Annotated in this window: 52 protein-coding genes, 5 tRNA genes and 1 other RNA gene (1 of these 58 cut by a window edge); 46 read left to right on the top strand and 12 right to left on the bottom strand. The window is 53.8% G+C overall.

Translation table 11 applies throughout. From position 1 onward, the window contains the following. Positions 1–1,314, top strand: the 3' portion of a protein-coding gene (gene rep / locus B9Y90_RS19205) for a DNA helicase Rep (protein ID WP_085542206.1). It extends 708 nt beyond the left edge of the window; 1,314 of the gene's 2,022 nt are visible here — the last part of the coding sequence; the start codon falls outside the window, past its left edge; the stop codon is at positions 1,312–1,314. A gap of 1 nt (position 1,315) precedes the next feature. On the opposite strand, the gene gppA is transcribed toward rep, so the two are convergent. Together gppA and rhlB are read right to left on the bottom strand one after the other, a co-directional pair. Continuing rightward, positions 1,316–2,800 (bottom strand): guanosine-5'-triphosphate,3'-diphosphate diphosphatase, encoded by a 1,485-nt coding sequence (gene gppA, locus B9Y90_RS19200; RefSeq protein WP_039296409.1) that lies wholly within the window; start codon positions 2,798–2,800, stop codon positions 1,316–1,318. A gap of 7 nt (positions 2,801–2,807) precedes the next feature. Beyond that, on the bottom strand, positions 2,808–4,076 hold the full coding sequence (rhlB, locus tag B9Y90_RS19195; protein ID WP_008455563.1) for an ATP-dependent RNA helicase RhlB: 1,269 nt from the start codon (positions 4,074–4,076) through the stop codon (positions 2,808–2,810). 131 nt (positions 4,077–4,207) lie between these two features. Between rhlB and trxA the strand changes: the two genes are divergently transcribed. From trxA to B9Y90_RS19100, 19 genes are all read left to right on the top strand, one after another. After that, positions 4,208–4,537, top strand: a complete 330-nt coding sequence (trxA, locus tag B9Y90_RS19190; protein ID WP_008455560.1) for a thioredoxin TrxA — start codon at positions 4,208–4,210, stop codon at positions 4,535–4,537. 361 nt (positions 4,538–4,898) lie between these two features. Then, positions 4,899–6,158: a transcription termination factor Rho gene (gene rho / locus B9Y90_RS19185; protein WP_008455558.1), complete on the top strand. Its 1,260-nt coding sequence runs from the start codon at positions 4,899–4,901 to the stop codon at positions 6,156–6,158. Positions 6,159–6,393: 235 nt separating this feature from the next. Further along, a complete protein-coding gene (gene wecA / locus B9Y90_RS19180; RefSeq protein WP_085542205.1) occupies positions 6,394–7,485 on the top strand; it encodes a UDP-N-acetylglucosamine--undecaprenyl-phosphate N-acetylglucosaminephosphotransferase in 1,092 nt (363 codons plus the stop codon). Between the two features lie 22 nt (positions 7,486–7,507). Next, complete coding sequence (gene wzzE / locus B9Y90_RS19175; RefSeq protein ID WP_085542204.1) at positions 7,508–8,554, top strand: ECA polysaccharide chain length modulation protein; 1,047 nt, start codon at positions 7,508–7,510, stop codon at positions 8,552–8,554. A 61-nt stretch (positions 8,555–8,615) separates the two neighbouring features. Continuing rightward, complete coding sequence (gene wecB, locus B9Y90_RS19170; protein ID WP_085542212.1) at positions 8,616–9,746, top strand: non-hydrolyzing UDP-N-acetylglucosamine 2-epimerase; 1,131 nt, start codon at positions 8,616–8,618, stop codon at positions 9,744–9,746. Continuing rightward, positions 9,743–11,005: a UDP-N-acetyl-D-mannosamine dehydrogenase gene (wecC, locus tag B9Y90_RS19165; protein ID WP_039289211.1), complete on the top strand. Its 1,263-nt coding sequence runs from the start codon at positions 9,743–9,745 to the stop codon at positions 11,003–11,005. The genes wecB and wecC overlap by 4 nt, the downstream gene beginning before the upstream one ends. A gap of 6 nt (positions 11,006–11,011) precedes the next feature. Then, entirely contained in the window at positions 11,012–11,689 is a 678-nt protein-coding gene (gene rffC / locus B9Y90_RS19160; protein WP_039289212.1) for a dTDP-4-amino-4,6-dideoxy-D-galactose acyltransferase, read from the top strand. A gap of 4 nt (positions 11,690–11,693) precedes the next feature. Then, positions 11,694–12,824: a dTDP-4-amino-4,6-dideoxygalactose transaminase gene (rffA, locus tag B9Y90_RS19155; RefSeq protein ID WP_085542203.1), complete on the top strand. Its 1,131-nt coding sequence runs from the start codon at positions 11,694–11,696 to the stop codon at positions 12,822–12,824. Between the two features lies 1 nt (position 12,825). Further along, positions 12,826–14,076, top strand: coding sequence for a lipid III flippase WzxE (wzxE, locus tag B9Y90_RS19150; RefSeq protein ID WP_085542202.1), 1,251 nt, complete (start codon positions 12,826–12,828; stop codon positions 14,074–14,076). Beyond that, positions 14,073–15,152, top strand: coding sequence for a TDP-N-acetylfucosamine:lipid II N-acetylfucosaminyltransferase (locus B9Y90_RS19145; RefSeq protein ID WP_085542201.1), 1,080 nt, complete (start codon positions 14,073–14,075; stop codon positions 15,150–15,152). The genes wzxE and B9Y90_RS19145 overlap by 4 nt, the downstream gene beginning before the upstream one ends. Further along, a complete protein-coding gene (gene wzyE, locus B9Y90_RS19140; protein ID WP_085542200.1) occupies positions 15,149–16,537 on the top strand; it encodes an ECA oligosaccharide polymerase in 1,389 nt (462 codons plus the stop codon). The genes B9Y90_RS19145 and wzyE overlap by 4 nt, the downstream gene beginning before the upstream one ends. Beyond that, positions 16,521–17,261 carry a lipopolysaccharide N-acetylmannosaminouronosyltransferase gene (gene wecG / locus B9Y90_RS19135; RefSeq protein ID WP_085542199.1) on the top strand — a complete coding sequence of 247 codons (741 nt, stop codon included), beginning with the start codon at positions 16,521–16,523 and terminating at the stop codon, positions 17,259–17,261. The genes wzyE and wecG overlap by 17 nt, the downstream gene beginning before the upstream one ends. 256 nt (positions 17,262–17,517) lie before the next feature. Further along, the gene (gene thrP / locus B9Y90_RS19130) at positions 17,518–18,903 is read left to right on the top strand and encodes a bifunctional threonine/serine APC transporter ThrP (RefSeq protein ID WP_085542198.1); all 1,386 of its coding nucleotides are present in this window, start codon (positions 17,518–17,520) and stop codon (positions 18,901–18,903) included. Positions 18,904–19,017: 114 nt separating this feature from the next. Then, positions 19,018–19,094 (top strand) — tRNA-Arg (locus B9Y90_RS19125). 60 nt (positions 19,095–19,154) lie between these two features. Beyond that, positions 19,155–19,230, top strand: a tRNA-His gene (locus tag B9Y90_RS19120). Between the two features lie 15 nt (positions 19,231–19,245). Further along, positions 19,246–19,332, top strand: a tRNA-Leu gene (locus B9Y90_RS19115). Positions 19,333–19,365: 33 nt separating this feature from the next. Then, positions 19,366–19,442 (top strand) — tRNA-Pro (locus B9Y90_RS19110). 94 nt (positions 19,443–19,536) lie between these two features. Further along, positions 19,537–19,613 (top strand) — tRNA-Pro (locus B9Y90_RS19105). A gap of 34 nt (positions 19,614–19,647) precedes the next feature. Further along, a non-coding RNA gene (locus B9Y90_RS19100) (RtT sRNA) lies at positions 19,648–19,761 on the top strand. A 622-nt stretch (positions 19,762–20,383) separates the two neighbouring features. Here the strand turns inward: B9Y90_RS19100 and hemY are convergent. The 4 genes from hemY to hemC are packed head-to-tail and all read right to left on the bottom strand — an operon-like array spanning position 20,384 to position 24,470. Next, on the bottom strand, positions 20,384–21,580 hold the full coding sequence (gene hemY, locus B9Y90_RS19095) for a protoheme IX biogenesis protein HemY (protein WP_039289219.1): 1,197 nt from the start codon (positions 21,578–21,580) through the stop codon (positions 20,384–20,386). Between the two features lie 2 nt (positions 21,581–21,582). Further along, positions 21,583–22,767: a uroporphyrinogen-III C-methyltransferase gene (gene hemX / locus B9Y90_RS19090; RefSeq protein ID WP_085542197.1), complete on the bottom strand. Its 1,185-nt coding sequence runs from the start codon at positions 22,765–22,767 to the stop codon at positions 21,583–21,585. Between the two features lie 18 nt (positions 22,768–22,785). Further along, a complete protein-coding gene (hemD, locus tag B9Y90_RS19085; protein ID WP_085542196.1) occupies positions 22,786–23,532 on the bottom strand; it encodes a uroporphyrinogen-III synthase in 747 nt (248 codons plus the stop codon). Beyond that, a complete protein-coding gene (gene hemC / locus B9Y90_RS19080) occupies positions 23,529–24,470 on the bottom strand; it encodes a hydroxymethylbilane synthase (RefSeq protein ID WP_085542195.1) in 942 nt (313 codons plus the stop codon). Before hemC ends, hemD begins: the two co-directional genes overlap by 4 nt. Before the next feature lie 287 nt (positions 24,471–24,757). Here hemC and cyaA point away from each other — a divergent pair, with 287 nt between their 5' ends. After that, positions 24,758–27,307, top strand: a complete 2,550-nt coding sequence (cyaA, locus tag B9Y90_RS19075; RefSeq protein ID WP_085542194.1) for a class I adenylate cyclase — start codon at positions 24,758–24,760, stop codon at positions 27,305–27,307. On the opposite strand, the gene cyaY is transcribed toward cyaA, so the two are convergent. Then, on the bottom strand, positions 27,308–27,628 hold the full coding sequence (cyaY, locus tag B9Y90_RS19070) for an iron donor protein CyaY (RefSeq protein ID WP_008455522.1): 321 nt from the start codon (positions 27,626–27,628) through the stop codon (positions 27,308–27,310). A gap of 284 nt (positions 27,629–27,912) precedes the next feature. On the opposite strand from cyaY, the gene lptM reads away from it, so the two are divergent. From lptM to corA, 8 genes are all read left to right on the top strand, one after another. Next, the gene (gene lptM / locus B9Y90_RS19065) at positions 27,913–28,119 is read left to right on the top strand and encodes an LPS translocon maturation chaperone LptM (RefSeq protein ID WP_039289224.1); all 207 of its coding nucleotides are present in this window, start codon (positions 27,913–27,915) and stop codon (positions 28,117–28,119) included. A gap of 38 nt (positions 28,120–28,157) precedes the next feature. Then, positions 28,158–28,982 (top strand): diaminopimelate epimerase, encoded by an 825-nt coding sequence (dapF, locus tag B9Y90_RS19060; protein ID WP_008455518.1) that lies wholly within the window; start codon positions 28,158–28,160, stop codon positions 28,980–28,982. Next, positions 28,979–29,683 carry a DUF484 domain-containing protein gene (locus B9Y90_RS19055; RefSeq protein ID WP_008455517.1) on the top strand — a complete coding sequence of 235 codons (705 nt, stop codon included), beginning with the start codon at positions 28,979–28,981 and terminating at the stop codon, positions 29,681–29,683. The genes dapF and B9Y90_RS19055 overlap by 4 nt, the downstream gene beginning before the upstream one ends. After that, positions 29,680–30,585 (top strand): tyrosine recombinase XerC, encoded by a 906-nt coding sequence (gene xerC, locus B9Y90_RS19050; RefSeq protein ID WP_085542193.1) that lies wholly within the window; start codon positions 29,680–29,682, stop codon positions 30,583–30,585. The genes B9Y90_RS19055 and xerC overlap by 4 nt, the downstream gene beginning before the upstream one ends. Then, complete coding sequence (gene yigB, locus B9Y90_RS19045) at positions 30,585–31,301, top strand: 5-amino-6-(5-phospho-D-ribitylamino)uracil phosphatase YigB (RefSeq protein WP_085542192.1); 717 nt, start codon at positions 30,585–30,587, stop codon at positions 31,299–31,301. The genes xerC and yigB overlap by 1 nt, the downstream gene beginning before the upstream one ends. Before the next feature lie 69 nt (positions 31,302–31,370). Next, complete coding sequence (uvrD, locus tag B9Y90_RS19040) at positions 31,371–33,533, top strand: DNA helicase II (protein WP_039289227.1); 2,163 nt, start codon at positions 31,371–31,373, stop codon at positions 33,531–33,533. A gap of 149 nt (positions 33,534–33,682) precedes the next feature. Further along, complete coding sequence (gene ysgD, locus B9Y90_RS27565; RefSeq protein ID WP_353591484.1) at positions 33,683–33,739, top strand: YsgD/CorL family protein; 57 nt, start codon at positions 33,683–33,685, stop codon at positions 33,737–33,739. A 165-nt stretch (positions 33,740–33,904) separates the two neighbouring features. Further along, on the top strand, positions 33,905–34,855 hold the full coding sequence (gene corA, locus B9Y90_RS19035) for a magnesium/cobalt transporter CorA (protein WP_039289228.1): 951 nt from the start codon (positions 33,905–33,907) through the stop codon (positions 34,853–34,855). A 33-nt stretch (positions 34,856–34,888) separates the two neighbouring features. On the opposite strand, the gene rarD is transcribed toward corA, so the two are convergent. Both rarD and yigI read right to left on the bottom strand, forming a co-directional pair. Next, entirely contained in the window at positions 34,889–35,791 is a 903-nt protein-coding gene (gene rarD, locus B9Y90_RS19030) for an EamA family transporter RarD (protein ID WP_085542191.1), read from the bottom strand. A 52-nt stretch (positions 35,792–35,843) separates the two neighbouring features. Beyond that, a complete protein-coding gene (yigI, locus tag B9Y90_RS19025) occupies positions 35,844–36,314 on the bottom strand; it encodes an acyl-CoA thioesterase YigI (RefSeq protein WP_008455502.1) in 471 nt (156 codons plus the stop codon). 168 nt (positions 36,315–36,482) lie between these two features. Between yigI and pldA the strand changes: the two genes are divergently transcribed. The 3 genes from pldA to rhtC all read left to right on the top strand — a co-directional run bounded on the left by pldA (position 36,483) and on the right by rhtC (position 39,927). Next, positions 36,483–37,349 (top strand): phospholipase A, encoded by an 867-nt coding sequence (gene pldA, locus B9Y90_RS19020; protein ID WP_039289230.1) that lies wholly within the window; start codon positions 36,483–36,485, stop codon positions 37,347–37,349. 63 nt (positions 37,350–37,412) lie between these two features. Further along, positions 37,413–39,242 (top strand): ATP-dependent DNA helicase RecQ, encoded by a 1,830-nt coding sequence (gene recQ, locus B9Y90_RS19015; protein ID WP_085542190.1) that lies wholly within the window; start codon positions 37,413–37,415, stop codon positions 39,240–39,242. A gap of 64 nt (positions 39,243–39,306) precedes the next feature. Continuing rightward, positions 39,307–39,927 (top strand): threonine export protein RhtC, encoded by a 621-nt coding sequence (rhtC, locus tag B9Y90_RS19010; protein WP_085542189.1) that lies wholly within the window; start codon positions 39,307–39,309, stop codon positions 39,925–39,927. On the opposite strand, the gene rhtB is transcribed toward rhtC, so the two are convergent. Next, positions 39,928–40,548: a homoserine/homoserine lactone efflux protein gene (gene rhtB / locus B9Y90_RS19005; RefSeq protein ID WP_085542188.1), complete on the bottom strand. Its 621-nt coding sequence runs from the start codon at positions 40,546–40,548 to the stop codon at positions 39,928–39,930. A 100-nt stretch (positions 40,549–40,648) separates the two neighbouring features. On the opposite strand from rhtB, the gene pldB reads away from it, so the two are divergent. The 3 genes from pldB (at position 40,649) to B9Y90_RS18990 (ending at position 43,486) form a co-directional block, all read left to right on the top strand. Then, positions 40,649–41,641 (top strand): lysophospholipase L2, encoded by a 993-nt coding sequence (gene pldB, locus B9Y90_RS19000; protein ID WP_085542211.1) that lies wholly within the window; start codon positions 40,649–40,651, stop codon positions 41,639–41,641. 27 nt (positions 41,642–41,668) lie between these two features. Continuing rightward, on the top strand, positions 41,669–42,475 hold the full coding sequence (gene yigL, locus B9Y90_RS18995) for a sugar/pyridoxal phosphate phosphatase YigL (RefSeq protein WP_039289233.1): 807 nt from the start codon (positions 41,669–41,671) through the stop codon (positions 42,473–42,475). A 111-nt stretch (positions 42,476–42,586) separates the two neighbouring features. Next, positions 42,587–43,486: a carboxylate/amino acid/amine transporter gene (locus tag B9Y90_RS18990; RefSeq protein ID WP_085542187.1), complete on the top strand. Its 900-nt coding sequence runs from the start codon at positions 42,587–42,589 to the stop codon at positions 43,484–43,486. Here B9Y90_RS18990 and metR read toward each other — a convergent pair. After that, entirely contained in the window at positions 43,374–44,327 is a 954-nt protein-coding gene (metR, locus tag B9Y90_RS18985; protein ID WP_039289235.1) for an HTH-type transcriptional regulator MetR, read from the bottom strand. The two genes, B9Y90_RS18990 and metR, sit on opposite strands and share 113 nt — an antisense overlap. Positions 44,328–44,565: 238 nt before the next feature. On the opposite strand from metR, the gene metE reads away from it, so the two are divergent. Then, the gene (gene metE, locus B9Y90_RS18980; RefSeq protein WP_085542186.1) at positions 44,566–46,827 is read left to right on the top strand and encodes a 5-methyltetrahydropteroyltriglutamate--homocysteine S-methyltransferase; all 2,262 of its coding nucleotides are present in this window, start codon (positions 44,566–44,568) and stop codon (positions 46,825–46,827) included. Between the two features lie 37 nt (positions 46,828–46,864). On the opposite strand, the gene B9Y90_RS18975 is transcribed toward metE, so the two are convergent. Beyond that, positions 46,865–47,692 carry a dienelactone hydrolase family protein gene (locus tag B9Y90_RS18975; RefSeq protein WP_085542185.1) on the bottom strand — a complete coding sequence of 276 codons (828 nt, stop codon included), beginning with the start codon at positions 47,690–47,692 and terminating at the stop codon, positions 46,865–46,867. A 254-nt stretch (positions 47,693–47,946) separates the two neighbouring features. Here B9Y90_RS18975 and udp point away from each other — a divergent pair, with 254 nt between their 5' ends. From udp to hemB, 10 genes are all read left to right on the top strand, one after another. Beyond that, the gene (gene udp, locus B9Y90_RS18970; protein ID WP_008455474.1) at positions 47,947–48,708 is read left to right on the top strand and encodes a uridine phosphorylase; all 762 of its coding nucleotides are present in this window, start codon (positions 47,947–47,949) and stop codon (positions 48,706–48,708) included. Between the two features lie 141 nt (positions 48,709–48,849). Then, positions 48,850–50,283 (top strand): DNA recombination protein RmuC, encoded by a 1,434-nt coding sequence (gene rmuC / locus B9Y90_RS18965; protein ID WP_039289238.1) that lies wholly within the window; start codon positions 48,850–48,852, stop codon positions 50,281–50,283. Between the two features lie 91 nt (positions 50,284–50,374). After that, a complete protein-coding gene (gene ubiE / locus B9Y90_RS18960; protein ID WP_008455469.1) occupies positions 50,375–51,145 on the top strand; it encodes a bifunctional demethylmenaquinone methyltransferase/2-methoxy-6-polyprenyl-1,4-benzoquinol methylase UbiE in 771 nt (256 codons plus the stop codon). Between the two features lie 13 nt (positions 51,146–51,158). Continuing rightward, on the top strand, positions 51,159–51,764 hold the full coding sequence (gene ubiJ, locus B9Y90_RS18955) for a ubiquinone biosynthesis protein UbiJ (RefSeq protein WP_085542184.1): 606 nt from the start codon (positions 51,159–51,161) through the stop codon (positions 51,762–51,764). Continuing rightward, the gene (gene ubiB / locus B9Y90_RS18950; protein WP_085542183.1) at positions 51,761–53,401 is read left to right on the top strand and encodes a ubiquinone biosynthesis regulatory protein kinase UbiB; all 1,641 of its coding nucleotides are present in this window, start codon (positions 51,761–51,763) and stop codon (positions 53,399–53,401) included. The genes ubiJ and ubiB overlap by 4 nt, the downstream gene beginning before the upstream one ends. Positions 53,402–53,478: 77 nt before the next feature. Continuing rightward, positions 53,479–53,733: a twin-arginine translocase TatA/TatE family subunit gene (tatA, locus tag B9Y90_RS18945; RefSeq protein ID WP_039289241.1), complete on the top strand. Its 255-nt coding sequence runs from the start codon at positions 53,479–53,481 to the stop codon at positions 53,731–53,733. A 3-nt stretch (positions 53,734–53,736) separates the two neighbouring features. Continuing rightward, positions 53,737–54,294 carry a Sec-independent protein translocase protein TatB gene (tatB, locus tag B9Y90_RS18940; RefSeq protein WP_085542182.1) on the top strand — a complete coding sequence of 186 codons (558 nt, stop codon included), beginning with the start codon at positions 53,737–53,739 and terminating at the stop codon, positions 54,292–54,294. Between the two features lie 2 nt (positions 54,295–54,296). Next, positions 54,297–55,079, top strand: a complete 783-nt coding sequence (tatC, locus tag B9Y90_RS18935; protein WP_039289243.1) for a Sec-independent protein translocase subunit TatC — start codon at positions 54,297–54,299, stop codon at positions 55,077–55,079. Positions 55,080–55,122: 43 nt separating this feature from the next. After that, complete coding sequence (gene tatD / locus B9Y90_RS18930) at positions 55,123–55,923, top strand: 3'-5' ssDNA/RNA exonuclease TatD (protein WP_085542181.1); 801 nt, start codon at positions 55,123–55,125, stop codon at positions 55,921–55,923. After that, complete coding sequence (hemB, locus tag B9Y90_RS18925; protein WP_085542180.1) at positions 55,920–56,942, top strand: porphobilinogen synthase; 1,023 nt, start codon at positions 55,920–55,922, stop codon at positions 56,940–56,942. The genes tatD and hemB overlap by 4 nt, the downstream gene beginning before the upstream one ends. Positions 56,943–57,088 lie beyond the last annotated feature (146 nt).

Here is a 57,088-nt window from a genome sequence, read left to right as displayed (position 1 = left end):
TTTACCGTTGTAGGTGACGATGACCAATCCATTTATTCGTGGCGTGGCGCGAATCCGCAGAACCTGGTTCTGCTGAGCAAAGATTTTCCGGCGCTGCAGGTGATCAAGCTTGAGCAGAACTACCGCTCGTCCCGCCGGATTTTGAATGCGGCCAATATTCTGATCGCTAACAATCCGCACGTTTTTGAGAAGCGGCTTTTCTCTGAACTTGAACACGGTGCAGAATTGAAGGTCGTGACGGCTAATCATGAAGAGCATGAGGCCGAACGCGTTACCGGCGAGCTGATCGCCCACCACTTTATTAATAAAACTAACTATAAAGATTACGCGATTCTGTACCGCGGCAATCACCAGTCGCGGGTGTTCGAAAAGATGCTGATGCAAAACCGCATCCCGTATCGCATCTCCGGCGGCACTTCATTCTTCTCGCGTCCGGAGATTAAAGATCTGCTTGCCTACCTGCGGGTGCTGACGAACCCGGATGATGACAGCGCATTTCTACGTATTGTGAACACACCCAAACGTGAAATTGGCCCGGCAACGCTGCAAAAGCTTGGCGAGTGGGCGATGCAGCGCAATAAAGGCTTGTTCACCGCCAGCTTTGATATGGGACTAAGTCAGACGCTCAGCGGGCGCGGTCTTGATGCGTTGCAGCGTTTTACCCACTGGCTGCGGGACGTGGCTGCGCTTGCCGGGCGCGAACCGGTGGCTGCCGTGCGAGATCTTATCCACGGCATCGACTATGAAAGCTGGCTGTATGAAACCTCACCCAGCCCGAAAGCTGCTGAAATGCGGATGAAAAACGTTAACCAGCTTTTCAGCTGGATGACCGAGATGCTTGAAGGCAACGACCTGAATGAGCCGATGACGTTAATCCAGGTAGTAACGCGTTTTACCCTGCGCGACATGATGGAGCGTGGTGAAAGTGAAGAAGAAGCCGATCAGGTTCAGTTGATGACCCTGCATGCTTCTAAGGGCCTGGAATTCCCCTATGTTTATCTTGTCGGCATGGAGGAAGGGATCCTGCCGCATCAAAGCAGCATCGATGAAGATAACGTGGATGAAGAGCGCCGCCTGGCTTACGTGGGAATTACCCGCGCGCAAAAAGAGCTGACGTTTACGCTGTGCCGGGAACGCCGGCAGTATGGTGAGCTGGTGCGCCCTGAACCAAGCCGGTTTCTGCTGGAGCTGCCACAGGACGATTTGAGCTGGGAAACTGAGCGGAAAGTGGTTTCTGCCGAAGAGCGGATGCAAAAAGGACAAAGTAATGTGGCCAACATCCGTGAGATGCTGGCCAAAGCGCGTAAAAGCTAGATTAATTGACGCTGAGCGGCCAGTGAACGTAGCTTTGCCACAGTTTTTCCTGTTCCAGCAGCTCGGCACCGAGAGGGTGACAGGCAAGCCAGGTGTCGGGCAATGCCAGATGCAGCGTTTCGCCGTCGGCCTGCAGTTTAATCTCGGGCAGGATATCGTCCCGGCGGCGGTTGGCGAAAATAATCGCCAGGCGTAACAGGCGGCAGAGTCTTTCCGCCACGCGCGGCGGGACAGCGTTTTGCTGGTGGAGCGAAGAGAGATCGACAGGATTGGTCTGATTAAGCAGTAGCGTTGCCAGCAATTTCTTCTGCGCGGGCGTATAGCCCGGCAAATCCAGGTTTCTCACCAGATAGGCCGCATGCTGCGGGGCATGTTTAAAATCGATGCTCAAGCCAATTTCATGCAGCAGAGCGCTGCTTGCCAGCATTTGCTGACTGAGGGGATCCAGCCCCCAGGGCTCGGCGATTTGCGAAGCAAAATTCTGCGCAAGCTGCTCCACGCGAGCCGCCTGGCTGGTATCTACCATAAAACGGCGCTGGACGTTACGCAGCGTTCTCTGGCGAATCTCCTGGTCAACCGCAAGATGCAGCATCCCGTAGACCAAACCTTCACGCAGCGCGCCACCGGCAAGCGTCATGCATTCAATATCAAGCTGTTGGAAGATAGCGATGAGAATGGCCAGGCCGCTCGGGAAAACCAGTGCCCGCTCCAGCGTGAGTCCTTCAATTTCCAGCTCTTCCAGCCGGCCACACTGAATTGCTCGCTGCTTTAGCTGCTGCAGTTTTGCCAGGGTAATACGTTCGTCCATTCCCTGCGCCATCATGATTTCCTGCAGCGCCTGCACGGTACCTGAAGCGCCGACACAAATCTTCCAGCCGTGGTTTTTAAGCTCGGCAATGACCGGGCTGAGTACTTCTGCAGCTGCCGCTTCTGCAGCCGCGAAGTTCTCCTGAGCAAGATTTCTGTCGCTAAAGAAACGCTCCAGCCACGTGACACAGCCCATTGAGAGGCTGAATAACGAGGTTGTCTGCGCCCCGGTGCCCGTTACCAGTTCGGTACTGGCGCCACCGATATCAACCACCAGACGGCGATCGTCGCCCCCGGTCGTGTGGGCAACGCCCTGATAAATCAGGCGGGCTTCTTCTTCACCGCGAATCACCTGGACCGGGCAGCCGAGGATTTCCTGCGCCTTTTGCAAAAAAACATCGGCATTAACGGCGAGGCGCAGCGTGGCTGTAGCCACAACGCGAATTTGATTCTGAGGGATATCCTGAAGGCGTTCGGCAAATAAGCGTAGGCATTGCCAGCCACGTTCCATGGCTTCCGGAGAGAGAACGCACTCGCTGTTGAGGCCAGCAGCGAGGCGGACTTTTCGCTTAATGCGGGTCAGGGTTTGTATGCTTCCTGCCACCTCACGCACAACCAACATATGAAAACTGTTAGAACCCAGATCAATTGCTGCATAGAGTGAGGCGGTACTTAGCATAGATTTTTTAACCTGCGCGACGACGATTACCACGAGGAGCGCCACCGCGGCGTGGACCGTTGCCTGGGCGGCTGCGGGTCAGACGTTTTGGCGGTGGGAACTCATTTAACAGTGCTTCAGCGTTATATTTGCTCACCGGAATGGCGTGACCAATATAGGTTTCGATTGCCGACAGGTTCAGGGCGTAATCTTCGCATGCGAGGCTGATCGAATGACCGCTTGCCCCGGCACGACCGGTACGGCCAATACGGTGGACGTAGTCTTCGCAGTCGTCCGGCAAATCGTAGTTAAAAACGTGAGTAACGGCTGGAATATGCAGGCCACGAGCCGCAACGTCAGTTGCAACCAGAATATCCAGATCGCCACGGGTAAACTCTTCCAGGATGCGCAGGCGTTTTTTCTGTGCGACATCACCCGTTAACAGCCCAACGCGATGACCATCAGCGGCCAGATGGCCCCAGATATCTTCACAGCGGTGTTTGGTGTTCGCGAAGATGATGGCGCGGTCTGGCCATTCTTCTTCGAGCAGCGTTTGCAGCAGACGCATTTTCTCTTCGTTAGAAGGATAGAAAAGCTCTTCTTTAATGCGGTGACCCGTTCTCTGCTCGGGCTCAACTTCCACATATTCCGCGTTGTTCATCTGCTCGAAGGCCAGTTCACGTACGCGGTAGGAAAGTGTGGCTGAGAACAGCATATTCAGGCGCTGAGTGACCGGCGGCATGCGGCGGAACAGCCAACGAATATCTTTAATAAAGCCGAGATCGTACATGCGATCGGCTTCATCCAGGACCACAACCTGAATCGCGCCCAGGTTAATGTGATTTTGTTTGGCGTAGTCAATCAGTCGGCCGGTGGTACCGATCAAAATATCGACGCCGCTTTCCAGCACTTTCAGCTGTTTGTCATAGCCGTCGCCACCATAGGCAAGGCCAAGCTTCAGGCCAGTCGCCTGAGCTAACGGTTCCGCATCAGAGTGAATCTGTACCGCTAATTCGCGGGTTGGCGCCATAATCAAGGCGCGTGGTTGATTCACCTGACGGTTCTCTGGAACCGGGTGAGAAAGTAAATAGTGGAACGTGGACGTCAGAAACGCCATCGTTTTGCCTGTACCGGTTTGCGCCTGCCCTGCAACGTCACGATTCGCCAGAGTCAGCGGAAGTGCCAGTGCCTGAATTGGGGTGCAGTTATGGAACCCTTTATTTTCAAGGGCTTCAATCACCTTAGGGTGCAGGGCGAAGTCGGAAAACTTCTTTTCGGTCAAATGTGTTTTGCTCATAGTGTGGTAGAATATCAGTTTACTATTGCTTTACGAAAGCACATCCGTTGAAATAAACCGGGTGAAATAAAGTCACCCCAAGTTGGTTAATGCTACACCAACAAGGTAGACATAATCCTGTGGAGTTGAACATGAGCGATAAAATTATTCACCTGACTGACGGCAGTTTCGACACGGACGTGCTTCAAGCTGAAGGGTTGATTCTGGTTGATTTCTGGGCAGAGTGGTGTGGTCCGTGTAAAATGATCGCCCCGATTCTCGACGAGATCGCTGATGAATATCAGGGCAAAATCACCGTAGCTAAGCTGAACATCGACCAGAACCCGGGTACGGCGCCGAAGTACGGCATCCGTGGTATCCCAACCCTGTTGCTGTTCAAAAATGGCGAAGTCGCTGCGACCAAAGTAGGCGCGCTGTCTAAAGGCCAGTTAAAAGAGTTCCTCGACGCTAATCTGGCATAATGGAATCTCAGCCGGTGCGTGCCGCATTTGCATTTTTTTGCGAGCTGCTGGACGCCCGGCGTCACACATGCTAAGTTACCTATGACTTCGCTTTAAACTTGCCCTTAAGTTTGAATCTTTGTAATACCTTAATGCTTCCCGTTCGCTGTCAAATCAACTCTCTTTTACAGCAATCACAACGGACGCATAACCGAATTCGGGCTTATCACCCATTCCGTCTTGTCGTTTCAGTTCTGCGTTTTTCCTATGACCAGGCAGCGATCAGACATGTGTGGTAGCCACTAAACAGGCACGGATGACCCTGCCATACCATTCACGAAACTAAGTTCGAGATTTACCCCGAGTTTAAGAACCCACCATTATGAATCTTACCGAATTAAAGAATACGCCGGTTTCTGAGCTGATTACTCTCGGCGAAAATATGGGGCTGGAAAACCAAGCCCGCATGCGCAAGCAGGACATCATTTTCTCCATCCTGAAGCAACACGCTAAGAGTGGCGAAGATATCTTTGGTGACGGTGTGCTGGAGATACTGCAGGATGGATTTGGTTTCCTCCGCTCCGCAGACAGCTCCTACCTCGCCGGTCCCGACGACATCTACGTTTCTCCCAGCCAAATCCGCCGTTTCAACCTCCGCACAGGGGATACCATCTCCGGTAAGATTCGTCCGCCAAAAGAAGGCGAACGCTACTTTGCGCTGCTGAAGGTTAACGAAGTTAACTACGATAAGCCGGAAAACGCCCGTAGCAAGATTCTGTTCGAAAACTTAACGCCTCTGCATGCAAACTCTCGTCTGCGTATGGAGCGTGGTAACGGTTCTACCGAAGACTTAACCGCTCGTGTACTGGATCTGGCATCACCAATTGGTCGCGGCCAGCGTGGCCTGATTGTGGCACCGCCAAAAGCCGGTAAAACCATGCTGCTGCAGAACATCGCGCAGAGCATTGCTTATAACCATCCTGACTGTGTACTGATGGTGCTGCTGATCGACGAACGTCCAGAGGAAGTGACCGAGATGCAGCGTCTGGTTAAAGGTGAGGTTGTAGCTTCTACCTTTGACGAACCGGCTTCTCGCCACGTTCAGGTTGCCGAAATGGTTATCGAGAAAGCGAAACGTCTGGTTGAACATAAGAAAGACGTTATTATTCTGCTCGATTCCATCACTCGTCTGGCGCGTGCCTATAACACCGTTGTGCCAGCATCCGGTAAAGTTCTGACCGGTGGTGTGGACGCAAACGCCCTGCATCGTCCAAAACGTTTCTTCGGTGCTGCACGTAACGTGGAAGAGGGCGGTAGCCTGACTATTATCGCCACCGCGCTTATCGATACCGGCTCTAAAATGGATGAAGTCATCTACGAAGAGTTTAAAGGCACCGGTAACATGGAACTGCATCTGTCCCGTAAGATCGCTGAAAAACGCGTCTTCCCGGCCATCGATTACAACCGTTCCGGTACGCGTAAAGAAGAGCTGCTCACCACGCAGGAAGAGCTGCAGAAAATGTGGATCTTGCGCAAAATCATTCACCCGATGGGCGAAATTGATGCGATGGAGTTCCTCATCAACAAGTTGGCGATGACCAAAACCAACGATGACTTCTTCGACATGATGAAGCGCTCGTAAGCAACAAAAACTCGGGGAACGCCACGCTTAGTCGTGGCGTTTTTCTTTTCTGCTAGATACGATATACAGACGATGAATGTATTGGCTATCGTTATCTTTTCAAAATTCCTTTTGCCATGGAAACAATCCATCGCTAACGGTTTGTTCAGGGAGGAATTATGTTTAATCTCTTCGGGACAGTTGCATATTTTTACTATGCTGACTTTGCCCATAAATCTTGCAGAGACCTTTCACTGTGAATTTAGTCACCGCCGGAACTGACTTGCTCCTAATTTTCATCTTTACTACCGCCTTTTTATTCATTGCACGCAAGGTAGCGAAGAGAATTGGCCTTGTTGATAAACCGAATTTCCGTAAGCGCCACCAGGGGTTGATTCCCCTGGTTGGTGGGATCTCTGTTTACGCAGGTATTTGCTTTTCTTTCATACTCGGGAAGTACTACATCCCCCACGGCTGGCTTTATTTAACCTGCGCAGGCGTCCTTGTTCTGATCGGTGCACTTGATGATCGTTTTGATGTAAGAGTGAAAATTCGAGCGTCAATTCAGGCAGTTATTGGCATCGTAATGATGTTCTATGGCAATCTGCATCTCAGTAGTTTGGGTTATATATTTGGCTCATGGGAACTGGTACTGGGCCCATTTGGTTATTTCCTGACGCTATTCGCCGTGTGGGCAGCGATCAACGCCTTCAATATGGTTGATGGCATTGATGGCTTACTCGGTGGCCTATCGTCTGTTTCGTTTGCTGCGATCGGTATCATTCTGTTCTTTGATGGTCAGTACAGCCTCGCGATGTGGTGCTTTGCCATGATCGTTGCCATCCTGCCATACATTCTGCTTAACCTTGGTGTGCTTGGACGTCGTTATAAAGTCTTTATGGGAGACGCCGGCAGCACGCTAATCGGTTTTACCGTTATCTGGATCTTACTGGAAACGACGCAGGGGCAAACACATGCAATAAGCCCGGTGACTGCGTTATGGATCATTGCGATTCCATTGATGGACATGATAGCAATTATGTATCGTCGCCTGCGCAAAGGCATGAGTCCATTCTCCCCCGATCGGCAGCATATTCATCATTTGATCATGCGCGCTGGGTTTACTTCAAGACAGGCGTTTGTGCTGATCACCCTTGCTGCAGCGTTACTCGCTGCCATTGGTGTTACTGCTGAGTATCTACATTTTATTCCAGAGTGGGTGATGTTGGCATTATTCTTGCTAGCATTCGTGCTATACGATTTTTGTATTAAGCGGGCCTGGAAAGTGGCGCGTTTTATCAGGCGTCATAAACGTCGTGTTCGCAGAAACAACAACGTAAACATTTAGTCTGACTTGAATTGGGGAAGCGATGAAAGAGCATGTGCCAGGTAATTACCCGGTAGTGGAGAACGAGCTGGATATTCGCGGCTTGTTTCGCACGCTGTGGCAGGGCAAATTCTGGATTATCGGAATCGCCTTTGTGTTTGCCCTTATTGCGCTGATTTACACCTTCTTAGCGAAACAAGAGTGGAGTGCAACGGCGATCACCGACCGCCCGACGGTCAATATGCTGGGGGGTTACTATTCTCAGCAGCAGTTTCTGCGCAACCTCGATGTAAAAGCCAATATGGCGACGACAGATCAGCCTTCGGTCATGGATGAAGCATACAAAGAATTCATCGTACAGCTTTCAGCCTATGATACCCGCAGGGATTTCTGGTTACAGACGGATTACTACAAGCAGCGTCAGGTGGGGAATAGCAAAGCCGACGCCGCACTGTTGGATGAGATCGTCGATAATATCCAGTACACGCCGGGCGACAGCGCTCGTAACATCAGCGATAGCGTAAAGCTGGTGGCTGAAACTGCCGCTGATGCCAATAACCTTTTGCGGCAATATGTCGCCTTTGCCAGCCAGCGTGCAGCTAGCCATTTAAATGAAGAGCTTACAGGTGCCTGGGCTGCGCGTACCGTTCAGATGAAAGCGCAGGTAAAACGGCAGGAAGCCGTGGCGAAGTCTATCTACGATCGCAAAATCAAAAGCATTGAGCAGGCACTAAAAGTTGCTCAACAGCAAAATATCACCCGCAGCGAAACGAACGTTCCTGCAGAAGAACTTCCGGATTCAGAAATGTTCATGCTGGGTCGTCCTATGTTGCAGGCGCGCCTGGAAAGCCTCCAGGCCGTAGGGCCTGATTTTGATATCGATTACGATCAAAACCGGGCGATGTTAAATACGCTGAATGTTGGGCCGACAGTCGATGTTCGTTTCCAGACCTACCGCTATTTACGCACGCCGGAAGAGCCAGTTAAGCGTGATAGCCCTCGTCGTGCGTTCTTGCTGATTATGTGGGGTGCGGTTGGGGCGCTTATTGGTGCTGGCGTAGCGTTAGCTCGCCGTCAAAAGACAGCGTAAGCCCTTTCCTGGTGGAGGAGCGATGGAATGTCTCCACCTTATTCAACATAAGAGAATCACCGTGAAAGTATTAACCGTTTTTGGCACGCGCCCGGAAGCTATTAAAATGGCGCCGTTGGTAGATGCGTTGGCAAAAGACGCGTTTTTTGACGCGAAAGTATGTGTAACGGCGCAGCATCGTGAGATGCTGGATCAGGTATTACACCTTTTTTCCATTACGCCAGACTACGACTTAAATATCATGAAGCCGGGGCAGGGCTTGACGGAAATTACCTGTCGTATTCTGGAAGGGCTAAAGCCTATTTTGGAATCCTTTAAGCCGGATGTTGTTTTGGTCCATGGCGATACCACTACTACTGTTGCGGCGAGCCTTGCTGCTTTCTATCAGCGGATCCCTGTCGGGCACGTTGAGGCAGGATTGCGCACTGGCGATCTGTACTCCCCATGGCCGGAGGAAGCAAACCGTACTTTAACCGGACATCTTGCTTCCTGGCATTTTGCGCCGACGGAAAATTCGCGTCAGAACCTGCTAAAAGAAAATATCAGCGAAGAAAAAATTTTTGTGACCGGCAACAGTGTGATTGACGCGTTACTTTCCGTCCGCGATCGGGTCCTGGCTCAAGAAACCGTGCGCCAGGAAATCGCGGCGAAACACCCTTTCCTTGATGCCAGTAAAAAAATGATTCTGGTTACCGGGCACCGTCGGGAAAGTTTTGGTGATGGTTTTGAGCGTATTTGCCGCGCGCTGGCAAGAATTGCCGCGCAAAACAGCGATGTGCAGATAGTGTATCCGGTTCACCTGAATCCAAACGTCAGTGAGCCTGTGAGGCGTATTTTGGGGCATATCGAAAATGTGATTTTGATTGAGCCTCAAGAATATCTGCCCTTTGTTTATCTCATGAACCACGCATGGCTTATTTTGACGGATTCCGGTGGGATTCAGGAAGAAGCGCCTTCTCTTGGGAAGCCCGTTTTGGTGATGCGCGAAACTACTGAGCGTCCTGAAGCCGTTGCCGCAGGTACCGTACGGTTAGTGGGGACCGACGAAGAGAGAATTGTCGCCGAAGTCACCCAACTGCTCCGTAATGAGCATGAATATAATGCGATGAGCCGTGCCCATAACCCTTACGGCGATGGCGAGGCCTGCAGCCGTATTTTAAATGCCTTAAAACAAAATCAGGTGAAATTATGAATTTTTCCACCATCTCCGTAATTGGTCTTGGCTACATTGGCCTACCGACCGCTGCCGCGTTTGCTTCTCGTCAACGTAAAGTGATTGGCGTGGATATTAATCAGCGAGCGGTGGATACCATCAATCGGGGTGAAATTCACATTATTGAGCCTGATTTAGACAAAGTAGTGAAATCTGCTGTTGATGCTGGCTACCTGAGCGCCACCGTGCAGCCCGTTGAGGCTGATGCTTATCTTATTGCTGTGCCAACCCCTTTTAAAGGCGATCATGAACCGGACATGGTTTATGTGAAATCGGCAGCAGAATCCATTGCGCCTGTCCTGAAAAAAGGGGCGCTGGTCGTGCTTGAGTCAACTTCGCCTGTCGGCGCGACTGAGCAAATGGCGGAATGGCTGGCTGCTCTGCGTCCGGATTTGAGTTTCCCTCAACAAGCGGGAGAGCAGGCGGATATCAATATCGCCTATTGCCCGGAGCGCGTTTTACCGGGGCAGGTGATGGTTGAACTGATCAAGAATGACCGCGTTGTTGGCGGTATGACGCCGGTATGTTCTGCTCGTGCGAGCGAGCTGTATAACATTTTCCTCGAAGGCGAATGCGTTATTACCAACTCTCGCACGGCCGAAATGTGCAAGCTCACGGAAAACAGCTTTCGTGATGTCAATATCGCCTTTGCCAACGAACTCTCCCTGATCTGTGCAGATCAGGGAATCAACGTCTGGGAATTGATTCGCCTTGCCAATCGCCATCCACGCGTGAATGTGCTGCAGCCAGGGCCGGGGGTCGGAGGGCACTGCATCGCGGTAGACCCATGGTTCATCGTATCGCAGAACCCTGAACAAGCCCGTCTTATCCGCACTGCTCGTGAAGTGAATGACGGCAAGCCTTTGTGGGTGATAAACCAGGTTAAGGCCGCGATAGCCGATTGCCTGGCTGAAACAGGCCGCCGGACCAGCGAGCTGACGATTGCCTGCTTTGGGCTTGCCTTTAAGCCGAACATTGACGATTTGCGTGAAAGCCCGGCAATGGAAATTGCTGAGCTGTTGGCCGAGTGGCACGGCGGTAAAACGCTGGTCGTCGAACCTAATATCCACACGCTACCGGCGAAGCTCGCTGGTCACTGCGAATTAACCTCGCTGGAAGCAGCCCTTAGCCAGGCTGATGTGCTGGTGATGTTAGTTGACCATAACGAATTTAAAGCTGTCCCGGCTGACAAAGTGCGTCAGCCGTGGATTGTCGATACCAAAGGTGTTTGGCGGTAACTGACGATGAGCCCAATTCACGGCACCCTGGCTCCTCTGGACTGGGAAAATCGTTTCTTTGACGTAAACAGCTGCGCGGTTCGCTTCTCTGAGGAAGCCCCTGCGCTGCTGGAAGATCAGTTAAATACCTGGTCGCGCGTCCAGGCAAAAATTCCCTCTCATCGTACCGACTGGCTGGATGGTCTGCAGCAGCTTGGTTTCCAGCTTGTCGAAGGTGAAGTGGATTTGGTCCTTTCTGTTGGCACGCAAAATGCAAATATTCCCGTCGATATCGCTCAGCCAAATGATATTCCTGCGCTTCGCCTGGCGGCTTCTCAGGTATTCACGCAAAGCCGCTTCCGCACGCCCTGGTACAAAGCCGGGGACAGCGGTCGTTTCTATGCGCAATGGATTGAAAACGCTGTCCTTGGCACGTTCGATCATCAGTGCCTGTTGCTGCAGAACGGCGACGAATGCCTGGGCTTTGTGACCTTGCGGCAGCTAAATGATGCAGAGGCCAGAATTGGCCTGCTTGCCGGACGAGGCTTGGGCGAGGAACTAATGGCTGCGGCGCAAGACTGGTGTCGTCAGCGTGGTTTGACAACTCTGCGGGTGGCTACTCAGGTGAGCAATACCGCGGCGCTGCGTCGCTATATTAAAAGCGGTGCCACCATAGAAAGCACTGCCTTCTGGTTATACAGGTGAAAAAATGATCCCATTTAACGCTCCGCCGGTCGTTGGTACAGAACTTGAATACATGCAGGCTGCTATGGGTAGCGGCAAACTGTGTGGAGACGGGGGATTTACCCGTCGCTGCCAGCAATGGATGGAGCAGCGTTTTGGCAGCAAGAAAGTGCTGCTGACGCCGTCTTGCACAGCTTCGTTGGAAATGGCCGCTATCCTGCTGGATATCAAGCCTGGCGATGAAGTGATTATGCCGAGCTACACCTTTGTTTCAACGGCTAATGCCTTTGTGCTTCGGGGCGCTGTCATCGTGTTTGTAGACGTACGTCCTGACACCATGAACATCGATGAAACCAAAATAGAAGCGGCGATTACCGAAAAAACACGCGTTATTGTGCCGGTTCATTACGCAGGTGTGGCTTGTGAAATGGATACCATCATGGCCATCGCGAAAAAACATAACCTGTTTGTGGTGGAAGATGCCGCGCAAGGCGTGATGTCTACTTATAAAGGCCGGGCGTTAGGCTCGATTGGCCACATCGGGTGCTTCAGCTTCCATGAGACCAAAAATTATACTGCGGGTGGTGAAGGCGGAGCGACGCTGATTAACGACCCTGCTTTAATTGAGCGGGCAGAAATCGTCCGTGAAAAAGGCACCAACCGCAGCCAGTTCTTCCGTGGGCAGGTGGATAAATACACCTGGCGTGATATAGGCTCAAGCTATCTGATGGCAGATCTGCAGGCCGCGTACCTTTGGGCGCAGCTCGAGGCGGCAGAGAAGATTAATCAGCAGCGCCTTAAGCTATGGCAAAACTATCACGATGCCCTTGCACCCCTGGCTAAAGCCGGGCGCATAGAACTGCCTGTTGTCCCGGAAGACTGCGTGCAGAACGCCCATATGTTCTACATCAAGCTACGCGATATTGAAGATCGCAGCGCGCTGATTTCCTACCTGAAAGAAGCGGAAATCATGGCGGTGTTCCACTATATTCCGCTGCATGCCTGCCCTGCCGGGGAAAGATTTGGTCGATTCCATGGGGAAGATCGCTTTACCACTCGTGAAAGCGAGCGCCTGCTCCGCCTGCCGCTGTTCTACAACCTGTCGCCGGTGAACCAACGCACCGTTATCAATACGCTGCAAAGTTACTTCGCCTGAGATGTCGTTAGCTAAAGCTTCAGTGTGGACCGCCGGGTCCACACTGGTAAAAATTGGTGCCGGGTTGTTGGTGGTCAAAATGCTGGCCGTGGCCTTTGGCCCCTCTGGCGTGGGACTTGCCGGCAATTTTCGCCAAATGGTGACCGTACTGGGTGTGCTTGCCGGTGCAGGTATTTTTAACGGCGTGACTAAATACGTTGCCGAACATCATGACAACCCGGAACAGCTAAAGCGGGTACTCGGCACCTCTTCTGCAATGGTGCTCGGATTCTCTTCCCTGCTGGCAGTGATATTCGTTCTGGCTGCACGGCCAATCAGCATAGGGTTGTTTGGCCATGCAGACTACCAGAACCTGGTGCGCCTGGTGGCACTGGTCCAGATGGGGATTGCCTGGGCAAACCTGTCGCTGGCCATTATGAAAGGATTTCGCGACGCCGCAGGTAACGCCCTGGCACTGATTGCAGGCAGCTTGATTGGCGTGCTGGCTTACTATGCTTGCTATCGTTTAGGGGGTTACCAGGGGGCGTTGTTAGGCCTGGCTTTGGTGCCTGCACTGGTTGTTATCCCTGCTGTCGTCATGCTTGTGAGGCGTGAACATGTTCCGCTGAGCTACCTGAAGCCGAGCTGGGATAAGCTGCTGGCCAGCCATCTTGGTAAGTTTACTGTGATGGCTCTGATCACCTCAGTTACGCTCCCCGTGGCCTACGTGATGATGCGAAACCTGCTGGCGGAGCATTACAGCTGGGATGAAGTCGGTATCTGGCAAGGGGTAAGCAGTATTTCAGATGCTTATCTGCAGTTTATTACCGCATCTTTTAGCGTTTATTTGCTGCCTACGCTTGCGCGTCTGAAAGAAAAAAGTGCCATTACGCGAGAAATCGTGCGCTCGCTAAAGTTTGTTCTGCCCGCCGTGGCGGCGGCAAGCCTGACAGTCTGGCTGTTGCGTGATTTCGCCATCTGGCTACTGTTCTCACCAAAATTCAGCGCCATGCGTGATTTGTTTGCCTGGCAGCTGGTGGGGGACGTGCTGAAGGTGGGGGCCTATGTGTTTGGCTATTTGGTTATCGCCAAGGCGTCGCTGCGTTTTTATATTTTGACTGAAATCAGCCAGTTTGCTCTGTTAACCGGCTTCTCGCGCTGGTTGATACCCGCCCACGGCGCACTGGGGGCGGCTCAAGCTTATATGGCGACTTATATTGTTTATTTTGCGCTCTGCTGTGGCGTTTTCCTTATTTATCGTAGACGAGCATGACAACACTGATTCACGTATTGGGATCTGATATCCCTCATCACAATCAGACGGTATTGCGTTTCTTTAACGACGTTTTAGCCGCCACGACTCCCCATGCCCGAGAATTTCTCGTGGTATCCGGAGATCAATCCCTGTTGTCCGCTTTTCCGGCGCTGTCGATCTCCCTTTACCCTTCGAAGCAGGCTATTGCCGCAAACGTTCTGGCAAAAGCCCGAGCTAACCGGCAGCAGCGTTTCTTTTTTCACGGGCAGTTTAACGGCAGCCTGTGGATTGCTTTGCTGACCGGGGGCCTGAAGCCAGAGCAGATGAACTGGCATATCTGGGGGGCCGATCTTTATGAGGTTTCCCGTAGTATTAAGTTTCGGCTTTTTTACCAGCTACGCCGTTTTGCTCAGGGGCGGGTGGGGCGCATTTTTGCCACTCGTGGGGATTTAAGCTATTTCCATCAGCGCCACCCGCGGGTGCCTGGTGAGCTGCTGTATTTCCCAACGCGCATGGACCCAGGTCTCAATACAATGGCTGACGAGCCGCAACGCAGCGGGAAGTTAACATTGCTGGTGGGGAATTCCGGCGATCGAAGTAACCGGCATGTTGATGCCCTCAAATCTATTCATCAGCAGTTTGGCGACACGGTTCGGGTTGTTGTACCAATGGGTTACCCGGCAAACAACGATGCTTATATTGTAGAGGTAAAGCAGGCTGGCAGCGATTTGTTTAGCCCGGAAAATCTCGGCGTGCTGACGGAAAAAATTGAATTTAATGATTACCTTAACCTGCTGCGCCAGTGCGATCTCGGCTATTTTATCTTTGAACGCCAGCAGGGTATCGGCACCCTGTGTTTACTGATTCAGGCCGGGATCCCCTGCGTGCTGAACCGCAAAAATCCGTTCTGGCAGGATATGGTCGAGCAGCATATTCCGGTGCTCTTTACCGGGGATGCTCTTGATGAAGCGACCGTGAGAGAGGCTCAACGCCAGCTACGTTTGCTGGATAAGCAAAGCATCGCTTTCTTTAACCCCAACTATATTGATGGGTGGCATCACGCGTTGAGCATCGCGGCTGGAGAGCAAAAATGAGTCTGACGCAATTTGGCGGGTTATTTGTTGTCTGGTTCCTGTCGGTCGGGTTTATCGGATTGCTGACGTATCAGGAGTTTCGCCGCGTGCGCTTTAACTTCAACGTCTTCTTTTCACTGCTTTACCTGTTGACCTTTTTCTTCGGCTTTCCGTTTACCTGTACCCTGGTGTTTCGTTTTGGGGTTTCGGTGGTGCCCGCGGACGTGCTGTTGCAGGCTCAGCTTGCGGCGGCCTGTTTCTATGGTATTTACTATGTGACCTATAAAACGCGGCTTAGGGCGAAGGCAGGGCATACGGAGCGGCGCTCGCTGTTTACCATGAACCGGGTTGAGACGCACCTGACGTGGCTGATGCTGGTGCTGGTGGCGTTGGTCAGCGTCGGCATCTTCTTTGCCCATAACGGTTTCTTGCTGTTCAAACTGCACTCTTACAGCCAAATCTTCTCCAGCGAAGTGTCAGGCGTCGCGCTTAAGCGTTTCTTCTATTTCTTTATTCCAGCCATGCTGGTGGTGTACTTCCTGCGTCAGGACGGCCGGGCCTGGATCTTCTTCCTGGTCAGCACTGTCGCCTTTGGCCTGTTGACGTACATGATTGTCGGCGGGACGCGCGCGAACATCATCATTGCCTTTGCCATTTTCCTGTTTATCGGCATTATTCGCGGCTGGATCTCGCTCTGGATGCTGGCGGCGGCGGGCGTACTAGGTATCGTCGGGATGTTCTGGCTGGCACTTAAGCGCTATGGATTGAACGTTAGCGGAGACGAGGCGTTTTATACCTTCCTTTATCTGACTCGCGACACGTTCTCTCCGTGGGAAAATCTGGGTTTGCTGTTGCAAAACTACGACAAGATCGAGTTCCAGGGGCTGGCACCTATTATTCGCGATTTCTACGTATTTATCCCAAGCTGGGTATGGCCAGATCGCCCCGGGACAGTGTTGAATACCGCGAACTACTTCACGTGGCAGGTGCTAAACAACCATTCGGGACTGGCCATTTCCCCAACCTTGATCGGCTCGCTGGTGGTGATGGGCGGCGTGTGGTTTATCCCACTCGGCGCGGTTGTCGTTGGGCTGATTATCAAATGGTTTGACTGGCTCTATGAGCTGGCGAACAGGGAAAGCAACCGCTATAAAGCGGCGATTATCTACGCGTTCTGCTTTGGGGCGATTTTCAATATGATCGTTCTGGCCCGTGAGGGGCTGGACTCTTTTGTGTCCCGTGTGGTGTTCTTCCTCGTCATTTTTGGCGCGTGCCTGGTTGTGGCAAAACTACTTTACTGGCTATTTGAAAGTGCAGGGCTCATTCATCAGCGCCTGCGCCGCGTGTCTGCACCTGCTGCCGACACACAAATGCATGACAAGGATATCCATGAACAACTCTACTGAAGCCCCTTCCTATAATATTCGCGGTCTGAGCCTGCTGGGGTGGCGAGATATGCAGCATGCGCTGGATTATCTCTATGCGGGAGGGAATTTGCGGCAGGGGACATTGGTGGCAATCAATGCCGAAAAGGTTCTGACGGCAGAAGATGATGAGCAAATTCGCGGCCTTATCGCCGCAGCGGAATACAAATACGCCGACGGTATCAGCGTCGTTCGTTCCATCCGTAAGAAATTCCCGGAAGCCGTAGTGAACCGCGTTGCCGGTGCCGATTTGTGGGAAGCCTTGATGCAGCGTGCGGGCCAGGAAGGCACGCCGGTATTTTTGGTGGGCGGTAAGCCTGAGGTGCTGGCACAAACTGAGGCTAAGCTAAGGCAGCTTTGGCAGGTCAATATTGTCGGCACTCAGGATGGCTATTTTACGGATGAGCAGCGGCCAGCCTTGTTTGAACGCATTCATGAAAGTGGGGCGGCGATTGTCACGGTAGCAATGGGATCTCCGCGCCAGGAAATCTTAATGCAAGAATGCCGGAAAGTGCATTCTCAGGCACTTTATATGGGCGTCGGTGGTACATATGACGTATTTACCGGACGAGTAAAGCGAGCGCCTAAAATCTGGCAAAACTTAGGTCTGGAATGGCTATACCGCCTGCTTTCACAGCCGACCCGCATTAAACGGCAGCTGCGTCTGCTGCGCTATCAGCGCTGGCACCTTACCGGTAAGCTTTAAACCTTTCGACGCGCCGATCCAGGCGCGTTTTGCTTTTCCTGCATGATTTTCAACCAGACTTATTCCAGTTTGTTACGCAGTTATTTGTAATTTTGTAAAAAATACGGAACCATTGCGCCCACTCGATGCAGTGCCGTAGTGATGTTGCGCCAGCAAATCTCTTGCCGACGCTGCATGGCCTGTTATTGAGCCTGGCAACAACCAAACACAATAACCGGTAAAAACCGGAGTAAAGCAAACACAATACAGAGGATTTATGGCAGAGAAAAAAGCAGAGCTGCAGCGCGGGCTGGAAGCTCGACACATTGAACTTATCGCCCTGGGAGGAACCATTGGTGTTGGCCTGTTTATGGGCGCCGCCAGTACCCTCAAATGGGCAGGGCCATCGGTATTGCTGGCGTACATTGTTGCGGGCCTGTTCGTATTCTTCATCATGCGTTCAATGGGAGAAATGCTGTTCCTTGAACCTGTAGCCGGCTCCTTTGCCGTCTATGCTCACCGCTATATGAGCCCCTTTTTTGGCTATCTGACGGCCTGGTCCTATTGGTTTATGTGGATGGCGGTCGGCATTTCCGAAATCACGGCGATTGGGGTCTACGTCCAATATTGGTTCCCGGATCTTCCCCAGTGGCTACCCGCTATTTTTGCCGTCGGTCTTGTCGCACTGGCAAACCTTGCGGCAGTGCGCCTGTACGGTGAAATAGAGTTTTGGTTTGCGATGATTAAAGTCACGACCATTATCGTGATGATCGTTGTGGGCCTGGGCGTTATCTTTTTTGGTTTTGGAAACCATGGCCAGGCGATTGGCTTTAGCAATCTGACAGAGCATGGCGGCTTTTTTGCAGGTGGCTGGAAAGGGTTTCTGACCGCCTTGTGTATAGTTGTCGCGTCCTATCAGGGTGTGGAGCTAATCGGCATCACGGCCGGAGAGGCAAAGAACCCGCAGGTCACCTTGCGCAGTGCCGTAGGGAAAGTACTGTGGCGTATTCTGATTTTCTATGTGGGCGCGATTTTCGTTATTGTCACGATCTTCCCATGGAACCAGATTGGTACCACCGGCAGCCCGTTTGTCTTGACCTTCGCGAAAATTGGTATCACTGCCGCGGCAGGGATTATTAACTTTGTTGTTTTGACGGCGGCATTGTCTGGCTGTAACAGTGGTATGTACAGCTGCGGGCGTATGCTCTACGCCCTGGCGAAAAACCGCCAGCTCCCGACCAAAATGGCGAAGGTTTCAGGTAGCGGTGTGCCTGTCGTAGGTGTGGCTATTTCAATAGGCATTTTGCTGCTCGGTTCTTGCCTCAACTACATCATTCCAAATCCGCAGCGCGTTTTTGTCTATGTCTACAGCGCTAGCGTATTGCCGGGTATGGTGCCGTGGTTCGTGATCCTGATTAGCCAAATCCGCTTCCGTAAGGCACACCGTGAAGCGATTGCCAGCCACCCGTTCCGCTCTATTTTATTCCCGTGGGCGAACTACCTGACCATGGCGTTCCTGGTATGTGTGTTGGTAGGGATGGGATTGAATGAAGATACGCGGATGTCGCTGACGGTCGGCGTTGTTTTCCTTGCCGCGGTGACGCTGGTTTATAAGGTGTTTGGCCTGAATAAGCATGCCGTTAGTGAAAAACTGAACGGATAAGCATCAGGATGCGCAAAGCATAACCAAACGCGCAGTTTTGCGAGTATTTTATTGAAATAAGCACTAGACAGCTGAGCACGAAGCCCGTATTATCCGACCCCGCAACGGCGCTACGCGCCCGTAGCTCAGCTGGATAGAGCGCTGCCCTCCGGAGGCAGAGGTCTCAGGTTCGAATCCTGTCGGGCGCACCATTTATTATAATGGCGCTAGAGCTGCGGTGGTATCATGTACCGCGTGAAAGTTTTACAGTGGTGGCTATAGCTCAGTTGGTAGAGCCCTGGATTGTGATTCCAGTTGTCGTGGGTTCGAGTCCCATTAGCCACCCCATTAATTTAGATGTATGCGAAGGTGGCGGAATTGGTAGACGCGCTAGCTTCAGGTGTTAGTGTTCTTACGGACGTGAGGGTTCAAGTCCCTCTCTTCGCACCACACCTAAATTAATCAGTAGTAAAAGCAGTATTTCGGCGAGTAGCGCAGCTTGGTAGCGCAACTGGTTTGGGACCAGTGGGTCGGAGGTTCGAATCCTCTCTCGCCGACCAATTTTAAAAGCCCTTCTGAAGAAGGGTTTTTGCTTTCAGCCCGAAGCCTTAATAAGCTTTTGATGTGTTGAAGGCAGTAGTAAAAGCAGTATTTCGGCGAGTAGCGCAGCTTGGTAGCGCAACTGGTTTGGGACCAGTGGGTCGGAGGTTCGAATCCTCTCTCGCCGACCACCTTAAAAAAGGCCAGCTTCCGAGCTGGCCTTTTTGCATCCGTAGCTCAAAGAGGATGGGAACCTCCGAAGGAGGTTTGAGCCGAGCGTAGCGAGACAACGTTGCTTCAGCAACGGCCCGCAGGGGAATAATCCTCTCTCGCCGACCACCTTAGAAAAGGCCAGCTTTCGAGCTGGCCTTTTTGCTTTTAGTATTTCACCCATTCTCTCTCGCGAATGCCTGATACCCCAGCCCTGCCTTTTTAGTCTTTATATTTCCATATGCTGTTATTGTCGCTCAGACGCGACAATAGGGTCATTTAATGTCTCTAAATGGAGACATTTAATTCATTGTTTTAAAAGTGATTTATAAATAAGGCGCTAACTCGTCTCCTTAAGGAGACAAACGCTTTTCGTGATGAATGGAATGCCAGTACACCTGAAAGGAAAACTTCGGTCATGCTAATGCTATGAAACGACTAATATTGGTAGCCGGCTGCGTTTATAAATGCAAACCTGGCATAGATTGTGCAATAATATCTGTGTAGATGCTCATTCCACTTCTTATGTTTGCTCAGGCTTCATAAACCCAGGAATGACGCAGAGCCGATTACGGTGCTTATCGTCCACCGACAGATGTCGCCCCGATGGGGTCTCATCGAACACCCTGGACATAACGTTGAGTGAAGCACCACTTAGTTGTCAAACAGACCTGTTTAACACCTGCCTTTGGGCAGGTGTTTTTTTTTGCGTGGGGAAAAAGGAAAGGGCGGCAGAATACCGCCCTGACGATCAGGTGTTAGAGGGAGTTTGCAGGGTAAGCAACAGACCGTCACGACGCATAAGAGCTGCTTCTTCAGGCTTATGCAGTTTGTCGAGAGAGTCTGCCAGCCAGGCGTAATCGTAGGCATCCGGGCGCTGTTTAATCGCTTCACGAAATGCATCACACGCCTGCTGCCATTCACCGTGTTTCATCAGCAACTGGCCAAGAGTACTCTGCAGTAAAGGAAGATCGCCCTGCGTTTTGATCTGCTGACGTAAGGCTTTTTCTAACTGTTCCGGGTTGCCTGACTTCAGACGCGGCATCAGCAACACCAGACGATCGTCATACTGGCGTTTCAGCCCGTCGAGAATGATCTCCTGGGCTGCATCGTGGTCATCACACTCAATAAGATGCTCCGCCATGGCCACCTGCAGCGTGGTCTGATGGCGTGTTTTACGGCTTTGGTTACGCCACCAGGCTTTCAGACCTTCATTACCCTGATCGGCCATTGCCTGATCCATGAGGCCGATCCAGGCCTGCTGTTGCAGCGCATCGCGGTGGGCTTCATCACCGATCTGCACTTTCTCCATGGCGGGCAGAATATCCAGTAGCGAACTCCACGCGCCGGTTCGCAGGTAAGCCTGCTCAGCCAGACGAAGTACCTCAGGATGGCGCGGCGCAATTTCCAGCAGTTTATCTATGCCGTGACGTGCGGCATGGTTTTCATTACGAGCGAGCTGCAAACGAACGCGTGTGATTTCGACTGGAAGCTGATCGCTATCCGCCAGTTCGGCGGCGCGTTCTAAATGCTGGTTCGCACGAATCTCATCACCACGTTGCTGTGCCGCTTCGGCAGCCAGCAAGTAGTTGACCACGGGCTGTTCGGCGTGATCGGCATTCTTACTCATCAGCTTCTCAACCTGCTGATAATCGCCTTCGGCCAGTTTCAACAATGCGGCTTTGGTTTGTTTACGGGCACGGCTGCGTTTGCGGCCCAGGAACCACCCACGGGTACGGGCACCGGTACGGAAAATACGACGCAGCACCCATTCGATGGCGAACAACACCACCATTGTCAGGATCAGAATAATGACTAACCCGGTCACGCTGGTTTCAATGTTGTAATTATCGGTCTGGATTAAAACATAGCCCTGATGGCCTGCCAGCATTGGGCCCAGCACGATGCCCGCAATCAACAACAGGAAAAGCAATAAGACTTTAATCATGCTTATTCCCCCTGGCTTACGGCAGGTGCTGGCTGCGACGGTACCGCTTCCTGCTGGGTGTTATTGGCAGCGGGACTCACCGGCTGAGCAAGTAAATTGCGAACCCGGGTCTGCATTAGTTTTTCAAGCAGCGCCTGGCTTTGCAGCGTTTGCGGGATGTCCATATGAATGCTTTGCTGGCTCAGGCCATCAAGCTCTTCAAGGAACGCTTTGGTGGCGGAATCATTGGTGTCGTAATAGGCGCGAACCCAGGTCGAAACGTTATCCAGCGCCTGCTTGTAAGTCTCTTCCTGATGGCGTGGCACCGCCTGCGCGGCAACCAGCAGGCGGGAGCGGATGTTTTCGCGCAGGTAGATATCCTGATTTGGTGCCAAGAGCGGAACGGCGGTTTCATCGCGACGGCGGATAGTAATAAAACTGTCCATGAAGCTGTGCCAGCTTTTCACCAGATTTTGGCGCCATTCGGTAATTGTGCCTGACAGCTCGCTGCTGTCAGAATCCATCGGGGAATCATCGCTGTCGTTGTCGGCCAGGCGCAAATTATCCAGGCCGTTAGAGAGCTGATTTAGCTTGAGGATAATCCCGTCGTAGTCGACCTGCGTTACCGTAGACAGCGTTGAAATATCATCGGTTAGCGCGCGTCGAGCGGTGATCAGACTCGGATCGTTCATATCAGCCAGGCTGGTATCCGCACTTTTTAATAACGCGGCGGCCGTCGTAACGTCCTGATCGCTCCACAGCTTGCGGCCAGCCAGTTTCACAAGGAAATCGGCCTGTGCCAGCAGCCAGGTTTTGGAATCACTGCCGGATATTGTCGCGACTTTTTGCTGCACTTCGTCGAGTTGATGTGCCAGTGCGGCCTGCTGTTTATTGGCGTCGCTAAGCGCAGTAGCCTGTTGCTTGAGCGTCGCTTCAAATTCGCCTTTTTGTTCTTCCTGCTGTTTTTGCAGGGCAATAAGCTGATTTGCCAGCGCATCGCTGGTCGCCGTCTGTGTTGAGACCTGGTGCTTGCCATAGCTATAAAGCCCGCCGCCTAAGGCCAGAGCAATTGCAATGGCAATCGCTCCCAGCGCGATACCCGCCATGCCGGAACGATTTTTCTTCGGCGATGGCTCGGGCTGCGATGGTGTCTCCACCGCGGGTGTAGTTTCCTCAACTATGGCGGAGGAAGTATTTTGTTCCGTCATTGTGGCGTCCTGTTATTGTTAGGTGTGTTGTAACGCACGTAGCAGCGCGTCATTGTCCGCATTCGCGGCGACCCGAATATTCTGCCAACCCAATGTCCTGGCAAGGCTTGCCAAACGCTCGCTGACAACCAGTAACTGGCAGCGAAGTAACCAGTTCTCACGATACCAGTCAGGCGTTAGCGTATATAACTGCTGTAGCATTTCACCGCTGGTGACGACCAACGTTGAGATCCCTCTGGCGTGCCAACGGTGGGCTTCTTCTATTCCATCGTAAACAATGGCGCTTCGCTGATAGCACTCGCAGAAGCTAACTTCTGCGCCTCGCGCTTCAAGCGTTTCGCCCAACAGTTCACGCCCGCCATTACCGCGTAAAATCAAGGCGCGCTTACCAGCAACATTTTGTAATTCCGGTAATTGTAGCAAGATTTCGCTGGTTTCCCGATCTTGTGGGTAACGAATAGGAATATGGCTGACGGTATGGAAAGCCAGCGCGGTCGTTCTGCCGATGGCGAACCAGCTTAGATTGCCCGGCCACTGGATACCGTTACGACGCAAAAGTGGCGCGGCATAGTCAATGACGTGCTGTGAGAGGACAAAGACCAGATCGCCGGGCGCGAGCGCCGCAAGGTGGGCCGGAAGCTGCGATAGCTGCCGACCGGGCGAGAACTCAATAAGCGGGAAGCTGTAAGCCACCTGCCCGAGTGCGCGCAGTCGGCTCACTAACTCTTCCCCGGCTGGGGAGGGGCGGGTGACAAGGATCGTCATGCGGGAGCATCTCCATCATAAACTTCGGCAAGGATTTCCCTGGCGCCGTTATTCAGCAATTCTTCCGCCAGTGAAACACCCATTGCCACGGCATCTTCCGGCTTACCTCGACGTTCACCACGAACCATAATGGAACCGTCTGGCGCGCCAACTAATGCGCGCAACCAAAGCTCGTTATCTTTCAGTTCTGCATAGCTGCCGATCGGCACCTGGCAACCGCCTTCAAGGCGCATATTCATCGCACGTTCGGCGCTAACGCGAACGGCGGTTTCATGGTGATTCAGCGGTGCCAGCAGCGCTCTGGTTCGTTCATCATCGAGGCGGCATTCAATGCCAACTGCACCCTGACCGACTGCGGGTAAAGACACCTCCGGCGGTAAGGCGTAGCGAATGCGATCCTGCATCTCAAGGCGATTTAGGCCGGCGACGGCAAGAATAATGGCATCGTATTCGCCTTTATCCAGTTTCCCAAGGCGGGTGCCAAGATTACCGCGTAGGGAACGAATCACCAGATCTGGACGCTGTTCGGCTATCTGACACTGGCGGCGCAGGCTTGAGGTGCCCACAATGCTGCCGGCAGGCAACTCATCCAGCGTTTGATAATGATTAGAAACAAAAGCGTCGCGAGGATCGTCGCGCTCGCAGATGGTGACCAGCCCCAGACCTTCGGGGAATGCCACCGGCACATCTTTCAGGGAATGGACGGCGATGTCCGCGCGCCCGTCCAGCATTGCCAGCTCCAGCTCTTTAACAAACAGTCCTTTCCCGCCAACTTTGGCAAGCGGCGTATCCAGCAAGACGTCGCCGCGGGTGACCATTGGCACCAGCTCAACGGTTAGCTGCGGGTGAAAAGCTTCAAGACGTTGCTTAACATAATGTGCTTGCCAGAGTGCAAGGGGACTTTGGCGAGTGGCAATTCTGAGTATATTGTCTAACATGCTTGTTACCGTAATTATCGTCCACCGACCATCCTACCACTCTTCGCGGAAGGCTGTCAGGTTCGGCGGTTTTTGCGGCAACAGAGGGACGTGATTCGTATTATGGAAGAAACAGCCTGTGGCCAGGGCCTCTACCACTTTGGTAGCTCATCTTTCTTTACGGTCAACAGGCAAGGTGTTAAATTGATCACGTTTCCAGCAATTGCTGTCCCGATCGTTTATAATAATGGGGACAACAACCAGGAAACGGGTTTTTTCGTAATACTGAAACCATCAGGCGATACGTCTTGTACCTCTATATTGAGACACTTAAACAGAGACTGGATGCCATCAACCAACTGCGCGTAGATCGTGCGCTTGCTGCTATGGAGCCTGCCTTCCAACAGGTCTACAGTCTACTGCCAACGTTATTACATTATCATCACCCGCTGATGCCGGGTTACCTTGACGGTAACGTTCCACGCGGCATTTGCCTCTACACGCCTGATGAAACCCAACGCCACTACCTGGACGAACTCGAACTGCAGCGCGGCATGCCGCCTCAGGAGACGCCAGCGGGCGAACTGCCGATCACCGGCCTCTATTCTATGGGCAGCACCTCCTCCGTGGGGCAGAGCTGCTCATCTGACCTTGATATCTGGGTTTGCCACCAGGCCTGGCTCGATAACGACGAGCGCCAACTGTTGCAGCGAAAATGCAGCCTGCTGGAAAGCTGGGCGGCCTCCCTTGGCGTTGAGGTTAGTTTCTTCCTGATTGATGAAAACCGCTTCCGCCACAACGAAAGCGGCAGCCTGGGCGGCGAAGACTGCGGTTCTACTCAGCACATCTTGCTGTTGGACGAATTTTACCGCACAGCGGTACGTCTGGCCGGGAAACGCATTCTGTGGAACATGGTGCCGGGCGATGAAGAAGAGCATTACGACGATTACGTGATGACCCTTTACGCGCAGGGCGTGCTAACACCAAACGAATGGCTCGATCTTGGCGGTCTCAGCTCGCTGTCTGCTGAAGAGTACTTTGGTGCCAGCCTGTGGCAGCTATATAAAAGCATCGACTCGCCGTATAAGGCCGTACTGAAAACACTGCTGCTGGAGGCGTATTCCTGGGAATACCCAAACACGCGCCTGCTGGCAAAAGACATTAAACAGCGCCTGCACGACGGTGAAATTGTCTCCTTTGGCCTCGATCCGTACTGCATGATGTTGGAACGCGTCACCGAGTACCTGACGCAAATCGAAGATCATGCCCGTCTGGATCTGGTGCGTCGCTGTTTCTACCTGAAAGTTTGTGAAAAACTCTCGCGGGAGCGCGCCTGTGTTGGCTGGCGTCGTGAAGTCTTAAGCCAGTTGGTGAAGAGCTGGGGCTGGGACGAAGAACGCCTGGCGATGTTGGACAACCGTGCAAACTGGAAAATCGACCAGGTACGCGAGGCGCATAACGAACTGCTCGACGCAATGATGCAAAGCTACCGCAACCTGATCCGCTTTGCGCGCCGCAACAACCTGAGTGTGTCTGCCAGTCCGCAGGACATCGGCGTGTTAACGCGTAAGTTATACGCTGCGTTTGAAGCGTTGCCGGGCAAAGTCACGCTCGTTAATCCGCAAATTTCCCCGGATCTGTCTGAACCGAACCTGACCTTTATCCATGTGCCGCTTGGCCGTGCGAACCGCTCTGGTTGGTATCTCTACAACCGCGCGCCGAACATGGACTCCATCGTCAGCCATCAACCGCTGGAATATAACCGTTATCTTAATAAGCTGGTGGCGTGGGTCTACTTTAACGGCCTGCTGACCTCGCGTACCCGCCTGTTTATTAAGGGCAACGGTATTTGTGATTTACCTAAGTTGCAGGAGATGGTGGCGGATGTCTCCCATCACTTCCCGCTGCGCCTCCCGGCACCGACGCCGAAAGCGTTGTATAGCCCGTGCGAGATTCGCCATCTGGCGATTATCGTTAACCTTGAATATGACCCGACGGCCGCCTTCCGCAATCAGGTTGTGCACTTCGACTTCCGCAAGCTGGATGTGTTTAGCTTCGGCGAGCAGCAGCAATGCCTGATTGGCAGCGTTGACCTGCTGTATCGCAACTCGTGGAACGAAGTGCGTACTCTGCACTTTAACGGCGAGCAGGCGATGATCGAGGCATTAAAAACGATTCTCGGGAAAATGCACCAGGATGCCGCGCCGCCGGATAGCGTTGAAGTCTTCTGCTACAGTCAGCATCTGCGTGGCCTGATCCGTACTCGTGTGCAGCAGCTTGTGTCTGAATGCATCGAATTCCGCCTTTCCAGTACGCGCCAGGAACCGGGCCGCTTTAAAGCGCTGCGCGTTTCCGGGCAGACATGGGGCCTGTTCTTCGAACGTCTGAATGTCTCGGTACAAAAACTGGAAAACGCCGTTGAGTTTTATGGCGCGATCTCGCACAACAAGCTGCATGGCCTGTCGGTGCAGGTTGGCACTAACCAGGTTCAGTTGCCGGCGGTGGTGGATGGTTTTGCCAGTGAAGGGATTATTCAGTTCTTCTTTGAAGAAGCCAGTGAAGACCAGGGCTTCAACATCTATATCCTGGATGAAAGCAACCGGGCGGAAGTTTATCATCATTGCGAAGGTAGCAAGGAAGAGCTGGTGCGCGACGTGAGCCGCTTCTACTCCTCGTCCCACGATCGCTTTACCTACGGCTCAAGCTTTATCAACTTCAACCTGCCGCAGTTCTATCAGATTGTGAAAACAGATGGCCGGGTGCAGGTCATTCCGTTCCGCACCCAGTCAATTACAACAGCCGCGCCGGTTAATCAGGACGACAACTCAGCGCCGCTGCTGCAGCAGTACCAGCCGTAGTCAGCGGAAGCTAACCGCTTCACCCGCCTGCTGCGTGCTGGCTTCTTCCAGCAATTGCCAAAACTCAGCGCCGCTACGGTCGCAAATCCATTCGTCACCCTTCAGGTTGAAATGGTAGCCGCCGCTTTTGGTCGCCAGCCACACCTGATGCAAAGGCTCCTGGCGGTTGATAATGATCTTGCTGCCGTTTTCAAAGCTGATGGTCAGCACGCCGCCGTTGATCTCACAATCAATATCGCTATCGCCGTCCCAGTCATCCAGACGCTCTTCAATCGTGCGCCACAGGTTATCGGCTAAAAGGTGAAATTCGCTGTCGTTCATGTCTGTTTCCTGTTGGGATTTCAGGGCAGTATAAGAGCATCGTCGGTAATTAGAAACTGCGGCTCAGGCATCATTCGTGGCCGTAATACTCATCCGTTTCATCTGTGCCACCTTTTGAAAGACAACCTGCGTCAGCGATGAGAAGGGGCCCGGTATCAGAAATTATTTTCTTGCCCGGTTTGCTGTCAGGTGATTTTCAGCGGTCTGGGCGACGAAGAGTATTGCTTTTCAGGGTTCACCTGCGATGATAGACGGCAGAATAGTGAATCACAGGCTACCCGATAATGAAGAAGATTTTCTGCCCTCTAGCTTTGGCACTGACGCTTGTTAGCCTCACCGGCTGCGGCCTGAAGGGGCCTCTGTATTTCCCTCCTGCTGATAAAAAAGCGACGCCGACAACACATAGCGCAACCACGGAACAATCTATCCAGACGGCACCGGTCCGTAACAGTCGCGGCATTGATGATGCGCCGACTCAGGTTGTTTACTAGCTAAATCGTGCTTTGTAACCGCGCTAATGGAGCAGAAGATGCAGTTCTCTAAAATGCATGGCCTTGGTAATGACTTTATGGTCGTCGACGCGGTGACGCAGAATGTTTATTTCTCTCCGGAGCTGATCCGTCGGCTTGCGGATCGTCATCTTGGCGTCGGCTTTGATCAGTTACTGATCGTTGAGCCTCCCTACGATCCCGATCTCGACTTTCATTACCGGATCTTTAACGCCGACGGCAGTGAAGTTTCCCAATGTGGCAACGGCGCGCGCTGTTTTGCCCGATTTGTGCGCCTGAAAGGGCTGACCAATAAGCGTGAGATTCGCGTCAGTACCGCCAATGGCAGAATGGTACTGAGCGTGACGGAAGATGAGATGGTGCGCGTCAATATGGGCGAGCCTAACTTCGATCCTTCCCAGGTGCCGTTCCGGGCAAACAAAGCAGAAAAGACCTATATTATGCGTGCCGCCGAACAAACCATTATGTGCGGCGTCGTTTCAATGGGTAACCCGCATTGCGTTATTCAGGTCGATGACATTGAAACCGCCGCGGTTGAAAGCCTGGGCCCGGTGATGGAAAGCCATGAACGCTTCCCTGAGCGAGCCAACATCGGCTTCATGCAGGTGGTGAGTCGCGAACACATACGCCTGCGTGTTTACGAACGCGGTGCAGGTGAAACCCAGGCCTGCGGCAGCGGCGCCTGTGGCGCAGTGGCGGTTGGTATTCAGCAAGGATTACTGGCGGAGCAGGTGCGCGTTGAGCTGCCTGGCGGCCGTCTTGATATCGCCTGGAAAGGGCCTGGGTCACCGCTTTACATGACCGGCCCGGCGGCCCACGTCTATGATGGATTTATACATCTATGAAGAATGCCGAGGAACAGCAAGAAGCCCTTCTTGAGCTTAACGATGTCGCGGTTGCCGAATACTTACAGCGCAACCCCGATTTCTTTATTCGCAATGCCCACCAGGTGGAGAGCATGCAGGTTCCTCACCCGGTGCGCGGCAGCGTTTCGCTGGTGGAGTGGCATATGGCGCGCAGCCGTAACCACATCAATCACCTCGAAGAGAACATGACGCTGCTGATGGAGCAGGCAAGCGCTAACGAAGGTCTGTTCTATCGGCTACTGAAGCTTCAGGGGCGACTGGCTTCGGCGTCCAGCCTGCAGGAGATGCTGAACCGGCTGCATCGCTGGGCGCGGGACATGGGGCTCGCCGGAGCGAATATCCGGCTTTTTGCTGACCGCTGGCGTATCGGCGCTCCGTCAGACTTTACGCATCTCGCGCTGAACCGACAGGCTTTTGAGCCGCTGCGTATTCAGCGTCTTGGCGAAAGCCAGCACTATCTCGGCCCGCTTAATGGCCCGGAACTTTTGTTGGTCTTGCCGCAGGCAAAAGCCATTGGTTCCGTTGCCCTGTCGCTGATGGGCAATGAAGGCGATCTTGGCGTTCTGCTGTTCAGCAGCCGCGACCCGCAACATTATCAACAGGGGCAGGGCACTCAGCTGCTGCACGAGCTGGCGCTGATGCTGCCAGACTTGCTGGAGCGTTGGATTGAACGGGCATGACCACTTCCGTATTAACGCCTCACGTTGATGGTTTTCTGCGATACCTCAAGGTTGAGCGTCAGCTCAGCCCGCTCACTCTCCTGAACTACCAGCGCCAGCTCACGGCGATTGTTCACATTGCCGAAGAGATGAAGCTCACCGGCTGGCAACAATGCGATGCCGCCGCCGTGCGTTCACTGGCCGTGCGCAGCCGCCGGGCAGGCCTGCAGGCCTCCAGCCTGGCGTTAAGACTTTCGGCACTACGCAGCTTTTTTGACTGGATGGTTAGCCAGGGTGAGCTAAAAGCGAATCCCGCCAAAGGGATTACTACGCCAAAAGCTGGTCGGCACTTGCCTAAAAATATTGAAGTCGATGATGTGAATCATCTGCTGGATATCGATTTGAACGATCCGCTGGCGGTACGCGATCGGGCGATGCTGGAAGTCATGTACGGCGCTGGCCTGCGTCTTTCTGAACTGGTGAATATGAACTGTGGTCACATCGATCTTTCGACCGGAGAGGTCTGGGTGATGGGGAAAGGCAGCAAAGAGCGCCGGGTACCCGTTGGTCGGAGCGCGGTGACCTGGGTTGAACACTGGCTGGATTTACGCGAACTTTTTGGCCCGGACGACGATGCGTTATTTCTGGCGAAGACGGGAAAGCGAATATCCGCCCGCAATGTGCAAAAGCGGTTTGGTGAATGGGGTATCAAGCAGGGGCTAAGCAGCCATGTGCATCCCCATAAACTGCGTCACTCGTTTGCCACCCACATGCTGGAATCCAGCGGCGATTTGCGCGCCGTTCAGGAACTACTTGGGCACGCCAACCTGTCCACTACGCAAATCTATACCCATCTCGACTTTCAACACTTAGCCTCGGTGTATGATGCCGCGCATCCACGCGCCAAACGGGGGAAATCGTAATGCATTTTTACCGCCCGCTCGGGCAAATTGCTGCTCTGACGTTCGATCTCGATGATACGCTTTATGACAACCACCCGGTGATCCTGCGTACCACTCAGGAGTCGCTGGCCTTTGTGCAGAATTATCACCCGAAGCTCAGCGAGTTTACCGCCCTGGATTTCCATCGCAGCCGTGAAACGCTGCGCGCGAAAGAACCGGACATTTATCATGATGTCACTGAATGGCGCCGCCGCGCCGTCGAGCAGATGATGCTGGATGCCGGACTTAGCGCGGAAGAGGCCTTTACCGGTGCCAGTGCCGCCATGGAAAACTTTGCAAAATGGCGCAGCCGCATCGACATTCCGCAGGAAACGCACGACACACTGGCAAAGCTTGCTAAAAAATGGCCGCTGGTGGCGATCACCAACGGTAACGCAGAGCCGCACTTGTTCGGGCTGGATAACTACTTCGAATTCATTCTGCGGGCCGGGCCGGACGGGCGAGCTAAACCTTTCAGCGATATGTATCATACTGCTGCGCAGCGTTTAGATGTGCCGCTGGAGCAAATCCTGCATGTCGGCGATGATCTGACCACCGACGTGGCCGGTGCCGTGCGCTGCGGAATGCAGGCCTGCTGGATTAACCTGCGCGAAGGCGACCTGATGCGGATAGATGACAGCCGTTTATTACCGCATCTGGAGATTTCGCGGTTGGCATCCCTTCTCGCGCTGATATAATCAACAGTAACTCTGTACAAATCACCAGTAGTTGGCTGAGCCAACTCTTTCTCTTTTTCGGCGGTGCCAATGGACGTTTCTTACCTGCTCGACAGCCTCAACGACAAACAGCGCGAAGCGGTTGCCGCCACGCGCAGCAATATGCTGGTGCTGGCCGGGGCGGGCAGTGGTAAGACGCGTGTGCTTGTGCACCGCATTGCGTGGTTGATGACGGTCGAAAACTGTTCGCCGTACTCCATCATGGCGGTAACTTTTACCAACAAAGCGGCGGCGGAAATGCGCCACCGTATCGGCCAACTGATGGGCACCAGCCAGGGCGGCATGTGGGTGGGTACCTTCCACGGCCTGGCACACCGTCTGCTGCGCGCACACCACATGGACGCTAATCTGCCGCAGGACTTTCAAATCCTCGACAGTGAAGATCAGCTTCGTCTGCTGAAACGTCTGATTAAAGCGATGAACCTGGACGAGAAGCAGTGGCCGCCGCGCCAGGCGATGTGGTACATCAACGGCAAAAAGGACGAAGGCCTGCGTCCGCATCACGTTGAAAGCTACGGTAACCCGGTAGAGCAAACCTGGCAGAAGGTATACCAGGCCTATCAGGAAGCCTGCGACCGTGCCGGGCTGGTGGATTTTGCTGAGCTATTGCTGCGAGCCCACGAGCTGTGGTTAAACAAGCCGCATATCCTGAACCATTACCGCGAGCGCTTCACCAACATCCTGGTGGACGAATTCCAGGACACCAACAGCATTCAGTATGCCTGGATCCGCCTGCTGGCTGGCGATACCGGTAAAGTGATGATCGTGGGCGATGATGACCAGTCGATCTACGGCTGGCGCGGGGCGCAGGTTGAAAACATCCAGCGCTTCCTGAATGACTTCCCGGGGGCACAAACGATTCGTCTGGAGCAAAACTACCGCTCGACGAACAATATTCTGAATGCGGCCAACGCCCTGATCGCCAATAACTCTGGCCGCCTCGGCAAAGAGCTGTGGACCGACGGCAGCGACGGCGAACCTATCTCGATTTACTGCGCTTTCAACGAACTGGATGAAGCCCGCTTCGTGGTTAACCGTATTAAAACCTGGCAGGAAAACGGCGGGGCGCTGGAGCAATGCGCTATTCTGTACCGCAGCAACGCCCAGTCGCGCGTGCTGGAAGAGGCGCTGCTGCAGGGCAGTATGCCGTACCGCATTTACGGCGGGATGCGCTTCTTCGAACGTCAGGAGATCAAAGACGCACTTTCCTATCTGCGCCTGATTGCCAACCGCAACGACGATGCGGCCTTTGAACGCGTGGTCAATACGCCAACCCGCGGCATTGGTGACCGCACGCTCGACGTCGTGCGCCAGACCGCGCGCGACCAGCAGCTAACGCTGTGGCAATCTTGCCGCCTGCTGTTGCAGGAAAAAGCGCTGGCCGGTCGTGCGGCGTCTGCCCTGCAGCGCTTTATGGAGCTGATTGACGCGCTTGCCCATGAAACGGCAGATATGCCGCTGCACGTCCAGACCGATCGGGTGATTAAAGATTCCGGCCTGTTCATTATGTATGAGCAGGAAAAAGGCGAGAAAGGCCAGACCCGAATTGAGAACTTAGAGGAGCTGGTGACAGCCACGCGCCAGTTCAGCTACAACGACGAAGACGAAGATCTGATGCCGCTGCAGGCGTTTCTCTCCCACGCCGCGCTGGAAGCGGGAGAAGGTCAGGCGGATACCTGGCAGGATGCGGTGCAACTCATGACGCTGCACTCGGCCAAAGGTCTGGAGTTCCCGCAGGTGTTTATCGTAGGGATGGAAGAAGGCATGTTCCCGAGCCAGATGTCCCTCGACGAGGGCGGCCGTCTGGAAGAAGAGCGCCGTCTGGCCTACGTGGGCGTAACCCGCGCAATGCAAAAGCTGACGCTGACCTATGCGGAAACTCGCCGCCTGTACGGCAAAGAAGCCTACCATCGTCCGTCTCGCTTTATTGGCGAGCTGCCCGAAAACTGCGTGGAAGAGGTTCGCCTGCGCGCAAGTATCAGCCGGCCGGTCAGCCATCAGCGTATGGGCACACCGATTGCGCAGAACGATTCTGGCTTCAGCCTGGGGCAGCGCGTACGCCATCCTAAGTTCGGTGAAGGCACCATCGTGAACCTGGAAGGTAGCGGGGAGCATAGCCGCCTGCAGGTGGCATTCCAGGGGCAGGGAATCAAGTGGTTGGTTGCCGCTTATGCGCGCCTGGAAACCGTGTAACCTACAGAAATTAATTACAATTTTTTGTTCGTGGGCTACCCTTAATATGTCACTGGCATGAACTTGTTCAGCCGTGTCCCGTTGCGTGTTGACGCCATATTAGTGGTGGCGTAACATGCGCGCACGAATACGCTAAGAGGACACTCGCCTTGGACACACCCAGTAGATGCTGGCTCAATAACCTGTCATCCAGGTACAACTTCTAAGGCTATCCTCTGATGCTGATAGCCTTCGTGGTTGTCAGCGACCTCGTGTATTTTCATTCCGTCGCCCCTTGAGTCAGACTGTTTAATGGTCTGAAACCTCTATTGTTTCTGTCTGTGTGCCAACCGAATTGTCCCTGATCTTTTTTTGCATTGGGAGTCCCGGTCATGCTGAGCGCATTTCAACTGGAAAATAATCGCCTTGCCCGCATTGAGCTGGACGAGACGGATACCCTTGCCAATTCGGTATGGGTCGATCTCGTCGAGCCGGAAGAGAGCGAGCGAGAGCGAGTGCAAACGGAACTTGGCCAAAGCCTGGCAACCCGACCAGAGCTGGAAGACATCGAAGCGTCCGCGCGTTTTTTTGAGGACGAAGACGGCCTTCACATCCACTCCTTTTTCTTCTTTGAAGATGCCGATGACCACGCCGGTAACAGCACGGTCGCTTTTACCATTCGTGAAGGCCGCTTGTACACGCTGCGTGAACGTGAGCTACCTGCGTTTCGCCTTTACCGCATGCGCGCCCGCAATCAGTCCATGGCGGACGGCAACGCGTGGGAGCTGCTGCTGGATCTGTTTGAAACCAAAATCGAACAGCTGGCGGATGAAATCGAAAACATTTATAGCGACCTGGAACAGCTTAGCCGCGTGATCATGGAAGGGCATCAAGGCGATGAATACGATGCCGCGCTTTCGACGCTGGCGGAGCTGGAGGATATCGGCTGGAAGGTTCGCCTGTGCCTGATGGATACCCAGCGCGCGCTGAACTTCCTGGTGCGTAAGGCACGTTTGCCGGGCAGCCAGCTGGAACAGGCTCGCGAAATCCTGCGAGACATCGAATCCCTGCTGCCGCATAACGAATCCCTGTTCCAGAAGGTTAACTTCCTGATGCAGGCGGCGATGGGTTTCATCAACATCGAGCAGAACCGCATCATCAAGATCTTCTCGGTGGTTTCGGTTGTCTTCCTGCCGCCAACGCTGGTGGCATCCAGCTACGGGATGAACTTCGAGTTTATGCCTGAGCTGAAGTGGAGCTTTGGCTACCCCGGCGCGATTATCTTTATGATGCTCGCTGGCTTAGCGCCTTATCTCTACTTTAAGCGTAAGAACTGGTTGTAAGAAAAAAGGAGCCAAAAGGCTCCTTTTTCACTTCTATTTCAGCGACGTTGCTTTCGTGCGCCGCTGAGTATAAATCGCATCGGCAATAAACAGCGCCAGCGCCGCCCAGATAAAGCCAAAAGTAATCAGCTTATCTTCAGTCACTACCTCGCCGTAGAACGTCACCGCCAGCAGGAACATCAGCGTCGGCCCCAGATACTGGAAGAAGCCCAGCGTTGAAAGGCGCAAGCGGGTTGCGGCCGCAGTAAAGCAAAGCAGCGGCACCGTGGTGATCACCCCGGCGGCAATAAGCATCAGGTTCAGCGTCCACGGGTTCATTCCCATATGGCTGGTGGCGCTGTCGGCGATACCAAACAGATAAATACCCGCGATCGGCAGCAGCCACAGCGTTTCAAACAGCATCCCGGTTTGTGCATCTACGGCAATCTTTTTGCGGATCAGGCCATAGAAAGCGAAGCTGAAGGCCAGACCCAGGCCGATTATCGGCAGCGAACCGAAAGTCCAAAGCTGAACCAGCACGCCACAGAAGGCCAGCAATACCGCGACCCACTGCATCCGCCGGAAGCGTTCACCCAAAAACAGCATCCCCAGCAACACGTTCACCAGCGGGTTAATGAAGTAACCCAGGCTGGCTTCCAGCATGTGCTGGTTATTCACCGCCCAGATATAAAGCAGCCAGTTACCGCCAATCAGCATCGCGCTTAACGCCAGCGCGAGGATCTTTTTACGGTTCTGGCAGGAACGTTTCACCTGCGGCCACTGGCGGCAGACGGTGATCAGCGCCAGCATAAAGAAGAACGACCAGATAACGCGGTGGGTCAGGATTTCTGTCGCCGGTACATAGTGAATCAGTTTGAAATATACCGGCGCGATGCCCCAGATAAAGTAGGCCGTCAGGGCAAGCAAAATCCCCTGACGTGTCTGTTTCGGATCCATGAAAAAAACTCAGCAAAAAAATAGTGAGCAAATAATAACAGGGTTTACATCCTTACCCTACCATGTAGGTAGCCGTTGCACTGGCGATGTGCAGTTGATCCTGGTTATGCAGTTCTACGCGCGCCACGGCAACTTTATTACCGGCACGCAGGAGGCTACTGCTGGCCGTGAAACGTTCTCCGCGTCCTGGACGCAGATAATCCACGCGCAAATCGATGGTACCCATTTTGGAAAGGCGCTGGCGAAGCTCGTCCTCGGTAATGGTGTCATGGCGAGTCAGCGTACTGCCTACGCAGACCAGGCCTGCCGCCACGTCCAGCGCGGAGGCAATAACGCCGCCGTGCAAAATACTTTGCGCCCAGTTGCCGACCATCATCGGTTGATTATTAAAGCTCAGCTGGGCGAACGCTTTTTCGTAGCGCTCCAGTTCCAGGCCAAGCGCGCGGTTGAACGGCATGTGATACACGAAGATTTCGCCCACCAGCTTCAGGGCGGCTTCTGTGGTCAGTACGGGGGAAGACATCGTTCATTCCTCGAACAAATAACGAATAAGTTAACAAAGTGTGTAGTTTATGCTTCTCAATTGTTGCTTTCCACTTTCGGAACCGCAGAGGCGTGCTTTGGGGCATCCTGCTGTAAAATGTTTGGCGATAAATATTTAGACACTTTTTTGTTATGGAGAACGGGACTAATGCTGAAACCTTTGGGGTGGGGAGTTGCGGCGATGCTGCCTTTGACCGCCTTCGCACAAGAAACCACTATCGATAAGATCCACGACAAACCTGCGGTGCGCGGCAGCATCATTGCCAATCTGCTGCAGGAACACGACAACCCTTTCACGCTGTATCCGTACGACACGAATTACCTGTTGTACACCTGGACCAGCGACATGAACAAAGAGGCGATCAGCTCTTATGACTGGGCCAGCAACGCGCGTAAAGATGAGGTGAAGTTCCAGCTCAGCCTGGCCTTCCCGCTGTGGCGCGGTATTTTGGGGGATAACTCCGTGCTGGCCGCCTCCTATACCCAGAAATCCTGGTGGCAACTTTCAAACCGCAATGAATCCTCCCCGTTTCGTGAAACCAACTATGAGCCTCAGCTATTCCTCGGCTTTGCAACGGATGCAACGTTTGCGGGCTGGACGTTGCGAGATGTCGAGTTTGGCTATAACCACGATTCAAACGGTCGTTCTGACCCAACCTCGCGCGGCTGGAACCGCCTGTATACCCGCCTGATGGCACAAAACGGCGACTGGCAGGTGGAAGTGAAACCCTGGTATGTGGTGGGGAGCGTTGAGGACAACCCGGATATCACCAAATACATGGGCTACTACCAGCTTAAGGTTGGCTATGCGCTGGGTGAGGCTATTTTCAGCGTGAAGGGGCAATACAACTGGAACAGCGGCTACGGTGGAGCAGAATTTGGCGTGAGTTACCCGATCTCGAAAAACGTTCGCTTCTATACCCAGGTCTATAGCGGCTACGGTGAATCGCTCATCGATTATAACTTTAACCAGACACGGGTTGGCGTAGGCGTTATGCTAAACGATCTTTTCTAAAGCATTGCAGTTTCTCTTCCAGGCGCTGAAAATGGCGCCTGAATTTTAGGTAGTGGGGATAGCGTGGCACAGGCGGAAGTAATCAATCAGGCGTCGCTGGCGAGACAGGTTCTGCAGGATACCTTCGGGTATCAACAGTTCCGTCCGGGTCAGGAAACCATCATCGACACGGTGCTGGAGGGGCGTGACTGCCTGGTAGTGATGCCGACCGGTGGCGGTAAATCCCTGTGCTATCAAATCCCTGCGTTGGTGTTTGGCGGCCTGACCGTGGTGGTCTCCCCGCTGATTTCCCTGATGAAAGACCAGGTCGATCAGCTGCTGGCGAACGGCGTGGCGGCGGCCTGCCTTAACTCGACCCAAACCCGCGAACAGCAGCTGGAAGTGATGACCGGCTGCCGTACCGGGCAAATTCGCCTGCTGTATATCGCCCCTGAACGCCTGATGATGGACAATTTTATTGACCATCTCAGCAACTGGCAGCTTTCGATGGTGGCGGTCGATGAAGCCCACTGCATTTCACAGTGGGGACACGATTTCCGCCCGGAATATGCCGCCCTTGGTCAGCTTCGCGAGCGGCTACCTGCGGTGCCGTTTGTGGCGCTGACGGCCACGGCGGACGACACCACCAGGCTCGATATCGTGCGCCTGCTGGGGCTTCACGATCCGTTTATCCAAATCAGCAGCTTCGACCGGCCGAATATTCGCTACATGTTGATGGAAAAGTTTAAGCCGCTCGATCAGCTTACCCGCTATATTCAGGAGCAGCGCGGTAAGTCCGGGATTATTTATTGCAACAGCCGGGCAAAAGTGGAAGACATCGCCGCCCGACTGCAAAGCAAAGGCATCAGCGCCGGCGCTTATCACGCGGGCCTGGAGCATCAGGTACGCGGTGACGTACAGGAAAAATTCCAACGCGACGATCTGCAAATTGTGGTCGCGACCGTCGCGTTTGGCATGGGTATCAACAAGCCGAACGTGCGTTTTGTTGCCCACTTCGATATCCCCCGCAATATTGAATCTTACTATCAGGAAACGGGCCGTGCCGGGCGTGATGGCCTGCCTGCGGAAGCGATGTTGTTTTACGATCCGGCGGATATGGCCTGGCTGCGTAAATGCCTTGAAGAAAAAGCGCCGGGACAGCTGCAGGACATCGAGCGCCACAAGCTCAACGCTATGGGCGCGTTTGCCGAAGCGCAGACCTGCCGCCGCCTCGTGCTGCTTAACTACTTCGGCGAAGGTCGTCAGCAGTCTTGCGGCAACTGCGACATCTGCCTCGATCCGCCTCGTCGCTATGACGGGCTGATGGACGCGCAAAAAGCGCTGTCCTGCATTTACCGTGTCGGCCAGCGCTTTGGGATGGGCTATGTGGTTGAAGTGCTGCGTGGGTCTAACAATCATCGTATCCGCGACCTTGGCCACGATAAGCTGAAGGTTTACGGTGAAGGTCGCGAACATACGACGGAGCACTGGGTCAGCGTGATCCGCCAGCTCATTCATCTCGGCGTGGTGACGCAAAACATTGCCGCACACTCAGCGCTGCAGCTCACGGAAGCGGCTCGCCCTTATTTACGTGGTGAAGAGCCGCTGATGCTGGCGGTACCGCGCGTCGTCGCCATTAAGCCGCGTGCCAGCCAGAAAGTCTTTGGTGGCAATTACGATCGCAAACTGTTCGCCAAACTCAGAAAGCTGCGTAAATCTATCGCGGATGAAGAAAACATCCCGCCTTATGTGGTATTCAATGATGCCACGCTGATTGAAATGGCAGAGCAGATGCCGCTGTCGCCGGGCGAGATGCTGGGCATCAACGGGGTGGGGACGCGCAAACTCGAGCGCTTTGGCCGCCCGTTTATGACGCTGATTCGCGACCACGTTGACGGCGTGGATGAAGAGTAGCCTGCCGCGAGGAAAAGTGGCAGGATAATGACTCTTCGAATTATCTGCACGCGAGCTATTCCCTATGTTAATGCTATTTCTGACCGTGGCGCTGGTGCACATCGTTGCCCTGATGAGCCCGGGTCCTGACTTTTTCTTTGTTTCCCAGACAGCCGTAAGCCGCTCTCGCAAAGAGGCGATGATGGGCGTGCTGGGGATCACCGCTGGCGTCATGGTTTGGGCGGGCGTGGCGCTGCTTGGCCTGCACCTGATCCTCGAAAAAATGGCCTGGCTGCATAACATCATCATGGTCGGCGGCGGGCTGTATCTTTGCTGGATGGGCTATCAGATGCTGCGCGGCGCATTCAAGAAAGAAGTTAAAGACGAAGAAACGCCGAAAGTTGAGCTGGCGAGCGGTGGAAAGAGCTTTGTGAAAGGGCTGCTGACGAACCTGGCTAACCCGAAAGCGATTATCTACTTCGGCAGCGTGTTCTCGCTGTTTGTTGGTGACAACGTGGGCAGCGCTGAGCGCTGGGGCCTGTTTGTGCTGATCGCGATTGAAACCTTCGCCTGGTTCACTATCGTGGCGAGCCTGTTCGCCTTACCAAAAATGCGTCGCGGCTATCAGCGCCTCGCCAAATGGATCGACGGTATGGCGGGCGCTCTGTTCACCGGCTTTGGTATTCACCTGATCATCTCCCGATAATCAGGCCTGGCGCGCTCCTGCAAGCAGCGCGCCAACCAGTACAAACAACGAGCCGAAGACCCGATTCAAGGCTTTCATCTGGCGCGGCCCCTTAATCCAGGCGGCAATTCGTTTGGCCAGGGTCGCATAGCCAATCATCACAATGATATCAACGACGACTGTGGTAACACCGAGCACAATGTACTGCATCGCCTGGGGTTGATGTGGGACGATAAACTGCGGGAACAGCGCGGCCAGAAACACGATGCTTTTCGGGTTGGTCAGGTTAACAAACACCGCTCGCTTGAACAGTTTGCTGCGCGGTTGCGTGGTGGCCAGCGTGTTTAAATCCAGCGCGCCAGCGGCTCTCCATTGCTGGATCCCCAGCCAGATAAGATAGGCAACCCCTGCCCATTTCAGGACTTCAAAGGCCAGCAGCGAACGTGAAAACAGGGCGCCAAGCCCAACGCCGACCAGCACAATATGCAGCGCCAGCCCGGTTTGCAGTCCGGTAATTGACGCAGCCGCACCGCGATAGCCATGGCTGATGGCGGTGGTCATCGTATTGATGGCACCGGAGCCGGGGGAAAGGCTAAGAATTATTGTGGTTAGCAGATAGGTAAACCACCACTCGAAGGTCATGCGAAACTCCCTGAACGCGCGCTTTTATGCCACAATACGCTATTGTTGATAAGCGTGCCACGGGCCCTAAAAAAACCACAGATACCTGATGCCGACCCCTATGTCTCAGCATAAAAATGGATGGTTAGAACGGGAAGGCGCATTTGCTGCTTTTGCCACAGGCCCACTGACGGACTTTCGGCGCAAGCGGGAAGAGCGCGAATTCACCGGCGTGGATGACGTGCCGGTTCGCTATGTTCGCTTCTGTTCGGCGCAGCACGATCGCGTGATTGTTGTCTGTCCCGGCAGAATAGAAAGCTACGTGAAATATGCTGAGCTGGCGTATGACCTTTTCCACAGCGGGTTTGATGTTTTGATCATCGACCACCGTGGGCAAGGGCGTTCAGGACGAATGCTGTCGGACTCCCATCGTGGCCACGTCGTCAACTTTAGTGACTATGTCGAAGATTTTGACCGCTTTTACCAGCAGGAAGTGGCGTCAGGGCACTGGCGTAAACGCTATCTGTTGGCCCATTCGATGGGCGGCGCGATTGCCGCGTTATGGCTACAGCAAGCACCGGACGCTTTTGATGCGGTCGCGCTCTGCGCCCCGATGTTTGGTATTATCCTGCGCTGGCCGGAATGGATGGTGCGCCATATTCTTGACTGGGCCGAAGGGCATCCACGTATTCGGGAAGGATACGCCATTGGGACGGGCCGCTGGCGCGCGCTGCCGTTTAGCGTTAACGTCCTGACCCACAGCGAAGAGCGATACCGCCGCAGCCTGCGTTTTTATGCTGATGAGCCAGCATTGCGGGTGGGCGGGCCAACGTTCCATTGGGTACGAGAAGGGATCCTCGCCGGAGAAAAGGTGTTAGCAGGAGCCACTGCTATTACCACGCCGATCTTTTTACTCCAGGCGGAAGAGGAGCGAGTGGTCGATAACCGCGCGCACCAGCAATTCTGCGAAATTATGGCCACGGCGGGCCACCCTTGTGAGGGGGAAACACCTTACGTCATTGAAGGCGCGTATCACGAGATCCTGTTTGAGAAGGACGCTATGCGAGCCAGAGCATTGTCTGCCGTGCTTGAGTTTTTCGACCGGCATAACTAATTGAAAATATCTCTCCAGAGGATCCCTATGTACCATGTTGTTGCTTCAGATTTAGATGGCACCTTGCTGTCTCCCGATCATTTCCTCTCCGCTTATGCGAAAGAAACGTTAAAGCTGCTCACCGCGGAAGGCGTTAACTTTGTTTTTGCGACGGGCCGACACCATATCGACGTGGCGCAAATTCGTGACAACCTTGAGATCAAGGCGTACATGATCACCTCGAACGGGGCGCGTGTGCACGATACCGACGGTAACCTGTTCTTCTCTCACGATCTCGACCATGACATCGCTCAGGACTTGTTTGGCGTGGTGCATAACAACCCGGACATCGTGACCAACGTCTACAAAGGCGACGAGTGGTTTATGAACCGCCACCGCCCGGAAGAGATGAAATACTTCCAGGAAGCTAAATTCAGCTACACCCTGTTTGAGCCGGGCCTGCTGGAAGCTGACGGCGTCAGCAAAGTATTCTTTACCTGCGACGATCACGACACGCTGCTGCCGCTGGAACAGGCGATCAACGCCCGCTGGGGTGACCGCGTGAACGTCAGCTTCTCGACGCTGACCTGTCTGGAAGTGATGGCGGGTGGTGTCTCCAAAGGGCACGCGCTGGAAGCCGTCTCGAAAGCGATGGGTTACAGCCTGAAGGATTGCATTGCCTTTGGCGATGGCATGAACGACGCCGAGATGCTGAGCATGGCGGGCAAAGGCTGCATCATGGGTAACGCTCACCAACGCCTGAAAGATCTGCTGCCTGAGCTGGAAGTCATTGGCACCAACGGCGATAACGCCGTGCCACACTATCTGCGCAAGCTGTTCCTCAAGGCGGAGTGATCTGCCAATGACGGGTGGTTTATTAATAACCACTCGTCAACTAAATAGTTAAGCCAATGTAGCATCCTCTCAGTACAATGGCGCAATCTTGTTCGTTGTGGATTGCTCATTGTGCCATTACTCATCATTACCACCATTCTGTGGGCCTTCTCGTTTAGCCTGATTGGGGAATACCTCGCCGGGCATGTGGACAGCTATTTCTCGGTGCTGATGCGCGTTGGCCTGGCGGCGTTGGTGTTTCTGCCATTCCTGCGTTTTAAAGGTTACCCGCTCAAAACCCTGCTGCTTTACATGCTGGTGGGGGCGCTACAGCTGGGTGTGATGTACCTCTTCAGCTTCCGCGCTTACCTCTATCTCACGGTATCCGAATTCCTGCTTTTCACGGTAATGACGCCGCTGTACGTCACGCTGATCTACGACTTACTGAGCGGTACTAAACTGCGCTGGGGCTATGCGCTGAGTGCGGGGCTGGCGGTGATTGGTGCGGCGATTATTCGTTACGACAAAGTGAGCGATCATTTCTGGATTGGCCTGCTGCTGGTGCAAGGGGCCAATATCTGCTTCGCCATCGGCATGGTGGGCTACAAGCGCCTGATGGAAACGCATCCGATGCCGCAACACTGTGCATTTTCGTGGTTCTATCTGGGGGCGTTTATTGTCGCTGTTGTGGCCTGGTTTGCGCTTGGCAATCCGCAGAAACTGCCCACCACGACGCTACAGTGGGGGATTTTGGTCTGGCTTGGCGTGGTTGCTTCCGGACTGGGCTATTTTATGTGGAATTACGGTGCAACGCAGGTGGACGCCGGCACGCTCGGCATCATGAACAACGTGCATGTCCCGGCCGGGCTGCTGGTGAATCTTGCCATCTGGCAGGAGCAGCCCCACTGGCCGAGCTTTATTATTGGGGGAACGGTGATAATGGCCTCGCTATGGGTACATCGCCGATGGGTCGCTCCGCGTTCTTCACAAACGGTAAATGGTCGCAGGCATGCTGGCGCGTCGAGCGAATAAACGCCTCGGTCACCGGCTGGCGCTGTTCGCCGTCGCGTACCGCGGCGTAGAGCCGACTCCATAAACCTTCACCCAGGGTTCTGGTGACAATCAGGCCCTGGTGCTCAAAGCTTTCCACCACCCAATGCGGCAGGGCGGCAATCCCCATCCGCGCCGACACCATCTGAATCAGCAGCAGCGTGTTATCCACGTTTTTCAGTGACGGGCTAACCCCTGCGGGCTGCAGGAAATGACGCCAGATATCCATGCGTTCACGCTGTACCGGGTAGATAAGCAACGTTTCAAGCGTTAAGTCATCAGGCTCAATGCTCTCTTTCTTCGCCAGTGGGTGGTCGGTCGCCATCACCAGGCGCACTTCAAAATCAAACATCGGCGAATAATGTAACCCGCTGCGCGGCAAAATATCGGAAGTCAGAACGATATCCAGCTCGCCCTGCTGCAGCGCAGGCTGCGGATCAAACGTGACGCCGGATTTAAAGTCCATCTCCACCTGCGGCCAGTGCTGGCGGAAATTCTCCAGCGCAGGCGTCAGCCACTGAATACAGCTGTGGCACTCAATTGCAATGCGCAGCCGGGTCTGGTGCGGCTCATTGCAGGCCTGCAGGGCACGGCCAATCTGCGGCAACACTTGTTCCGCCAGCTGCAGCAGGATCTCCCCCTGCGGCGTAAAGCGAAGTGGCTGACTTTTACGGATAAACAGGCGGAAGCCGAGCCGCTGCTCCAGATCGCTGAACTGGTGAGAGAGGGCCGACTGAGTCTGATGCAGGGCGGCAGCAGCGGCGGCCAGCGAACCGCTGTGTCGTAACGCTTGCAGCGTCCGCAGGTGTTTAATCTCGATCATGAAAGTCCTTCACTTCGGCATGAACAAATTGCGCTTGAGGATTATACAGTACCTGCTGATTATAGAAGTGTAAACATCTGGACGTCTAAATCCAGCGTCTTTCGAATTTATGGCGCGTTGGTTTCACTCACTTACACCGGTCACTTACTTATGTAAGCGCCCGGTGATAAGCGAGCTTACCGCCTTCCCTAAATCCGAAATCCATCTGGATTAAGCTTATAAATAAAGAGGCGATAATATGACAATCCATAATCACACCCTGGGGTTCCCTCGCGTCGGCCTTAAGCGCGAGTTGAAAAAAGCACAGGAAAGCTACTGGGCAGGGAATACCTCCCGCGAAGAATTACTGGCGGTTGGCCGCGAACTGCGTGCCCGCCACTGGGACCAACAAAAACAAGCTGGCGTCGAATTACTGCCGGTAGGCGATTTCGCCTGGTACGACCATGTTCTGACCACCAGCCTGCTGCTCGGTAACGTACCGGCTCGTCATCAGAACAAAGACGGCAGCGTCGATATCGATACGCTGTTTCGCATCGGCCGTGGCCGTGCACCAACTGGTGAGCCTGCCGCCGCCGCAGAAATGACCAAATGGTTCAATACCAACTACCACTACATGGTGCCGGAATTTACTAAGGGGCAGCAGTTCAAACTGACCTGGACGCAGCTGCTGGAAGAAGTCGACGAGGCACTTGCGTTGGGCCATAAGGTGAAACCTGTCCTGCTTGGGCCAGTGACTTACCTGTGGCTGGGCAAAGTGAAAGGTGAACAGTTTGATCGCCTGGGCCTGTTGAAAGATATTTTGCCGGTCTACCAGCAGGTGCTGGCCGAATTGGCGAAGCGTGGCGTTGAGTGGGTACAAATCGATGAGCCTGCGCTGGTGCTGGAGCTGCCAAAAGCATGGCTGGATGCCTTCAAACCCGCTTACGACGCGCTGACCGGCCAGGTGAAGCTGCTGCTTACCACCTACTTCGAAGGCGTAGGGCCAAACCTGAACACCATCACCGCGCTGCCGGTGCAGGGTCTGCACGTTGATTTTGTGCATGGCAAAGATGACGTGAATGACATCCATAAGAAACTGCCTGCAAACTGGCTGCTGTCTGCAGGTGTTATCAATGGTCGTAACGTCTGGCGTGCCGATCTGACGGAGAAATATGCTCAGTTAAAAGATCTGGTGGGTAAACGTGAATTGTGGGTGGCATCTTCCTGCTCCCTGCTGCACAGCCCAATCGATCTGAGCGTAGAAACTCGTCTGGATGCCGAAGTGAAAAGCTGGTTTGCTTTTGCTCTGCAGAAGTGTGCCGAGCTGTCTCTGCTGACTGAAGCGTTAAACAGCGGGAATACCGCAAAAATTGCTGAATGGAGCGCACCGATTCAGGCTCGTCGCCAGTCCAAACGTGTGCACAATGCCGCTGTCAGCGAACGTCTGGCTAAAATTACCGCCCAGGATAGCCAGCGCCAGAATGCTTACACTGCCCGTGCAGCAGCCCAGCGTGAACGTTTCAACCTGCCAGCCTGGCCAACAACGACCATCGGCTCCTTCCCGCAAACAACTGAAATTCGCGGCCTGCGCCTGGACTTCAAAAAAGGCAAGCTGGACGCCAACAACTATCGCACCGGTATCGCCGAACATATTAAACAGGCGATTGCAGAACAGGAACGTCTGGGCCTTGATGTACTGGTTCATGGCGAAGCCGAGCGTAACGACATGGTCGAGTATTTCGGCGAGCATCTGGACGGCTTCGTCTTTACTCAAAACGGCTGGGTGCAGAGCTACGGCTCCCGCTGCGTGAAGCCACCGATTGTTATCGGTGATATCAGTCGCCCGGAGCCGATCACCGTTGAGTGGGCCAAATACGCGCAGTCCCTGACCGACAAACCGGTTAAAGGCATGCTGACCGGTCCGGTCACGATTCTTTGCTGGTCCTTCCCGCGTGAAGATGTTTCCCGAGAGACTATCGCGAAGCAGATTGCGCTGGCCTTGCGTGACGAAGTAGCGGATCTGGAAGCCGCAGGTATCGGTATCATCCAGATTGATGAACCCGCTCTGCGTGAAGGTTTGCCGCTGCGCCAGTCTGACTGGCAGGCTTATCTGGAGTGGGGCGTGGAAGCCTTCCGTCTGAACGCCGCCGTGGTGCGAGATGACACCCAAATCCACACCCACATGTGCTACTGCGAGTTCAACGACATCATGGACTCCATTGCGGCGCTGGATGCGGACGTGATCACCATCGAAACTTCCCGTTCCGATATGGATCTGCTGGAGGCGTTTAAAGAGTTCGAGTACCCGAATGAAATCGGGCCGGGGGTATACGACATCCACTCTCCAAACGTTCCGGATGTGCAATGGATTGAAGCCCTGCTCAAGAAAGCGGCGGAATCCGTTCCGGCAGAGCGCTTGTGGGTTAACCCTGACTGCGGCCTGAAAACCCGTGGCTGGCCGGAAACCCGTGCGGCGCTGGCAAACATGGTACAAGCGGCTCAGAATCTGCGCACTGCTTGATGCTAAGAGTAAAGGGGGCTTTTCGCCCCCTTTCTTATTACTTCCTCACGCCATAGCGTTTAAACCACGCCAGCATTCTTTCCCAACCATCTTTGGCCGACTCTTCATGGTAGCTCGGGCGATAATCTGCGTTAAAAGCATGCCCGGCTTCCGGGTAAACAATGATTTCCGCATTGGCATTGGCCGCTCTTAGTGCCTGGCGCATGGTCTCAACGCTTTCCTGAGAGATCCCGGTATCCTGGCCACCATACAGGCCTAGCACTGGCGCATTAAGATTGACGGCGATATCTACCGGGTGGTGATGAGAGTTCAACGTCTTTTCACCTGTCAGCTTGCCGTACCAGGCGACGGCCGCTTTGAGCTGTGGATTGTGTGCCGCATAAAGCCAGGCGATTCGCCCGCCCCAGCAAAAACCGGTGACCATCAGGCGGTGCGCGTCGCCGCCGTTGCGTGAAGCCCAACTTGCCACATGGTCAAGATCGCCCAGCACCTGGTTGTCCGGTACTTTTGAGACCAGGCCGCTTAACAACGTGGGAATATCGGCGAAGTCACCCGGTTCGCCCTGGCGAAAATAGAGCTCCGGGGCAATGGCCAGGTAGCCTTCAAGCGCCAGCCGGCGACAGAGATCGCGGATATGTTCGTGTACGCCAAAAATCTCCTGAATGACAATAACGACCGGCAGCGGGCCATCGGCATTTTTGGGCCTGGCGTGGTAAGCCGGCATATTGTCGCCCTGGCTTGGAATTGACGTTTCCCCAGAAAGAATAGCGTCGTCCGGCGTTAGCAAAGCGGTGGGGGCGATGGGTGAGGCCGCCGGTGCGAAACCTTCGCCCGGTGTGTTATGTGTTGTTTGCTTTTGTTTCATGGTTTTCTCCGAACCAGCATTAGCGCAGTGTGATAACTATAGCCAGGATTAGTAGCAAATCTGGCGGGCAAAAAACGCCGTCAAAGTTCAAAAAATAGCCCGATCGACACTTAATTGTGATGCTGATCGCATATGAGCATACAAATAATGTAATTTGTTTCATTCAAAGTGAGCGTCATCACGAAATTATGCTCAGGGGTTCTGTAAAGTGTCGCTTTGCTTCTCCTGAAACCTACTCAACAGAGGAGTCTGTTATGTCCAAGTCTGATGTTTTCCATCTCGGCCTCACTAAAAATGACCTGCAAGGGGCTACGCTTGCCATCGTCCCAGGCGATCCTGAGCGTGTGGAAAAAATCGCCGCGCTGATGGACAAGCCGGTTAAGCTGGCTTCCCACCGTGAATTCACTTCCTGGCGCGCCGAACTCGACGGCAAGCCGGTTATCATCTGTTCTACCGGTATCGGCGGCCCATCGACCTCTATTGCTGTTGAAGAACTGGCGCAGCTTGGCATCCGTACTTTCCTGCGCGTCGGGACGACCGGGGCGATTCAGCCGAACATCAACGTGGGCGATGTGCTTGTGACCACCGCCTCCGTTCGCCTTGATGGTGCCAGCCTGCACTTCGCGCCTATGGAATACCCGGCTGTGGCAGACTTCGCATGTACCACTGCGCTGGTTGAAGCGGCAAAAGCCGTGGGCGCAACGACGCACATCGGCGTGACCGCATCCTCCGACACCTTCTACCCTGGGCAGGAGCGTTACGACACGCTGTCCGGCCGCGTAGTTAGCCGCTTCAAAGGCTCAATGAAAGAGTGGCAGGAAATGGGCGTGATGAACTATGAAATGGAATCCGCCACGCTGCTGACCATGTGTTCAAGCCAGGGCCTGCGTGCGGGTATGGTTGCTGGAGTAATCGTGAACCGTACTCAGCAAGAGATCCCTAATGCGGAAACCATGAAGAAAACGGAAAGCCACGCGGTGAAAATCGTGGTCGAGGCGGCGCGTCGCCTGCTGTAGTTTTGCTTTTCCGTTCATAAGGCCGGCGCTCGCCGGCTTTTTTTATGCTTTGCGCACTCCCTTCCGGAAAATCCCTTTTCATCTGGACATTTATACAGCAGAATTTTATTTTGCCGATGTTGATATCGTTTTGGGGGATGCATGGATATTTCACTGTTGTTTGGGCTGGGCATCGGGCTGGTGGGCTTGCTGACCGGCTGGCTTATCGCCAGTCTGCGTGCGGCACAGCGGCTGTCGGCTTTACATGAAGAACAGCGTGAAATCTACGGTGAGCTTACAGCCGCGCGGCAGGAGCTTCAGCAAAACCAGCACTGGCGGGAAGAGTGCGACCAGCTTAACCGTGAAGTCCGCACCCAAATGGAAATTAACAGCGGGCAGGAAGCAGATATCCGTGAATTAACCACATTGCTGGAGCAAACGCGGCTCAATGCTGAAGACAAGCACCGTCAAATGCTCAATAGCGAGCAGCGCCTGAATGAGCAGTTTGAGAATCTGGCCCACCGTATTTTTGAGCAAAGCGGGCGCAAAGTTGAAGAGCAGAACCGCCAAAGCCTGAACATGTTGCTCTCTCCACTTCGTGAGCAGCTCGATGGTTTCCGTCGCCAGGTCCAGGAAAGTTTTGGTCAGGAGGCCCGTGAACGCCATACGCTGACGCACGAAATCCGTAACCTGCAGCAGCTCAATGCACAAATGGCGCAAGAGGCGCTCAATCTCACCAAAGCGCTAAAGGGCGACAACAAAACCCAGGGTAACTGGGGGGAAGTGGTGTTAACTCGGGTACTGGAAGCTTCTGGCCTGCGTGAAGGCCATGAGTATCAGACTCAGGTGAATATCCAGCTCGAAAATAACAGCCGCATGCAGCCGGATGTTATCGTTCGCCTGCCGCAGGGCAAAGACGTTGTTATTGATGCAAAAATGACGCTGGTGGCCTACGAGCGTTACTTCAATGGTGAAGATGAACTCACGCGTGAAAGTGCGCTGAATGAACACATCGCCGCTATCCGCAGCCATATTCGCCTTCTGGGCCGTAAGGATTACCAGCAACTGCCGGGGTTGCGTTCCCTGGACTACGTGTTGATGTTTATTCCCGTTGAGCCCGCTTTCCTGCTGGCTATCGACAGACAGCCTGAACTGATTAGCGAAGCGCTGAAAAATAACATTATGCTGGTGAGCCCGACGACGCTGCTGGTGGCGTTGCGCACGATTGCTAACCTGTGGCGCTATGAACATCAAAGCCGTAATGCCCAACAAATCGCCGACAGGGCGGGGCGACTGTACGATAAAATGCGCCTGTTCGTGGATGATATGTCTGCCATTGGGCAAAGCCTCGATAAGGCCCAGGACAACTATCGGCAGGCGATGAAAAAGCTTTCGTCCGGGCGTGGGAATATCCTGGTTCAGGCTGATGCGTTTCGCGGGCTTGGCGTAGAAGTCAAACGTGAGATGAATCCAGATCTGGTTGAACGCGCTCGTCAGGAAGATGAGGATGATTCGGCGCGACTGGGCCATGAGGGCGAAGAACCTGAGGCTGAATTCGATGCTTTGTCTTCATTGCGCACAGGTGAAGAGCGTTAAACTGAGGCTGAGTAGCACGGTTGAATCATAGGGCTTTCGCGCCCATTCTGTTACACTTCCCGAACATTTTCTTGATTAAGCAGGCATTGAGATGGTTGATGAATCCCAGGAGTCCGGATCCCAGGAAACAACGCACTTTGGCTTCCGTACCGTAGCTAAAGAGCAAAAGGTCGATATGGTGGCGAACGTGTTCCACTCTGTTGCGGCGAAATACGACGTAATGAACGACCTGATGTCTTTTGGTATCCACAGGTTGTGGAAACGCTACACGATAGATTGTAGCGGTGTGCGTCGTGGCCAGCGCGTGCTGGATCTTGCGGGCGGTACGGGCGATCTGACGGCGAAATTTTCTCGTCTGGTCGGTGAGACCGGTGAAGTCGTATTGGCCGATATTAACGATTCGATGCTGAAAATGGGGCGTGAAAAGCTGCGCAATATCGGCATTGTGGGGAACGTCAGATACGTGCAGGCTAACGCCGAAGCGCTGCCATTCCCGGACAACACCTTTGACTGCATCACCATCTCCTTTGGCCTGCGTAACGTCACGGATAAAGACGCTGCATTGCGCTCTATGTTCCGCGTGCTCAAACCCGGTGGCCGCCTGCTGGTGCTTGAGTTCTCCAAACCGGCTTTCGAGCCGCTGAACAAAGCCTACGACGCGTATTCCTTCCACATTCTGCCGCGCATCGGTGAAATGGTCGCTCAGGACGGCGAAAGTTATCGCTACCTGGCAGAATCCATTCGCATGCACCCGGATCAGGAAACGCTGAAAGGCATGATGGAAGAAGCCGGGTTTGAAAACACTACCTATTACAATATGACCGGTGGGATTGTCGCCCTGCACCGTGGCTATAAATTCTAACCAGGGAGCCGCGATGCCATTTATGTCGCTGATGACTGCCGGAATCGAAGGTGTGCTGAACACCTTCCTCTGGCGCGATCGTAGCCTGAAATCCGCACGTCAACGCCTGCAGGGCAAGACGTTGCGCGTTAACCTGAAAGAATTTTCAGCGCCGCTGGTGCTGGTGTTCAGTGAACAACAGCTGGACGTCCTGAGCCAGTGGGAAGGTGAGGCGGATTGCAGCGTCACAACCCATATCGGCGTGCTGCCGAAACTGCGCGATCGCCAACAGCTTACCGCCCTGATTCGCAGCGGTGAACTTGACGTGGCGGGTGACATTCAGGTTGTACAAAATCTGGCATCGCTGATGGACCTCGCGGAGTTTGACCCTGCTGAACTGCTGGCCCCGTATATAGGCGATATTGCTTCTGAAGGTATCAGTAAGTTTGCGCGTCATGGCGGCAAGCTGTTGAAAAAAGGATTTATCCGCAATCAGCAGTATCTGGGGGAAGCGCTCACTGAAGAGTGGCGTATGGCGCCGGGTTCTCTCGAAGTGGCCTGGTTCGCAGAGGAAACCGAAGCGCTGGCACGCTCGGTGGACGCACTCAGCCAACGGCTTGATAAGCTGGAGGGCAAATGACGCCAGGAGAAATTCGCCGCCTTTATTTCATTGTCCGTACCTTCCTGAGCTATGGTCTCGATGAGCTGATTCCCAAAATGCGCATTACGCTGCCGTTACGTGTGTGGCGTCGTTGCCTGTTCTGGATGCCTAATCGTCACCGCGATAAGCCTTTGGGGGAGCGCCTTCGCCTTGCGCTGCAGGAGCTTGGGCCCGTTTGGATCAAGTTTGGCCAGATGCTTTCCACCCGTCGCGATCTGTTCCCACCGATCATTGCCGATCAGCTGGCTATGCTGCAGGACAGAGTTGCGCCCTTTGACGGCGCGCTGGCGAAAAAACAGATTGAACTGGCGATGGGCGGCATTCCCGTTGAAAGCTGGTTCGATGATTTTGACATCAAGCCTCTGGCCTCCGCCTCCATTGCTCAGGTGCACACCGCACGCCTGAAAGAGAGCGGTAAAGAGGTGGTGATTAAGGTGATTCGGCCCGATATCCTGCCGGTGATCAAAGCCGATATGAAGCTTATCTATCGCCTTGCTCGCTGGGTACCTCGACTGCTGCCGGATGGCCGACGTCTTCGCCCACTGGAAGTGGTGCGTGAATACGAAAAAACGCTGATCGATGAGTTAAACCTGCTGCGTGAAGCGGCCAACGCCATCCAACTTCGCCGTAACTTCGAAAACAGCCCGATGCTGTATGTGCCGGAGGTTTATTCGGATTACTGCAGCGAGAGCATGATGGTGATGGAGCGGATTTACGGTGTTCCAGTTTCTGACACCGTTGCGCTTGAAGCGCAGGGCACCAACATGAAACTGCTTGCTGAACGAGGCGTGCAGGTCTTCTTTACCCAGGTTTTCCGCGACAGCTTCTTCCATGCGGATATGCACCCGGGCAACATCTTCGTGAGCTACGACCACCCGGAAGATCCGCAATACATTGGTATCGACTGCGGCATTGTGGGCTCACTGAACAAAGACGATAAGCGCTATCTGGCAGAAAACTTTATTGCCTTCTTCAACCGGGATTACCGCAAAGTGGCCGAGCTGCATGTGGACTCCGGCTGGGTGCCGGCAGATACGAATGTCGAAGAGTTCGAGTTCGCTATTCGCACCGTTTGTGAACCTATTTTTGAGAAACCTTTGGCTGAGATTTCCTTCGGTCACGTACTGCTGAATTTGTTCAATACCGCGCGCCGTTTCAACATGGAAGTTCAACCACAGCTGGTTTTACTGCAAAAGACCCTTTTATACGTCGAAGGCGTCGGTAGGCAGCTTTATCCGCAGCTAGATCTGTGGAAAACGGCGAAACCTTTCCTGGAAAGCTGGATCAAAGATCAGGTTGGTATTCCTGCTCTGGTACGCGCTTTCAAAGAAAAAGCCCCTTTTTGGGTGGAAAAAATGCCGGAATTGCCGGAACTGGTGTACAACAGTTTGCGCCAGGGCAAGCAATTACAGCTTAGCGTTGATAAAATTCAGCGCGACCTGCAACTTCATCACGTGCGGCAGGGACAGTCGCGTTACCTGTTCGGCATCGGTGCCACGCTTATACTGAGCGGGACGCTGCTGCTGATCAACAAACCTGAGTGGGACTTTATGCCTGCCTGGTTGATGGCAGGGGGAATCGTTGTCTGGCTGATTGGCTGGCGGCGCTCTGCCTGAACTTTAATCGGAATTAACGGGTGATTGCCGTATAATAGCGGTTCTCATTGCCTTAACATCTTTATTCAGGAGTAGGTATGGGCATCAGTTGGCCACAATTGCTAATCATTGTTGTTATCGTTGTTTTATTGTTTGGCACCAAGAAGTTGGGCTCTTTAGGTTCAGACCTTGGCGCGTCTATTAAGGGCTTCAAGAAAGCCATGAGCGACGACGACAGCAAAGAGAAAGAAAATGGTGAGAAGGATGCTGATTTCACAGCGAAATCCCTCTCTGAAAAACCGAGCGACGTGAAAAAAGACGAAGCGAAAAGCAACGACAAAGAGCAGGTATAAACCGTGTTCGACATTGGTTTTGGCGAACTGCTGCTGGTGTTTGTGATTGGCCTGATTGTTCTGGGTCCACAACGCTTACCGGTGGCGGTAAAAACAGTTGTTGGCTGGGTGCGCGCGCTGCGCTCTCTGGCTACCACGGTGCAGAACGAACTCGCTCAGGAACTGAAACTGCAGGAACTGCAGGACAGCCTGAAAAAGGTCGAGAAAGCCAGTATGGATAATTTGACGCCTGAACTGAAGGCGTCAATGGACGAACTGCGCCAGGCCGCTGAGTCGATGAAGCGTTCCTATACCCAGCACGATCCTGAAAAGAACAGCGACGAAGCGCATACCATCCATAACCCGTTGGTTAAGGATGAGCAGCAAAGTCATGAAGGCGTCACGCCAGCCAATGCGGCACATCAGGCGGCTTCGCCTGATATCGTACCGTCAGAGGCTGTGCCTACGGCGCCAGTGACGGTCGAAAACGTCGTCGAATCTGCTGTAGAGCCTCAGGTGAAGCCTTTGCCCGAGGCTGCACCCGCTGTCACCCCAACGCAACCTCCAGGTGAAAAATCTTAACTATGGCTGTTGAAGATACCCAACCGCTCATTAGCCATCTGATCGAGCTGCGTAAGCGTCTGCTGAACAGTATGATCGCCGTGCTGGTGATTTTCCTGGCGCTGGTCTATTTCGCCAATGACATCTATCAAGTGGTTTCCGCCCCGCTGATCAAACACATGCCACTGGGTTCAACGATGATTGCGACCGATGTCGCGTCACCGTTCTTTACCCCGATAAAATTAACCATTTACGTTTCGGTGTTCCTGGCGGCGCCGGTCATTCTGTACCAGATCTGGGCTTTTGTTGCCCCTGCGTTGTACAAACATGAGCGTAAGCTGGTGATGCCGTTGCTGTTTTCCAGCACCCTGCTTTTTTATATCGGGATTGCCTTTGCTTACTTTGTCGTCTTCCCGCTGGCCTTTGGCTTCCTGACAAAAACCGCGCCAATAGGGGTGGTCGTCTCGACGGACATCACGAAATATCTCGATTTTGTCATGTCGCTGTTCATGGCCTTTGGCGTAGCATTTGAGGTGCCTGTCGCCATTATCCTGCTGTGCTGGATGGGAGTGACGACACCGGAATCACTGAAACAGAAGCGCCCTTATATTCTGGTCGGGGCTTTTGTTGTCGGCATGCTGTTAACGCCGCCGGATGTTTTCTCGCAAACCCTTCTGGCGGTGCCAATGTACTGCCTGTTTGAGGTTGGCGTCTTCTTCTCCCGTTTCTACGTCGGTAAAGGGCGTAATGGTGATGAAGATGATGAGTCTGAATCTGAAGAGACGCGCTCTGAAAAAGAGCAGTAATGAAATAGCCGCCCTCAGGGGCGGTTGTCGTTTGGAGGGAGAGATGTTTGATATTGGCGTGAATCTAACCAGTTCTCAATTCGCAAAAGATCACGAGGATGTGGTCGAGCGCGCATGGCAGGCTGGCCTGAGTGGCATGATGTTGACCGGTACCAACCTCCATGAAAGTGAACAAGCGTTACTCATGGCGCAGCGATATGAAAATTGCTGGTCCACCGCCGGAGTGCATCCCCATGATGCCAGCCAGTGGAATGATGAAACTGCAGACGCCATCCATCGTTTAGCGACGGCACCCCAGGTCGTCGCTATCGGCGAATGCGGTCTCGATTTTAACCGTAACTTCTCCACTCCGGCAGAGCAGGAGCGCGCTTTCACCGCCCAGCTGGCGCTGGCTGCGGAGCTGATGATGCCGGTCTTTTTGCACTGCCGGGATGCCCACGAACGCTTTCTTGCACTGCTTGATCCCTGGTTGGATCAACTGCCCGGCGTAGTACTGCACTGCTTTACCGGCACTGAAGAGGAAGCCCGCGATTGCCTGCTCCGAGGGTTATTCATCGGTATCACTGGCTGGGTTTGCGATGAGCGCCGTGGCCTGGCCTTAAGAGAGTTACTTCCGGTTATCCCCGCTCAGCAATTGCTGCTGGAAACCGATGCGCCCTATTTGTTGCCCCGGGATTTACAACCAAAACCTGCGTCCCGCCGCAACGAACCCTGTTATCTGCCCCATATCCTGAATAAGGTCGCCGAATGGCGCGGTGAAGACCCGGCCTGGCTTGCGCAGGTAACAGATGACAATGCTCGTCGGTTATTCCGACTGGGTTTTAATCAGGAGAAAGTTAAATGAGCTATGCATTTCCCGGTACGTTTCCCGGGCGCCGTATGCGCCGCGTACGCCGCCATGACTTCAGCCGTCGTCTTGTGGCTGAAAACCAGCTGACGGTAAACGACCTTATTTACCCTGTGTTTGTCATGGAAGGCCACAACCAGCAGCAGGAAGTGCCGTCCATGCCGGGTGTTTATCGTATGACCATCGATCAACTGCTGAAAGAAGCTGAGGTGGTAGCGAAACTGGGTGTACCGGTGCTCTCTCTGTTCCCGGTCATTGAAAGCGACGGGAAATCGCTGCATGCGGAAGAAGCCTATAACCCAAACGGGCTGGTACAGCGCGCTGTGCGTGCGCTGAAAGATGCTGTGCCTGAGCTTGGGTTGCTGACTGACGTTGCCCTGGATCCTTACACCACCCACGGGCAGGACGGTGTCATTGACGCTGATGGTTATGTGATCAACGACATCACTCGTGAGATTCTGGTTCGTCAGGCACTTTCCCATGCTGAAGCCGGGGCCGAAATCGTTGCACCTAGCGATATGATGGATGGACGTATTGGCTCAATCCGGGAACAGTTAGAAGCTGATGGCTTCGTGAACACCCAGATTATGTCCTATGCCGCAAAATATGCTTCCTGCTACTACGGCCCGTTCCGGGATGCCATTGGCTCTTCCGGTAACCTGAAGGGCGGCAATAAGAAGACTTACCAGATGGATCCGGCTAATAGCGACGAAGCCTTGCAGGAAGTGGCGCAAGATCTGCAGGAAGGGGCCGACATGGTGATGGTGAAACCTGGGATGCCTTACCTCGACGTTGTGCGCCGCGTGAAAGACACCTTTGGCGTGCCTACCTTTGCCTATCAGGTCTCCGGTGAATATGCGATGCATATGGCTGCGATTCAGAACGGCTGGCTGGCCGAAAAACCGGCCATTATGGAATCGTTGATGTGCTTTAAGCGTGCTGGCGCGGATGGCGTGCTGACGTACTTCTCAAAACGTGTTGCCCAATGGCTGCACGATGAGCAGATGCAGCGCTAGTTGTGATTCAGGAACAAAAAGGCCAGCAGATGCTGGCCTTTTTCAGATTGATGACAAAGTCCTGGCCGTGAGGCCGGGACTTTGATCTAATAAGGTCAGTGCAAAAAACGGACTGACCGCCATGCTCAGAGAACTTTCCCCGCAGC

This window comes from Cedecea sp. NFIX57, from assembly GCF_900177785.1.
Taxonomy (GTDB): domain Bacteria; phylum Pseudomonadota; class Gammaproteobacteria; order Enterobacterales; family Enterobacteriaceae; genus Cedecea; species Cedecea neteri_C.
This window is presented reverse-complemented; position numbering and strand designations above follow the sequence as displayed.

What these genes read in the sequence shown, in the direction of transcription:
- gppA (WP_039296409.1), bottom strand. Translation starts at nt 2,800, where the DNA reads ATGCTAAGTACCGCCTCACTCTATGCAGCAATTGATCTGGGTTCTAAC.
- rhlB (WP_008455563.1), bottom strand. Translation starts at nt 4,076, where the DNA reads ATGAGCAAAACACATTTGACCGAAAAGAAGTTTTCCGACTTCGCCCTG.
- trxA (WP_008455560.1), top strand. Translation starts at nt 4,208, where the DNA reads ATGAGCGATAAAATTATTCACCTGACTGACGGCAGTTTCGACACGGAC.
- rho (WP_008455558.1), top strand. Translation starts at nt 4,899, where the DNA reads ATGAATCTTACCGAATTAAAGAATACGCCGGTTTCTGAGCTGATTACT.
- wzzE (WP_085542204.1), top strand. Translation starts at nt 7,508, where the DNA reads ATGAAAGAGCATGTGCCAGGTAATTACCCGGTAGTGGAGAACGAGCTG.
- wecC (WP_039289211.1), top strand. Translation starts at nt 9,743, where the DNA reads ATGAATTTTTCCACCATCTCCGTAATTGGTCTTGGCTACATTGGCCTA.
- rffC (WP_039289212.1), top strand. Translation starts at nt 11,012, where the DNA reads ATGAGCCCAATTCACGGCACCCTGGCTCCTCTGGACTGGGAAAATCGT.
- rffA (WP_085542203.1), top strand. Translation starts at nt 11,694, where the DNA reads ATGATCCCATTTAACGCTCCGCCGGTCGTTGGTACAGAACTTGAATAC.
- wzxE (WP_085542202.1), top strand. Translation starts at nt 12,826, where the DNA reads ATGTCGTTAGCTAAAGCTTCAGTGTGGACCGCCGGGTCCACACTGGTA.
- B9Y90_RS19145 (WP_085542201.1), top strand. Translation starts at nt 14,073, where the DNA reads ATGACAACACTGATTCACGTATTGGGATCTGATATCCCTCATCACAAT.
- wzyE (WP_085542200.1), top strand. Translation starts at nt 15,149, where the DNA reads ATGAGTCTGACGCAATTTGGCGGGTTATTTGTTGTCTGGTTCCTGTCG.
- wecG (WP_085542199.1), top strand. Translation starts at nt 16,521, where the DNA reads ATGAACAACTCTACTGAAGCCCCTTCCTATAATATTCGCGGTCTGAGC.
- thrP (WP_085542198.1), top strand. Translation starts at nt 17,518, where the DNA reads ATGGCAGAGAAAAAAGCAGAGCTGCAGCGCGGGCTGGAAGCTCGACAC.
- hemY (WP_039289219.1), bottom strand. Translation starts at nt 21,580, where the DNA reads ATGATTAAAGTCTTATTGCTTTTCCTGTTGTTGATTGCGGGCATCGTG.
- hemX (WP_085542197.1), bottom strand. Translation starts at nt 22,767, where the DNA reads ATGACGGAACAAAATACTTCCTCCGCCATAGTTGAGGAAACTACACCC.
- hemD (WP_085542196.1), bottom strand. Translation starts at nt 23,532, where the DNA reads ATGACGATCCTTGTCACCCGCCCCTCCCCAGCCGGGGAAGAGTTAGTG.
- hemC (WP_085542195.1), bottom strand. Translation starts at nt 24,470, where the DNA reads ATGTTAGACAATATACTCAGAATTGCCACTCGCCAAAGTCCCCTTGCA.
- cyaY (WP_008455522.1), bottom strand. Translation starts at nt 27,628, where the DNA reads ATGAACGACAGCGAATTTCACCTTTTAGCCGATAACCTGTGGCGCACG.
- lptM (WP_039289224.1), top strand. Translation starts at nt 27,913, where the DNA reads ATGAAGAAGATTTTCTGCCCTCTAGCTTTGGCACTGACGCTTGTTAGC.
- dapF (WP_008455518.1), top strand. Translation starts at nt 28,158, where the DNA reads ATGCAGTTCTCTAAAATGCATGGCCTTGGTAATGACTTTATGGTCGTC.
- B9Y90_RS19055 (WP_008455517.1), top strand. Translation starts at nt 28,979, where the DNA reads ATGAAGAATGCCGAGGAACAGCAAGAAGCCCTTCTTGAGCTTAACGAT.
- xerC (WP_085542193.1), top strand. Translation starts at nt 29,680, where the DNA reads ATGACCACTTCCGTATTAACGCCTCACGTTGATGGTTTTCTGCGATAC.
- yigB (WP_085542192.1), top strand. Translation starts at nt 30,585, where the DNA reads ATGCATTTTTACCGCCCGCTCGGGCAAATTGCTGCTCTGACGTTCGAT.
- uvrD (WP_039289227.1), top strand. Translation starts at nt 31,371, where the DNA reads ATGGACGTTTCTTACCTGCTCGACAGCCTCAACGACAAACAGCGCGAA.
- corA (WP_039289228.1), top strand. Translation starts at nt 33,905, where the DNA reads ATGCTGAGCGCATTTCAACTGGAAAATAATCGCCTTGCCCGCATTGAG.
- rarD (WP_085542191.1), bottom strand. Translation starts at nt 35,791, where the DNA reads ATGGATCCGAAACAGACACGTCAGGGGATTTTGCTTGCCCTGACGGCC.
- yigI (WP_008455502.1), bottom strand. Translation starts at nt 36,314, where the DNA reads ATGTCTTCCCCCGTACTGACCACAGAAGCCGCCCTGAAGCTGGTGGGC.
- pldA (WP_039289230.1), top strand. Translation starts at nt 36,483, where the DNA reads ATGCTGAAACCTTTGGGGTGGGGAGTTGCGGCGATGCTGCCTTTGACC.
- rhtC (WP_085542189.1), top strand. Translation starts at nt 39,307, where the DNA reads ATGTTAATGCTATTTCTGACCGTGGCGCTGGTGCACATCGTTGCCCTG.
- rhtB (WP_085542188.1), bottom strand. Translation starts at nt 40,548, where the DNA reads ATGACCTTCGAGTGGTGGTTTACCTATCTGCTAACCACAATAATTCTT.
- pldB (WP_085542211.1), top strand. Translation starts at nt 40,649, where the DNA reads ATGTCTCAGCATAAAAATGGATGGTTAGAACGGGAAGGCGCATTTGCT.
- yigL (WP_039289233.1), top strand. Translation starts at nt 41,669, where the DNA reads ATGTACCATGTTGTTGCTTCAGATTTAGATGGCACCTTGCTGTCTCCC.
- metR (WP_039289235.1), bottom strand. Translation starts at nt 44,327, where the DNA reads ATGATCGAGATTAAACACCTGCGGACGCTGCAAGCGTTACGACACAGC.
- metE (WP_085542186.1), top strand. Translation starts at nt 44,566, where the DNA reads ATGACAATCCATAATCACACCCTGGGGTTCCCTCGCGTCGGCCTTAAG.
- B9Y90_RS18975 (WP_085542185.1), bottom strand. Translation starts at nt 47,692, where the DNA reads ATGAAACAAAAGCAAACAACACATAACACACCGGGCGAAGGTTTCGCA.
- udp (WP_008455474.1), top strand. Translation starts at nt 47,947, where the DNA reads ATGTCCAAGTCTGATGTTTTCCATCTCGGCCTCACTAAAAATGACCTG.
- rmuC (WP_039289238.1), top strand. Translation starts at nt 48,850, where the DNA reads ATGGATATTTCACTGTTGTTTGGGCTGGGCATCGGGCTGGTGGGCTTG.
- ubiE (WP_008455469.1), top strand. Translation starts at nt 50,375, where the DNA reads ATGGTTGATGAATCCCAGGAGTCCGGATCCCAGGAAACAACGCACTTT.
- ubiJ (WP_085542184.1), top strand. Translation starts at nt 51,159, where the DNA reads ATGCCATTTATGTCGCTGATGACTGCCGGAATCGAAGGTGTGCTGAAC.
- ubiB (WP_085542183.1), top strand. Translation starts at nt 51,761, where the DNA reads ATGACGCCAGGAGAAATTCGCCGCCTTTATTTCATTGTCCGTACCTTC.
- tatA (WP_039289241.1), top strand. Translation starts at nt 53,479, where the DNA reads ATGGGCATCAGTTGGCCACAATTGCTAATCATTGTTGTTATCGTTGTT.
- tatC (WP_039289243.1), top strand. Translation starts at nt 54,297, where the DNA reads ATGGCTGTTGAAGATACCCAACCGCTCATTAGCCATCTGATCGAGCTG.
- tatD (WP_085542181.1), top strand. Translation starts at nt 55,123, where the DNA reads ATGTTTGATATTGGCGTGAATCTAACCAGTTCTCAATTCGCAAAAGAT.
- hemB (WP_085542180.1), top strand. Translation starts at nt 55,920, where the DNA reads ATGAGCTATGCATTTCCCGGTACGTTTCCCGGGCGCCGTATGCGCCGC.